The sequence below is a fragment of the Cryptosporangium japonicum genome, from assembly GCF_039524755.1.
GTDB classification, from domain to species: Bacteria; Actinomycetota; Actinomycetes; order Mycobacteriales; family Cryptosporangiaceae; genus Cryptosporangium; species Cryptosporangium japonicum.
Map to the genome: position 1 here is coordinate 1 of NZ_BAAAGX010000025.1, position 57,671 is coordinate 57,671.

The following is a 57,671-nucleotide window of genomic DNA, read 5'->3' on the forward strand; positions in this document are numbered from 1 at the left end:
GCGCCGCCCCGCCTGCGATGCGCCGCCCCGCCTGCGATGCGCCGCCCCGCCTGCGGACGCGCCCGCCGCCCGCGGACACGCCCCCGTCCGCGGACACGCCCCCGTCCGCGGACACGCCCGCCGCCGGCGGATGGCGCCACGACCACCTCACCACCCCTATCGATCGATAGCACCTCGCTCGGAGCGCAAAGACGTGGCACCCAGGTCGGCTCGGCGGCCGGCCGTGGCGCCGTCGCGGTGGCCGCCTCCGCTCAGATAACGCCTCCCCATCGTGCCCAGGCGTGGGAACGCTTCGGTGAAACGCTGATCCACCACCTGCCGGCGGTCGGCCAGCACCACCTCGGCCGAGCGTCCGGCTGCGCTGGTGGACGTGGTTCGGGACCGCGCGCGTTCCTCCGCCTCGGTCAAGCGGTGGTGGACCGTCGTGCTGAAGCCCACGATCCACGACCGGCGGTACGCGGCGGTGTGCTCCCCGGGGGGAACGGGCGCCGCGAGCACCCCGCGTACCGCCTGCAGCAGCAGCGAGGTGAACAGGATCTCGGTGCGTTCGATGTCGGACGAGTACCCGAACAGCAGCGCCGTGGTGCCCCGCCCGCGGTAGCCGGACTTGTGGACCACACGCAGGCCCAGCGCTCGGGCGATGCCGGCCAGCAAGCCGAACTTGTCCCGCGCGTACGGCGGCTCCACCGGGATCTCCCGGTCGGTGATCGCGTCGGCGGTCTCGTCGCCGTCGGCGAGCATCGCCCGGTCGACGCCGTAGCGGGCCATCAGTTCGGCGGCCTTCGCGGTGAACGTCTCGGCCTCGGCCGGGCTCGCCGCCGCGTCCTCGGCCTGCGCGAGCAGCTTGCGGATGACCGCGAGCTTGGCGTCCGTCGTACTCATACGACCCACCCTCACAGCTCCCGGACCCCGCGTCGACACCCGCCGGAGTCGCTGTGGAAAACCCACCGGCCTAGGCTCGGACCCATGCCGCAAGAGCTGCTGGTGATCGTCAACGAAGGCGCTGGCAGTACCGAGCTCGCCGCCGTCGACAAGGCGGTCGAGGTCCTGCGCCGCGTCGCCGACGTCGTCGTGGCGCGTACGGGCGACCTCGACGCCCTCGGCGCTGCCCTGCGCATCCACCGCGAACGCACCACCGTGCTCGCCGGTGGTGACGGGTCGCTGCACGCCGCGGTGCAGCTGCTCCACGATGCGCACCAGCTCGATCCACAGCGTCCGTTCGGGCTGATCCCGCTGGGTACCGGCAACGACCTGGCGCGCACGCTCGGCATCCCGCTTGATCCGGTGGGCGCGGCCGAGACCGTGCTCGACGGGTACCCGCGAGCGCTCGACATCGCGGTCGACAACACCGGCGAGGTGCTGGTGAACGCCGCGCACGCCGGGGTCGGCGCGGAGGCGGGGCGGCTCGCGTCGGGCTGGAAACCGACGCTCGGCGTCGCCGCCTATCCGCTTGGTGGCCTGGTCGCGGGCTTCACCAGCGAGGGCTGGCACATGGACATCGAAGTGGACGGCGAGCAGGTGCACGGCCCCGAGACGCCGGTGCTGATGCTCGGTATCGGCAACGGCCGCTCGATCGGCGGCGGCACGCCGCTGGCGCCGAACGCCGAGCCCGACGACGGGCTGCTCGATGTGGTGGTCGCCGCCGTCCAGGGGCCCCGTAACCGCTACGAGTACGGGCTGGCGCTGCGCAACGGCGTCCACATCCGCCGGGAGGACGTGCACGTCTACCGGGGCGCCACGGTCGTGCTGAAGGCTCCGGACGGCGCCGACGCGTTCCGGGTGAACACCGACGGCGAGATCAGCGACGAGGTGACCCACCGCTCCTGGGACGTCAAACGAGGCGTCTACTCGATCCTGGTCTCGGGTTCCGCCCGGGCCGTCTGGTGACCGGCCCCGGCCCCGGCCCCGGTCCGGGCCCCGGTCCGGATCCCGACGCCGAGCGGCTGGTCGCCGAACCGGCCAAGGACCCCGGCACCGGCCGCACCCCGTACCAACGCGACCGGGCCCGCGTCCTGCACTCCGCCGCGTTCCGCCGGCTCGCCGCCAAGACCCAGGTCATCACCGCCGGCGAGGACGACTTCCTCCGCACCCGCCTCACGCACTCGCTCGAGGTCGCCCAGATCGCCCGCGAGATGGGCGTCGCGCTCGGCGCCGACCCGGACGTCGTCGACACCGCGGGGCTGGCCCACGACCTCGGGCACCCGCCGTTCGGCCACAACGGCGAGGACGCGCTCAACGTGGTGGCGGAGGCCGCCGGCGGATTCGAGGGCAACGCCCAGACCCTGCGCGTGGTCAGCCGCCTGGAAGCGAAGGTGCCCGGCGCCGGCCTCAACCTCACCCGAGCGACGCTCGACGCGATCACCAAGTACCCGTGGGGCCGCACCCCGGGCACCCGCAAGTTCAACGTCTACCCCGACGACCGGCCGGTCTTCGACTGGTACCGGGAGCACGCGCCGCCGGGCCGCCGGTGCCTCGAAGCCCAGATCATGGACTGGGCCGACGACGTGGCCTACTCCGTGCACGACCTGGAGGACGGCGTGCACGCCGGGCACGTCCGTATCGAACTCCTCGCCGACCCCGACGAACGCGACGCGCTCTGCGCCGACGTGGCCCGCGTCTACTCACCGGAGTCCCCGGGTGACCTGCGCGCGGTGCTCACCGAGCTGCTCGCCGAACCCGTCGTGGACGGCCTCGCGCGCTACGACGGCAGCCACCTGGCGCAGTCGCGGCTCAAGCAGGTCACCAGCGCACTGGTCGGGCGGCTCTCCGCGGTCGCCGTGCGGGCCACCCGGGAGAAGAGCGGTCCCGGTCCGCTGCGTGGCTACGCGGCCGACCTGGAGATCCCCCGGCGGGCCCGGGCCGAGTGCGCCCTCCTCAAGGGACTCGCGCTGCGGTACGTGATGAACCGGCCCGGCGCGGGCGCCCGCTACGTCGCCCAGCGCGAGATACTCACCCGGCTGGTCGAGGCCCTCCTGCGCCGGGCGCCGGACGCGCTCGACCCCGTCTTCGCTCCGCTGTGGAAGAGCGCCGCCGACGACGCGGCCCGCCTGCGTGTCGTCATCGACCAGGTGGCCAGCCTGACCGACCCGGCCGCGGTCGCCTGGCACGACCGCCTGGCCGGACCCCTGGAAGGAAAACCGGAATGAAGTACACCCGACTCGGCCGCACCGGTCTGGAAGTCTCCCGGATCTGCCTGGGCTGCATGACCTACGGCGATCCGGCCCGCGGGAACCACAGCTGGACGCTTCCCGAGGACGAGAGCCGCCCGTTCATCCGGGAGGCGATCGAGTCCGGCATCAACTTCTTCGACACCGCGAACGTCTACAGCGACGGCAGCAGCGAGGAGATCGTCGGACGCGCGCTGCGTGACTTCACCACGCGCGACCAGGTCGTGCTCGCCACCAAGGTCAACGGGCGGATGCACGAGGGCCCGAACGGCGCCGGTCTCTCCCGCAAGGCGATCCTGTCCGAGATCGACAACAGCCTGCGCCGCCTCGGCACCGACTACGTCGACCTGTACCAGATCCACCGCTTCGACCCGCACGTGCCGATCGAGGAGACCGCCGAGGCGCTCCACGACGTCGTCAAGGCCGGCAAGGCGCGCTACATCGGCGCGAGCTCGATGTGGGCGTGGCAGTTCGCCAAGTACCTCCACGTGGCCGAGGCGCACGGCTGGACGAAGTTCGTCTCGATGCAGAACCACTACAACCTCCTCAACCGGGAGGAGGAGCGGGAGATGATCCCGCTCAGCATCGACGCCGGGGTCGGGGTGATCCCGTGGTCGCCGCTGGCGCGCGGACGCCTCACGCGTGACCCCGAGGTCACCACCGCGCGCAGCGAGACCGACGCGTTCGGCAGCCGGCTCTACGACCTCGACGCCGACCGTGCGGTGATCGCCGCCGTGGCGCGGATCGCGGCGGAGCGCGGGGTCGCCCGTGCGCAGGTCGCGCTCGCGTGGATGCTGGCCCGGCCCGGCATCACCGCCCCGATCATCGGGGCGAGCAAGCTGTCGCACCTGCGGGACGCGGTGGCCGCCGTCGATCTCGAACTGACCGCGGACGAGATCGCCGCCCTCGAGAAGCCGTACGTGCCCCACGCGGTCGTCGGCTTCTGAGCCCTGAACAGCCGTCGGCCCTCCCGCGAACGCGGAAGGGCCGACGGGAGATGGTCGTTCTCTGCAGCGCGTGGTCGTCTGGATGTTGATGCGGGTGGCGGTTCCGTACTCACCGACCGCGCGACCCGAGTTCGGGTTGACGCAGAGCGTCGCGGTGCCACCGGCCGGCTTGAGGTACGTGATGATCGCGCGGTCGTCGTTCCGCGTGTTGTACACGGCGCACCCGAAAGCCGAGTCCGCCTGGGCCGGCGTAGCCGAGACGAGTACGCCGGCGGCGGCGGCCGCCGAAGCGGTTTCCCTTGGTCGTGGCTCGTGTTCAGAGCGGTTCAGATGGCACGCGCGCGCGGATGCGCCTCACGCCGGTGCGGTCGCGTACTCCACCGGGTGGCCGTCCAGGGTCCAGAAGTGAAAACCGCCGAGCATCTCCTTGACGCGGAAGCCCAGTTCGGCCAGGCGCAGTGCGGACTTCGTGGAGCCGTTGCAGTGCGGCCCGTCGCAGTACGTGACGTACATCGCCGCGCGGTCGAGGTCGCCGGTGCTCTCGGCGGTGATGCTCCGGGTCGGCAGGTTCAGTGCGCCGGGCACGTGGCCGGCCGCGTACTTCTCCGGCGACCTGGCGTCCACCACGACGAACCCGGTGACGCCGTGCGACAGGTCGCTCGCCACGTCGGCGCAGTCGGTCTCGAAGCGGAACCGGGCGCTCAGGCGGGCCACCGCCTCCTCGGGCTCGGCCGCCGGCACGCGGGTGACCAGCCCGCGCAGGACCTTCATCGGACCAGCTCGAGCGTGCGCACGGCAGTGGTGCGGCCACCGAGCTCGACCGCACCGTCGCCGGTGGGGCCGGCGATCAGCACCGAGCCGACGCCCTGGTGGATCTCCACCCGGCGGCCGAGCTTGCCGACGAGCGCGACCGCGGCGGCGCCGGTGGCCTCGTCCTCCTGGATGCCCATGTCGACCGGGAAGGACCGGGACCGGACGACGCCGGCCGCCTCGTCGATCCAGGCCCAGACGTACTGCTGGCCCTCCGTCGGCAGCGGGTAGGCCTCGACCTCGGCGGCGCTGCCGAGCTGCCGGAAGTCGAACTTCGGCGTCCACTCCGGACGGGCGGTCACCCAGGTGAGCTCCGGCTCGTAGCGCACCGGAACCGTCCCCGCGGGCGGGCGCAGCGCGTCGACCGGGGTGTTCTCCTGCGCGAGCAGCCAGGCGGTGCCGACGGTCGGGTGGCCGGCGAACGGCAGCTCGATGGCCGGGGTGAAGATCGTGATCGCGCCGGTGGCGGCGTCGTCGACGAAGACGGTCTCGCTGTAGCCGAGTTCGGCCGCGACGCCCTGACGGTCGGCCGGGGGAACGCTCGCGCCGTCCAGGACGACGCCGAGCGGGTTGCCGGCGCTACCGTCGGGACCGGGGAAGACCAGCAGTTCGTGCACCTCGATGCTCATGACGACGAGCATGCCGTGCGGGGCGCCGACCAGTCGACTGGCAGCCTTGCCGACCATCGCAAGAATACTGCCAGAAGGGGTCGCCGCCGATCGTCGGGGGTTCGCCATACACTCGACGCCGTGGCGGGGCGGATCAGGGACAGCGACATCGCGCTGGTGCGGGAACGGTCACCGATCGTCGACGTCGTCGGTGAGCGGGTGACGCTCCGGCCGGCGGGCGGCGGCACGTTCAAGGGCCTGTGTCCCTTCCACGACGAGAAAACGCCCTCTTTCAACATCAACCCCGCCAAAGGCGTCTACTACTGCTACGGCTGCGCCGAGGGCGGCGACGTCCTGAGCTTCGTCATGAAGACCGAGATGCTGACGTTCTCGGAGGCGGTCGAGCGGATGGCCGCGCGGGCCGGCATCCAGCTCACCTACACCGAGGCCGGGCCGGCGCCGGTACGCAACACCGGCCAGCGCCAGCGGCTCATCGCCGCGCACACCGCGGCGGCCGAGTTCTACGCCGAGCAGCTCGGCACCCGGGACGCGATGCCCGCGCGCGAGTTCCTCGCCGCCCGTGGCTTCGGCCCCGACGCCGCCCGCCAGTTCGGCTGCGGGTTCGCGCCCTCCGGCTGGGACCACCTCACCAAGCACCTGCGCGGCCGCGGCTTCACCAACGAGGAGCTGGTCACCGGCGGCATCTCGAAGGCCGCGCGGTCCGGGTCGCTGATCGACCGGTTCCGCGGGCGGCTGGTCTGGCCGATCCGCGATCTCGGCGGCGAGGTCATCGGCTTCGGCGCCCGCCGCCTGCTCGAGGGCGACGACGGGCCGAAGTACCTGAACACGCCCGAGTCGCCGATCTACAAGAAGTCGCACGTGCTCTACGGCGTCGCGAACGCGAAGAAGGACATCGCGAAGCAGCAGCGCGCGGTCGTCGTCGAGGGCTACACCGACGTGATGGCGTGCCACCTCGCCGGTGTCGTCACCGCGGTGGCCACCTGCGGCACCGCGTTCGGCGCCGACCACATCCAGGTGCTGCGCCGCCTCCTGATGGACCAGGACGAGTTCCGCGGCGAGGTGATCTTCACGTTCGACGGGGACGCCGCCGGGCAGAAGGCCGCGGTGCGCGCGTTCGAGGACGACCAGCGGTTCGTCGCCCAGACGTTCATCGCGGTCTCGCCGCAGAACATGGACCCGTGTGAGCTGCGGCTCGCCCACGGCGACTCCGCGGTGCGCGACCTGGTGGCCCGCCGCGAGCCGCTGGTCGCGTTCGTGCTGCGCACGCTGCTCGCCAAGTACGACCTGGACACCGTCGAGGGCCGGGTGGCCGCGCTGCGTGCCGCCGCGCCGCTGGTCGCGCGCATCAAGGACCGCGCGATGCGGCCGGAGTACGCGCGCAAGCTCGCCGGTGACCTCGGCATGGACCTCGAGCCGGTGCTCAAGGCCGTGAACGAGGTAGCGGGCAAGGGCGCCGGGCGCAACGCGGCCCCGAACGGGCGGGCTCCGCGCCAGAGCCGTGCGCCGGAGGTCGAGGACAACGCGCCGGTGAGCCCGGCCGGTGGGCGGCCCGATCCGGCCGATCGCGCGCTGATGGTGGAGCGCGAAGCCATCAAGCTCGCCGTGCAGGAGCCGGTGCTGGCCGGCCCGCTGTTCGACGCCGTCGGCGAGGACGCGTACACCAACCCGGCGTACCGCTCGGTGCGTCGCGCGGTGGCCGCGGTCGGCGGCGCGGTGGCCGGCACGTCCGGGCCGGCCTGGGTGCAGGCGCTCATCGACGCGTGCGACGACCTGGTCGGCAAGGCCCTGATCGTCGAGCTGGCGGTCGAGCGGCTCTTCAACGACGGGGAGATCGATCCCCGTTACGTGTCCGCGCAGATCAACGAGGTGCAGCGCCTCGCGACGGTGCGGCGCGTCGTCGCGGTCAAGTCGAAGTTGCAGCGGGTCAACCCGGTCGACGCGGCGGACGAGTACATGAAGCTCTTCGGCGAGCTGGTGGCGCTCGAGCAGTACCTGCACGGGCTGCGCGAACAGGCGATCGGAGGCTTGTAGTGAAGCTCATCGACCGGCTGTTCCGCCGGGACGCCCCGCCGGTGACGCCGCCGCTGGAGGCGGCCGACCGGGTCGTGGCCTGGGCCACCACCGCGGAGGCGATCGCGGTGGCGAGCGTGCACGCGCTCTGGTTGCCGCCGAAGAAGGGCGTCACCGACCAGGAGTGGCACCGGCTCGGCTGGCACGAGATCCACAAGGCGGTGTGGCGCGAGGGGTCGCTCGTCGTCACGCCGGGCGTCGAGGTCGAGCCGGGGGTGGTCGCGGACGGCGCGGTGCGTCGGCTGCGGTTGCCCGATCCGCGTGATCTGCCCACCCAGGTGCGCGAGCGGGTGGAGCGGAGCGTCGCGCACACCGAACACCACGCGCTCAGCACCGGTGGGGGAGTCCGGGTGGTGGCCAGGCGCGTGCCCGGTCAGAACGGCTTGACCTGGCAACTCCGCTTCGACGACCCCGCCGACCGCAACTCCGACGCCGCCCGCGCCGAAGCCGAAGGGCTGCTCGCCGCCGCCCGCGCCACGCACGAACCGAGCTAACCCCGCAGATAGGTCAGCACGGCCAGGACGCGGCGGTTGTCGTCGCCGGCCTGGCCCAGGTCCAGCTTGGTGAAAATGCCGGTGATGTGCTTGCCGATCGCCGCGTCGGTGACCCGCAGCTGCCGGGCGATCGCCGCGTTCGAGCGCCCCTCGGCCATCAGCGCGAGCACCTCGCGTTCCCGCTCGCTCAGCCGCCGCAACGGATCGCGGTTCCGACGCAACAGCTGACGCACGACCTGGGGATCGACCACCGTGCGACCGGCCACCACCTGCGCCACCGCGTCGACGAATGCCCCGACGTCGGTGATCCGGTCCTTCAGCAGGTAGCCCACCCCGGCGTCCCCGGGGGAGTCGAGCAGCTCGGCGGCGTAGGTCAGCTCGATGTACTGGCTGAGCACGAGCACCGCGAGCCCGGGGCGCGCGCTGCGCAGCGCCACCGCGGCACGCAGCCCGTCGTCCGTCTCGTCCGGTGGCATCCGGACGTCGGTGACCACCAGGTCCGGGTCGAACGCCGACGTCGCCGACCGCAGCGAGTCGGCGTCGCCGACCGACGCCACCACGTCGTAGCCGAATCGGGACAGCGCGGCGGCGATCCCCTCCCGGATCAACGCGCCGTCCTCGGCGAGCACTACGCGGACGGCACGCACGGCAGCTCCACCCGTAACACCGTCGGCCCACCCGGTGGGCTCTCCAGGCCGAGCCGCCCTGCCGCCGCGGCGACCCGGTCGGCGAGGCCTGCCAGCCCGCTCCCCGGGGTCGGCGAAGCGCCACCCACCCCGTCGTCGCGAACCTCGATCACCAGCCGGTCGCCGACGCGCCCGCCGGTGACCGACGCGCCGGAACACCCGCTGTGCCTGGCCACGTTGGTCAGCGCCTCGCACACCACGAAATACGCGGCCACCTCCACCGACGACGGCAGCCGTACCGGCAGGTCCAGCTCGACATCCACCGGAACTCCGGACCGGTCCGCGAGCTCCGCGACGGCGGCGGGCAGCCCCCGGTCGGTGAGGATCCGCGGGTGGATCCCGCGGAGGAACTCCTGGAGCTCCTCGAGCGCGCGCCGGGCGTCACCGTGGGCGCGTTCGACGAGCGTGCGCATCTCGTCCGGTCCGGCCAGGCGGGCCAGGCCGAGCGTCATGCCCAGCGCGACGAGACGCTGCTGCGCGCCGTCGTGCAGGTCCCGCTCGATGCGACGGCGCTCGGCGTCGAACGCGTCCACCAGGCGGGCGCGCGACCGGGTCAGCTCGACGACGTTCTCGCCGGTGGTGCCGCGTCGCGGGGCCAGGAACGCCCGGGCCAACCGGGTCCTCCCGGCGGCGTACAGCCGGATGACGTGGCCCGCGAGCGGCACGGCCAACGCCCCGGCGGCCGCGGCGGCCCAGGCCGGCCCGGGTGAGGTCACCAGCACCAGCTTCAGCACGTTGACCTCGTCGAACCAGGCCTGCAGCGCGGGTGCGGACAGCAGCGCCACCGGTACCGCCACGCCGTAGCCGAGCACGGCCAGGTCCAGCCACCACAGCAGGCCACCGAGCAGAAGCGCGTAGGCCAGCTCGCGCCAACTGGCGCGCTCGCGGAGCCGGCAGGTCAGCCAGGCGCGCAGACCGGGCCGGTCCGGCTCCCGGTGCGGGTCGCCGTCCACCCCCAGCCGGCGCCGCTCCACCCAGCCCACCGGCAGCCCGGCCAGCAGCACGGACCCCAGGATCGGCACCCCGATCAGCACCGGCGCGGTGACCACGCCGACCGTGACCAGACCGAGCAGCAGCACCGCGGTGACCGCTCCGGTGACCACGCCGGTCGCGAGGGAGACCACGGCACGCATCACGGTCGGACCCTACGGGTGCGGCGCGCCCGCGGCAGTAGAGAAACCACTACCTCCGACGTCGAAGCAGGCCTGGTGCGTGCCGGCCGCGGCTGGGCTGTGCTGATCGGCATGGACGATCAGGCGGTACGGCTGCGTGCGGTCACGAAGACCTACGGGCGGAGATCAGCGCGCGTGACGGCTCTGGACGACGTCGACCTCGACTTCCCGGCCGGGACCTTCACCGCGGTGATGGGGCCGTCGGGGTCGGGGAAGTCGACGCTGTTGCAGTGCGCGGCCGGGCTCGACCGTCCCGATCGCGGGAGCGTGCTGGTGGCGGGGGCCGATCTCACGCGGATGAGCGAGACCCGGCTGGCGCGCCTGCGCCGCGACCGGATCGGCTTCGTCTTCCAGTCGTTCAACCTGCTGCCGACGCTCACCGCGGAGCAGAACGTGGGGCTGCCGCTCCGGCTGGCCGGCCGTCACCCCGGACGGGCCGCGATTCGGACCGCGCTCGCCCAGGTGGGGCTGACCGGCCGGGAGCGGCACCGGCCCGGTGAGCTGTCCGGCGGCCAGCAGCAGCGGGTCGCGATTGCCCGCGCGCTGGTGAGCGCGCCGCCGGTGCTCTTCGCCGACGAACCGACCGGCGCGCTGGACAGCACCAGCGGCCGGGGCGTGCTGGAGATGCTGCGGGCGATGTCCGGGCGGACGATCGTGATGGTGACCCACGACCCGGTCGCCGCCGCGTACGCCGACCGCGTGGTGTTCCTCGTCGACGGGCGCCCGGTGGACGAGCTCGACCGGCCGACCTCGGCGTCGGTGGTGGAGCGGATGACCCGGCTGGTGGAACCGGCGTGTTGACCGTCGCGCTCAGCACCCTGCGCTCCCGTTGGACGACGTTCGTCACCACCGTGCTCACGCTGACGCTCGGCGTCGCGTTGATCGCCGCGGCGGGCGTGGTGATCGCGGGCACGGTGACGGCACCGGACCGCCCACCGCGGCGGTACGCGACCGCGCCGGTGGTGGTGACACCGCTCGACGAACTGCGTGTCCGGACCGCGAACGGGGTGCGTGTGCTCCCGCTCGCCGAGTCCCGCGGCCTGCCGTCCGAGGTGGTGACACGCGTCGCGGAGCTGGGCCCCGTGGTGATCGACCGGGTCTTCCCCGCCGGCCTCGCGGGTGGCGACTCCGGGATGGTGGGGCGGCCGTGGGCGGCCGCCCGGCTCGGGAAGTACCGCCTGGTGGCGGGCCGGGAACCCCGGCGGACCACCGAGGTCGTCGTGCCGGACGGCGGGGCCGCGGTGGGGGCGACGGTGACGGTGTCGACCGCGGACGAGACGCGGCGGTACACCGTGGCCGGGCTGACCGGACCGGTCCGGTTCGAGCGGGCGGTCTTCTTCACCGACGCCGAAGCGGCTCGGCTCTCACCGCGGGTCGACGCGGTGGCGTCCCGGGCCGCACCGGCGTCGGTGCGGGCGAGCGTCGGTGACGACGCCCTGGTGTCGGCCGGGAGCCGGCGCCGGGCGCTCGACCCGGACCACCGTGCCGACACCGAGGCCCTGGTCGCGGCGAACGCGGTCGTCGGGACCGCCGCCGGCGTGTCGGGGTTCGTCGCGGTGTTCGTGATCGCGTCGACGTTCGCGTACGCGGTGGCGACCCGGCGCCGCGAGCTGGCGCTCCTGCGTACCTCGGGCGCGACCCCCGGCCAGGTCCGCCGGTCGGTGATGGCCGAGGGGCTGCTGCTCGGGGTGATCGGGTCGGCGGCCGGGTGCGCGCTGGGCGGGCCGCTGGCGCGCCGGGCGGCGACCTGGCTGGTCGGCAACGGGCTGGCCCCGCCGTGGTTCACGGTCGCGCACCCGCGCTGGCCGTTCGTCGTCGCGTTCGGGGCGGGGGTGCTCACCGCGCTCCTCGGTGTGGTGGCCGCCGCGCACCGCGCCGGGCGGATCCGACCGGTCGAGGCGCTGCGCGAGACCGCGGTGGAGGCGGCCCCGCTGACCCCCGGCCGCTGGCTCTTCGGTCTGGCGACGGCCGCCGGCGCGGTGTTCATGCTGGTGGAGCCGGTCGTCGCCGCGCCCGCCGAGGCGCTCGGCCGCAAGCACTACCTTCCGGCGACGATGCTCCTGCTGGTCGCGATCGCGTTGCTGGCGCCGCTGGTGGTGCCGCCGCTGGCGCGCCTGCTCGGGACGGTCACCGGGCTGCTCGCCCGGCAGGCGGCGCTGACCGCGTCCAGGCGCACCGCGGCGATGGCCGTTCCGGTGCTGCTCACCGCCGGGCTGACCGGCTGCGTCCTGACGACGACGGCGACGATCGACGCCGCGAAGGCCGCGGAGAACGGCGGCCTGGCGGTGTCGTCCGACCTCGGCCTGGGGCCGGACGCGGTGGCCCGCCTCCGGGCGGTACCGGGGGTGCAGTCGGTGAACGTGGTCAGGCCGACCGCGATCTACGCCGTGGACGACGACGCGGCGGTCGTGCGTCACACGGCGCGCGCGGTCGACCGGGTGCCCGGGGTGCCGGTGCTCGCCGGTGACCCGTCGGCGCTGGACGACGGGTCGATCGTGGTCGACGCGGAGTTCGGCTGGACGGTGGGGGAGCGGGTCCAGGTGTGGCTGGCCGACGGGAGCCCTCGGTCGTTCCGGGTCGTGGCGGTGGTGCGTGAGGGGGTCGGCGGCAACGGGGCCTTCGTGACCGGCCGCCACGCCGGCAAAGCCGTCGTCTCGTGGGTGGAGGTGGACCTGGCGCCGGGGGCGTCCCGGGCGGAGGTCGCCCGGGGCGTCGAGGTCGCGGTGCGTGGGCGGGGGGAGGTGGCCACCACCGAGACCTCGCCGCCGGCCCGGACGCTGGGGCTGCAGGTGATCCTCGGGTTGGCGACGGTGCTCGCGGTGCTGTCGATCATCGGGACGACCGTGATGGCGGCGCGCGACCGGCGCGGCGAATCGGAGTTGCTCGGCCTCGCCGGAGCGACGCCGCTGCAGGTGGTGCGGGCCAAGGCCGCGGAGGCCCTGCTGGTGTCGGGCCTGGGGCTGGTGCTCGCCGCGGCGGCGACGGCGTTGCTGGGCGCGTCGCTGTGGGTGTGCCTGTGGCGGCTGACCGGGCAGCCGCTGCCGGTGGTGGTCCCGTGGGCACCGGTCGGCAGCGTGGCCGCGGTGTGCGTAGGAGTGACTCTCGTGTCCGCGCTCGGAGCGTCTCCAGCACGGCGGCGGGCGCTGGGTCGTCGAGCGTGATCGCGAACCGGCGACCCCCGGTCGTCGACCCGGCCAGCGCGGGCCCGGAACGCAGCACGACCGCGGTCCGTCCCGGCGACCACCGGTACCCCCACTCGCCCGGGTCGACGTCGATCGCACCCACCTCGGCGATCCGGTGCAGCGGGACACGGAGCGCGGCCGACACCACACGCAACCGGCGCGGTGATCGTGCGGCTCCACGCCCGGCCTCACCCGGACGGAGCGTGATCCGTCCGGATGACGTCCGCATCGGCGGCGGGGTACCCGGCGTCGAGAGGAAGTAGGGGACGGTCGCGAACGCCGCGCAGGCCACCAGCGCGACGACCCACCCGCCGTCGGGGTAGCCGGCGCGCAGCGTCAGCCCGGTGGGCACCAGCCACACCCCGGCGGCCAGGCTGCCGGCACAACCGAGCATCGACGGGCGTGGCCTGCCGATGCGGGTCCTGCTCACGCCCGGTCAGGCCGGCGACAATCCGCAACTACTGCCGTTGCTCGACGGCATTCGGGTCGCCCGGATCGGGGCGGGCCGGCCTCCCACCCGTCCGGACGGGGTGATCGCGGACAAGGCCTACTCGCATGACTCGACCCGGGCCGCTCTGCGGTCCCGCAGAATCCGATGCACCGGTCCCGAACGAGCCGACCAGACTGCCCATCGGGCGGCCCAAGGCAGAGCCGGTGGCCGGCCGCCGGCCTTCGATCGGCACATCTACAAACGGCGAAACTTCGTCGAACACTGCTCAACCGACTCAAACCAGTCAGAACTCATCCTCGCCGCGATCGCGCTCTGGCTCCGATGACTTACAGGACACTCGCTAGACACCGCCCCCATCCCCTTCGCCGTCTGGCGACTCGGTGACGATGTACGCGACTCAGCAGACGCTGGCGCAGCGAACACGCTCAATGCCCAGCTCGCCCGACGACTCATCGAGCTCTACACGCGCCGCGGTGACTGGGTCGTCGACCTCGCACACGACGACGACGCCCCCATGCCGCCGCCGTCGGCGCCACCGCCACTACATCGCCCTCACCGACCGAACCCGCAGCGTCTCCGATCACCCGGCGGCCCGCCAACTCCTCGCCAACGGCGGATGCGTGCTCGCTGTCCTGACTGGTGAGGAAATCCACCAGCGAATACTCCAGTCCGCCGCTCGAGCGGCCGACCTGATCCCGGTGGCCCAGATCGTGGCCGTTCACAGCGATAGTCCCGGCGACCAGTTCAGCTACTACCTCGGACATCGCCGATGCACAACGGCTTGGTGAACGAGCCCTCGAAGTAGCTCGCGTCGTCGTCCGCCCCACGGAGGCGGCGCGATGACCGGAGAAACCGACGGATTCGACCCGCTGTGGTCGCTCGGACGCTTCGTCCCGGGCTACCGGCTGGGAAAGTACCTACGCTTCCGGCGCTCAGCCGTGCTGGCCCGGCTCGAAGAGCACGCCGACGAGACCTAAGAATCGAAAGTATTTCCAGGTCTTTTCAAGGATATTGTCCCGGGGTAGCCTCTCCAGTACCCCTGGAGAGGGCCTCTGACCTGCGAAGATGCTCCCCCGACTGGACTCGAACCAGTAACCCTTCGATCTAAAAAGCTACACAGAGCGTCATCGTTCGTCAGCGCTCGACACCACTCCATAGATGCCTTGAGCTGCTCGAACGTCAAGTTGACACCGTTCGTTGTTAGCTGACAGAACGCAACCCTGGGCCTCATATTCCGGGACTTAGACGGGACGTCTTAGACCGGAGGCATCATGGGACGGCCGCCATTGGCGGTAGGCACGTGGGGCGAATACCGCTACTACAAGACCCGTGTGGGGTGGCGGGTCCGCACCACGTATCGAGACTACGACGGCGTGACGCGCGAGATTCAGCGTGCGGGCGCGACCAGGACCAAGGCCAAGCGTGCGCTGGATCTGGCCATCAGGGACCGGCTCTACGTCGGCGGCGGCGCCGACCTGAAGCCCGAATCACTGGTCGAGGATGTGGCCCGCGCCTGGATCGAGGACCTGCGCCGGCAGGGCAAGGGCGCCGGCACGATCCAGCAGTACGAAGGCAACCTCGACCGGTGCCTCATCCCCGGCATCGGCAAGCTCCGCATCCGGGAGCTCGCCAGCGTCGCCACCTGCGACCGCTACCTCAACGCCGTGAAGGACAAGCGCGGCGCCGCCACGGCCAAAACCTCCCGCTCGGTGCTCTCCGGGGTGTGCGGGTACGCCGCCCGCAACGACCTGCTCGACCGCAACCCCGTCCGCGACACCAGCAGTATTGCCGTCAAGACCCAGAAGATTCCGACCTCACTGACCACCGCCCAGGTCATCGATCTGCGGATCTGGTTGACCTACGACGACAAGGCGATCCGCCGCGACCTGCCCGACCTCGTCGGCTTCATGCTCGCCACCGGGCTACGCATCAGCGAAGCCTCCGCGATCCATTGGGACGACATCGATCTCGCCGCCAAGACAGTCCGGCTCCGCGGCAACGTCATCCGCATCAAGGGCGTCGGACTGGTGATGCAGGAAGACGAGTCGAGCAAGCTCAAGAAGCGCACCCTCGACCTGCCCGGCTGGTGCGTCCACATGCTCCAGCGGCGCCGGGCGCGGGCCAGCACCGGCCCGGTCTTCACCTCCGCGAAGGGCAAGTTGCGCGATCCATCGAACACTGAGGCCGACCTGAAGGAAGCCTTCGCCTGGTGCGGCTACGACTGGGTCACCAGCCACGTCTTCCGCAAGACCGTCGCCACGATAATGAAGGAAGCCGGCCTCACCAGCCGCGCCGCCGCTGATCAACTCGGGCACAACAAGGTCAGCATGACCGAGGACAACTACTACGGCCGCGACATCACCAACACCGGCGCCGCACCCGTTCTCGAAGCCCTCGACATCGCAGCCGCATGAGTCCTCGTCGTTAAGCGCGCATTGCCGATCCAGAGCAGCGCAACGACTCTCGATCGTCCTCAAGGTGACACGTTTCGGCGTCCCACGACGAGAAGCGCCAATGCGGCTGAACGGCTCAAACTCGATGGGCCTTATTTGGATCGAACCTGGCGCACCATTTTTGCCAGAATAAGAACTGGTTCTCGCAGTTCCCGGGCCTGACGTCGTCATCAGGGCGCTACAACGACGCTGGCTCTCGCCCAGCATCGGTTAGCCGGCCGCCGCGTTCCGGCGCTACTCCTCAACAGCGTTCTTTTCGCCGACATCATCAGGTAGCGCTGGCCCGAAAATTGTTCGGCTCCCGGCGTACGCCATCAGGACGGAGGAACGAGTTCGTAGAGGACGCCGCGCTTGTCCCGCATGAGGTCTTCGACCGAAGCGGCGAGTGCGCTGTCCTCGATCAGCAAACCTAGTTCAACGTTTCTATTCTCTGCCGGGTATGAGAAATTCGCGCTTGTGACCAGCATCAGTGCCCGATCCACTACGATGAACTTCGCGTGGCTGACGAACCGCTGTTTCCGACCGGGCCGCATGGTCTTCGTGCGATAGACACTCGCGAGCGGCAACATGTCGGCAACCTTCTGAGCCCCTCCCGTTCGCCCGTCGACATACACGGCGACGCTGACCCCGGGCCGCTCGGAGGCGGCTGCCAGCGCCGCCGACTTCCACGTTCCAGCGCTGAAGTTGAACGTCGCGCACACCACCGACATCCGAGCGCTGTCGATGATGCGCTGGGCCTCCCGAGTGAGGCGACCGGAGGTGGCCTCGGAACCCGGCATTGTCCACACCGGTGTCACCGTGGTCTCAACCGATCTGGCGCCAGCGATTGCTCGAAGGATCGCGACCGAGGCGTCGCGCCGACTGTGATGGATGCCGGCGGCGTCAAGCAGCTCACGAATATGTGTCCGCCGCGACGACGGGACTCCGTCTACCGCGGTCATCGTCGTCTGCCCGGCGGCGAAGGCAAGCGCGAGCTGTCCCGCCTCGTACGCAGTCAGGTAACCGCCGAGGGCCTCGTGCGGGTCACGCCCGCCGATGTCGTCAGACGGCATCGTGTGCACTGAAGAAGCCGGGCACCCGCTCGTCCTCGATGGTCGGAAGGGTAAGCAGGAATCGTCGGTCGAGGAAGCGGTTGGCCCGCTCGCACGACGTTTCCGACGCGAAGCAACAGCAGTGGCACGCCGCGCCGTGCAAGAAGTCCTCCCCGTGTCGAGGGGTCCGCTGGCCGCACACGGGATCGGACGAACACCGCGCCGCACGCCGCAACGCGTCGTCGACCAACTCCTCGAGCCGCTCCGGATCACTGAGCGCGACCAGTCCACCGAGGGTGCCCTCACTGTCGGAGGCCGTGGTGCAGATGAGCAGTCCGGCCGCGGCCGGACGACCGGGCGCCGCCGACCAGGCGTAGAGCCGCTCACTGAGACTGGCCGCGCCGTAGCCGCACGACATCGCCATCTCGCGAATGAGGATGTGCGCGAACGTGTGGACCAGCCAGTACCGCGGTGGGGGCAATCGCGTGCCTGGGTCGACCTGCGCCGCGCTCTCGGAGAAGCGCTTCCTGAAGTTCAGCTCGTGTGCGGCGCAGTGGGCGGCCCAGAGGCCGGTGGGGCGGATGCGCTGTTCCCACACGGCGACCGCTTCCTCGTCGAGCTGGACGAAGACACCTTCCCCACGGTCCTCGGTGGCCGGCACCCAGGTTGGCCGCCTCCCGCGAGTCAGTTTCACCAAGCGGGTGGGGAGGTCACCCACTCGGTCCATCTCATCGATCCGAGTGAAGCCCATGAAGGCGTTGACCTTCTTCATCCGGTTGACCGCGATGACACGGGTCAGCTGCCGCCGGAGGGACTGGCCCCTGGGCATCTCGGTGACCATCAGCCCGCTGGTGTTGTCCTGCTGCGGAAACAGCACCGGCTTTTGCAGGTAGTCCCACTCTGGGAGCCGCAGCTCGATCGGGTCCCACTCGCGCAGCTCCGCGTGCCGTTCCTCCTCAGACGGTCCAGGCTCCAGTGCGTTGCTCACTGCGGAACGCAACTGGTCGTCGCTGACCTCAGCCAAATCGTGTTTGCCGACCAGTACGTCCCGGAAGTAGTCCGGGTCGTCGGAGTACTTGGCGATCCGGTCGGGCGTGACGTGCGCGCGGATCGCCGCGACCAGCGCCGACTGGTCCTCCTGCGCGGTACGGGGCATGACGATGACCGACTGGGTGGCGGCGAACCAGAGGTTCGCGGCACCCATCATGATCAGCCTGGTCGGCAGGCCGCAGGCCTGATCGAAGGCGTCGAGATGTGGGTGTCGTCCTCGGCATGCGGGAAGCTTCCGGCGCCCCACCTCACCCTGCGCCTCGCCGACGCCCCGGCGTTCCCTGCAGCGTGTGCACACGACCACGGCGCCAGCGCCCTGCCCGAGGTTGCTGTCGAGCAATTGAAGATCCGGGAGCGGAGCGGCTGGGCAGTCCTCGCCCCGATGCACCCACAGCAGGTACGGGAACTCATCCAAGTGTCCGTCGACGCAGGCCAGCAGATGCCGGGCCGGAACCGCAGCGGAACGGCGCCGGCCTCCCGAGCCGCGGCCCGGGCAGCTCTCGTGGGTGAACGCGGCGAGGTCAGAACGGTATGGATGGGTATTGGTGTAGGTGAATCGTGGCAGCGGCCCCAGGTAGTCGCAGCCAGTGCACCGAAGCCACTGCGGGAACACCCGGGCCGGGACGCCCAGGTCCGAGCCCTCCTGCGACTGTGCGACCCTTTTCGGTTGCCACGGGAAGTCCCGCAACTGTCGCACCGACCGGCCCAGGTGCTTCTGGACGACGTCCAATAAACGCGGCTCATCGATGAGTGGGACGGTCTGACGGCGACGCCAGATCGGTTCCCAGTCGTCGAGGCCCGCCGGCATGATCGAGAACTGCGGCAGGTCCATGATCGACCCGACGCCATACGTGTAGAGCAGCGCCGACGGGCGGGCCGCGCCGACCTTCGCGCGATTGTGGGCCTGGCTCTCCTCTGCCTCTGCCAGGAGGTCCATCGGCTCGGCGGACTCAAAGATCATTGCGTCCGTCGGTTCCGCCTCGTCACCGCCAGCGGGGTCGATCGACGTCATCGCTGCTCTCCGTCCTCTGGCAGGATCCACGCTGGCGCCGCGTCGGGCTCTGCCATGTACAGCCGCTCCGGGAGCGGGCTGACCAGCAGGTTGACGTCAGGTTGGACCTCGCGCATCGAGTGAGCGACGACGAACGGCGCGCGATCCGGGCTGCCCGGGTGGGCCTTCGCGTTCTCCGGGCTGATCAGCAGCGGCAGGTACTCCTCGGATTTACCGGTGCGCTCATACACCAGCGACTTGTGCGACTTGGCCCCGTAACCGGCGCGCCCCTTCCATTGGTCCAAACGGTTCAACAACCGATCACGGGCGAGCGCGGTGGCGTCGTCATGGCCCGCTGCGGCCTGTATTCGCGGCATGAGCCGCCCGATCAGCGTGGTCAACGCATCAGCCTGCTCGGCGACGAGGTAGGCGTTGCGTTCCGGCGAAAGACCGTCCGGCAGGTGGGCCTGGCTGACGCGTGCGGCGCTGACGAGCAACCCGTCGATGCCGCGCTCAAGGGATGTCGGCGAGTACGGCGTGACCGAGAGCGCCTCCACCTGACTGTAGAACGTCTCGTGGTAGTGCCGGAACTGCTCGAAGTGTGCCAGGTCCCGTGGGCGTGCCCAGTTGCCCAACGTCACGACCAGGCCCGGCCGGGCCGGATCACGTCCGACCCGCGACGAGGCCTGGATGTACTCGGCGGTGTTCTTCGGCTGCCCGACGACGAGCATCAACCCGAGCCGCTGGACGTCCACCCCCACCTGCAGCATCGAGGTCGCCAGAACGACGTCGAACGGATCGACGGTCGGCCGCGGAGTCCGGACCCCCGGCCGCTGTTCGGCGATCCGGCGCTGCGTCGCGGCCGTGGTGGCGTACTCGGGGTCGAATCCCAGGGCCAGGGTGTCGAGAGCGCGACCGATCTCGGCCGAGGCGATGCGGGAGGTCAGCTCACCGGTGACGAGCGTGCCGAAACTCCCCAGGCGGCGCGGGAAGCCGGCGCCTCGTCGAGGTCGCCGGACCCGGGTCTGCACGTCGTCGGCGACGTAGCGTGCCATCCCGGCCAGTTCCCGGGTCGCGTTGAAGTATCCGACCAGCGTCATGTACGGGTCGGCCGCCGCCCCGGCGCGGTCGAACAGCAACTGCCCAGCGACCAATAGCACTTCCGCGAGCCGGATCTCCGCGCTGGACAGACGCACACCCTGGGCGCTCACCCCGATGTAGCGCCGACCGGGATGCTTCGGCGTGACCGCCAACTCACTGGAGAAGTAGGTGTCGCCCGCATCGAGGACCTGCGGCGGGAAGATGTCGACCCGTCGTCCGTACAGGCCGCGCACCTGGTCGACCGCCCGGCGGACCGTCGCGGTCGAGGCCACGATCATCGGACGCACCGGGGCGCCGTCGGCCCGTTGCCAACAGGCGAGCGTCTCCACGGCGGCCTCGAACAGGCCCACCGCCGTACCCAGTGCACCCGTTATCAGGTGCAGTTCGTCCTGGATGATCAGGTCCGGGGGCCGACGTCGACCAACGGGCCGCACGGTCGCAGCGGGCAGTTTCTGCCCAGGGTCGGCCTTGTGCGCGGCGGTGATGTCGCAACCGGCGTAGTCGGGATGCACGTACCCGTGCCGACCGCAGTGGCGCCCTACGTAGCCGAACAGTGACGCGGCCTCTCCTTCGCGGGCCAACCTGGCGAACTTGTCGACGGTGGCGATCACGAACGCCGGAGCGAGTCGGTAGATCTCCTCGTCCACCGTGAGCATCGGCAGCCCGTCGGCTACCTCGCCTCCACGGGCGAAAGGGCAGACCGCCATGTCGTCGCCGCAGTACACGAACACCCGACGCGTTGCCTTGTCCGCGCGCAGGTTGGCTTCCCCTATCGGCGTTCCGCACCAGGGACAACGCTGAACCTGAAGGACGGTCAGCCGATGTTTGCCACCGGGCATGGCACGGCTCAGCTGCTCGTTGGCCTCTTCCCACCGCTTCGGGCTGACGTCGGTGCCGACCCAGAGACCGATCCGGAAGGGCTCCTGTCCCCAGGTCTGCTCGTCGCGCCTGCGGGCCAGCTCCGCCGCGCACATCAGCGTGGTGGCGCGTTGATACTGCTGCGCGGTCAGCAGGCGCAGTGTGTACCGCATGAGAACGGCGACCCCATCGCCACCGTCCAATGGTCCATCCGCCGATTCGACGACGCGCTGCAGCCGCCGGATTGCGAACGTGTAGGCGGCCAGTCCGAGATAGGCCTCGGTCTTGCCACCACCGGTCGGAAAGAACAGCAGCTCAACCCGTGCGTTCGGTCCACTACGAACGCCCTCGGTCGGATCGGTGAGAGCGGGAAGTTGCATGAGGATGAAGGCCAACTGGAACGGCCTCCATGCCGACGGCTGGTCGCGCTCTTCCCCCCCGACCAGGCTCTCGGCGTCCTCGCGGCCTAGGTCCGGATTGGCGCTGCGGGCGGCGGCGATCTGTGAGTGCACCCGCTGGTCGTGCATGACCTCGTTCATGAACCGGAAGCATCGAAAGGCGTTGGCGTCCCTGGTGACATGGTCGAGGCCGGCGACAAGCCGGGCGTGCGCCTCCCGAGCGGTGACGATGACGTCCTCCGCGACCTCGGCCAGGTGCCCCGGAAGAGCCGCAGCCTTGTTCTCCTGCTCGTCGAGCCAGGCGCCGTATCCGTCGACCAGCGGAGTGAGACCTGCCCGGACCTCCTCCGGGGACGCTGCGGCCAAGGCGGCCATCTCCAATTGTGCGTCAGCGACTTGCCGCGCCTGGGTCTGCGGGGTCTGCGCGGTCGGCAGCCAGGTGGTCCGGACGACTGTGGCCCGCCGTGCGCCGGGCGCCACCGTCCAGTCGACTGAGCAGGTGCGGCCGACGGCGAACTCCAGCCGGTCCCGATACTGCAGGTCGAGACGGCGGCGCTCGTTGTCGTGCTCCGGCCACTCCTGCTCCACCACGTCACGGACGGGCAGGAACACCGGCTCTCCGCCAGCCTTGATCGTTAGGCCGGTCTGGAACAGCCACTCCGCGATCGGTATCCGCGGCGGTGTCTCCCGGTCGTTGCAGAGCGCAATCTCGATCAGCCGCCGTCGATACGGCCGGTCCTCGTAGACGTCGATCTGAAGCTTGATCTGCCCGGTGAGCATCCGCGAATAGGTGCGTCCCTGCACCAGATCGGCCACCCGAATGGTCTCCGTGATCGCGACCGGTGTCCGCCGGTAGCCCCGAACCGGGCGCCCGCTCTTGTCTACCTTCTCGGCCTTGACACTCTTGTACGTTCCCCAGGTCGCGGTGACCGTGAACTCGGCCAGATCCTCGGGGACCTGGAATCGGAGCCCCATCGAGGACGGCACCATCAGCCCCTGGCGGGGGCCGCGGTCCTCGGCGTCCTCCCCCTGCTCGTCCGTGGCCGTCTCGTCGACCGGCTCGGACGGGACGCCGGTCTGGCTGGACCGGGCCTCCGGATCGGCCAAGACGCCGACCAGGATGTCGCCCCTGGTCGCCTCGTCCTCGTCCTCCGGCCGACTCTCATCGGCTATGTCCGCCTCGACGAGGCGAGCCGGAGCGAGGTGGCCCACCAGATAGACCTGGCGCGGGCTGACCAGCAGGAGTTCGTCCGGACCCTCAGCCGGGCCGAGCAGCTCCCGCTCCAGGATGTCGGCAAGGTTCTCGCGAACCGGGTACGACGTGCCATCGAGGTCGTGAGCCAACCGATATGTCGGCGTCGGGTCAGTCATCGCGGGTTGTTCCTCACAACAGTGTGCCCTGGTTCTCGTTCACTGTCCGTTGGCGTGCGATGCGTGGTCTGGTGGCAGTCAGTGCCTTGCCGGTTCGCTTGGGCTGGGCCGCTGCGCGGCGCAGGTTCTCGGCGAGCAACCGGTCGAGCAACTCGACCCGAGCAGCCGGGCTGACCGTCCACCGGGTCGCCTGCCGGTAGGTGTGGAATCCGTGATCGAGGTCGACGTCGGACCAGTCGTAGGCCGCTGCGACCGCCTCATCCAGTTGCACGTGGAGGCGTCGCATCGTCGCGACGTCCTGGTCGACGTCGTCGGGCAGGTCGGGGTCGTTGACCAGGTTGTAGAGCTTGGTCAGACCGAGTTGGCGGCGCAACATGATCTCGCGCCGCCGGTTGTCGAGCGCCTGGCCCATCTGATCAAGCCGCGTTGTTGCCTCCGGTCGCGGGAAGGTGTCGAACACATCCGACGGGGTGTACCGAGGATCATTGCGCATGCCGGAGCCATATTTGATCGCCCATAGCTGATGCAGGCTCGACGAAAGTACCGCCTGGTCAACATACGACCCGGTGGCAAATATAACAACGGCGTCACTTGGCACTGATGCATTTGGAATACGCACCGGCATGACCGTCCTGCTCACCCGAGCGATCACTAGAATGCTATCCATTTCTGCGAGCTTCTCACGCATCCTCTGCCGCGGTCTCCAGAATTGCCACCAGTTCGCGGCAGCGACGACAGCACTCGCCTTCGCCCGCTCCAGCCGAACAGTCTCATACAGACGGGCAAATGGCTGCGGATACCGACCAGAACAGATCAGGCAACGATCGCCAAAATCAATAACCCAACGCGACGGCGATAGGTCTGGTCGAGAATTCACATCCTCTCCGTTCAAGTAGGGAAACAAGACCTCACGATTTTCCCCATCGGCAACTATCCACGAATGAGCCTCGTCCGGTTCAAGGAGAAATCCTTTCCCTAGGACAATGCATCCCTGGTAGGCGACACCGTCATTCTCAGTTAGCTCCACCGGATTTCCGTCAATTCGACCGGCAGCTTCCAGCAGACTCGATATCCGGGGCACGACCACACCGTCGGCGACTCGGTGCGCATCCTCAGCCACTGGAGCCACACTCCCCCAGATCGCCGCATACTCCAGATTAGCGCTCGCTGACGGCCAAGCGGCACTCTGCACAGCGCGGGTCAGTGTGACCCCGTTAGCGACTAGCTGATCCAATCCGACTTCCCGGCTGATTCCTTGGCCGACGCTGTTCGTACCAAGGAGGCCAAATGTTCCAGTCGACCGAAGCAACTCGTAAGCCCGCAGAAAAAAATAGACGACAAGATCGGCAGTTCCAGTCTTGCCATTTGCCAATTGTTGAATTATCCAGTCTCGAAAATTTGATCCTGCGACACGAGCAATCTTGCGCCCGTCAAGATATGGCGGGTTGCCGATCACGGCGTCGAAGCCACCGTGACCGACTAAGACATCCGGCACTTCCAGCACCCAGTGCAGCGGCTTCCAGCGCGAGTAGTCGGTGGTCACTGTGGGGGTCAGCCCCGCCTCGATGACCATGTTTAACGCCTCCGGATTTCCGGCGCCTCCATCCGGCGGCCACGCCGCGCCGACCGCTTCGGCCAAGTCGTCGTACGCCTCGTCCATTGCAGAGCCCGGCTTCCCCCCGAGCCGGAGACCGACCGCGATCACCGCGTCGGCGATCGTGCTCGCGTCGGCGATCGCCTGATGCTGTCGGTCGAGCAGCCGGCGCTTCGCGGTAGCGCTGCGCTGCGGATCGAACTCGTCGACCTCACTGGCCAGATCACCGCGAATGCCCATCACCCGGCGGACCGCCGTGTCGGCGTCCACAGCGGTCAGCCGCGGCTGCTGGTTCTCCGGTGGATCGATGTGCAGCGCCCGGAGTTGTCGCAGGCTGGTGAGCCCGAGTAGCGAGTTTCCGTGCAGGATCTTGTCGTCGACGAACGAGAACGGCAGGTTTCGGTCGAGCGAGACCAGCCACAAGGAGAGCTTGCACATCTCCACGGCCATGGCGTTGATGTCCGCCCCGTAGAGGCAGCGGGCAACAACCTGCCGGACAGCCCGCTGCCCGAGGCCACGAAGCCGGGCATTCGTCGGGTCCTCGGCGATCCATGCCTCGACCAGTCGGGCGCCCAGATAGCGCGCCGCCGCGACGAGGAACGCGCCGGACCCCGCGGCGATGTCGACGACCTTGAGGCCGAGGATCTCGTCCGGGGCACGTAGTCGCCAGCGGGTGGTGTCCGGCGTCTGGTGCGGGCCGGGCGAGTAGCAGAGCGGCTCGAGAGCGTGCTCGACCACGGCCATCGCCAGGTCACTGGGCGTGTAGTGGGCGCCGGCGTTCCGTCGGGACGGAGTCTCGGTCACGAGAAGGCCGCCCTCGGGTACCACTGTCGGGTGTCCTCGCAGGTCCGGACGGGTCACGGTGGCCCAACGGCGCAATCGATCGCGCAGCACGTCGTCCGCGGATACCGCACGCAGGGCACGCTCGGCCTCCTCGCTCGGCGCGGTGGCGAGCAGCTTGGCGAGGGTGCTCACGCTCGGTGGGCGCGCGCTGGGCTGGTTCTCCTTGAGCCAGCCAATAATCGCGGAGGCAAGAGCCGCAGGCTCTGGATGCAACTCCGCCAGCGCCTCGAGCACCGTCAGCGGCATCTCTGGCTCGGCCCCGGCGCTACCGCGGAGCCCGACCTGAATGTCCCCGATGACCCGGGAGCACGTGTATCCGAGCAGGTTCTCGTAGATATATCCGATCTGCTCGACGTCGATGTCGCGAAACGAGATCCGGCGAGCGTCGCCGGCGCCGAATTGGGCGATCTGGATCGAGCGCAGGATGTGCAGCATGACCCGGTCGCTCACGGTCAGGGCCAGCGTCCCGCTCTCCCCCGGTGCGATGAGAAACGGGAACCTCTCGGGGTCGAAAAGCGATCCTCCGTAGGCAGGCATCCGCATGTCCTCGAACGTCGCGCCACGGTGGAGGGCCTGGCTGGTCGCGAGCAACCGATGCCACGTCAGGTAGGTGCTGTCCAGCGACTCCTCACCCTCGTCGAGCACCCGACGCTCCAGCACGTCCAGTTGGTCGCTCAACCCGTATCCGGCGCGAAAGAGCCAGCCCGCGGGCAACAGACCGCGTTCCTCCGCGAAGAGCAGGAACACGACCCGCATCATCACGGTGACCGCGGCAGTGTAGGTCTCACCGGGATCGGCCGGAAGCGGGTCGTCCTGACCGCGGCGACGAGCCTCCTCGGCGGCCTGCCAGAACGCCTGAACCAGTCCCTCGGTGGCCGCGCGGACCTGTGTGCCCAGCGCCTCGGTAACTTCCTCGGCGGCGGCCACCGACTCGGCGAAGAGCACCGGTAGCCGCTCGTCGGGCGCGCCACCGATGAGGTACTGGCGGCTCAGCAGAGTGAGGAAGGCATTGCGGGCCAGCGGTTCCTCGGTCCAGGTCAACGCGTCGACGATGCCGGAGGCCACCATGACCTCCGGCTGGACAGAGACCAGCGCCCACCACTGTCCGTCCGTCACGACACCGATCCGGACGTCGCTCTGCCGCAGCATCTCGGCCATTCGGTCGATCGCGCTCGCGGCCCACCCGTCGCTCCCCGTCGCGCGGAGATCCGCCGACCGGTCGACGACGCTGACCAACGCGGCTAGCCCATCCGGGCCGCGCAGCACCCCCTGCGAGGCGACCTGGACCCGACGGTCCGGCGAGTCAACCACGACGGCGAGGGCTTCTTCCGCCCCCCAGATGAGGGCATTCTGCCAGCCGGCCACGTCGCGGAGCACCGTACGAACCCACTCGTCCCGGGCCTGGCGATATTTGACCCGCATCGGCTCGTCGTCCGGGTCGAGGTCGGCAGCCTCCCAAGCATGGTCGAAGGCCGGTTTGGCTATCCGCAGCGCATCCAACCGCTCGGCGCTCAGACCGGGCATCCCGTGCGGCCACACCCTCTTGAGCGGCGGGACGGCCAGGAACGGCCCCTCGCTGTCGACCAACTCCAGCCAGCCACGGTGCAACTCGCTCGCCGTCTTGGTACGCGGTGCCCAGCCGTGGCCTCCCCGTCCGCGTGGCGGCATCAGTCCTCCCCTCGCCGTGCGGCGTCGTCGGGTGTGAGCGCGAATACCACGGCGGCGGCAACCGTGTGCGGCTTCACGTCTCGGTACCGATCGGCGATAGCCGTGACCTCGCGGTCTTCCTCGTCGGACAGTTCATCGCGGCGGCGGTGCATCGCGTCGATGTCGCGGCGTCGTTGCCGTTGCTGTTCGTCGGTAAACAGGCGCATCTCGTCCTCGCGCTCGGCAGTCAGCAACTGGTCGAGAGACTCGTCGAGGTTGCGGCCGAAGGCATTGAAGATCTCCCTGGCACGGCGCACGTCGGCGTCACGCCGACGTGCCAACTGGTCGCTAACCCGTTCATGCCGGGCATTCGCCCGCTGCGTCATCGATTCCAGCAGACGCTCCCGCAGCGGAGAGTTCGGTGCGTTCCAGTCGTCAGCCAGTTGTGCGCGAACCGCGGGATCAGCGGCGGTCACCGACCGTTGGACCATTGGATCGGTTAGCGTCCTAGGCGGGTCCAGAGCTTGGTCGAGGAGCCGTTCGGCGCGCTCCTCAGCGAGAGCCCGACGACCCCGTAGGCGGACACCCGCGAGGAACACCTCCTCGTGCAGGCGCAGGCCGCCCCGGCCAACCAGCACCATCCGAGTGACCGCGGCGACGAACGACTCCGGCAGGTCGGGAACCACGACGGCGCTCACCCGCTCCAGCGGAGCCTCCGCGCTCCAGAGCGAATGCCGCAGCAGGCGTTGCGCCTTCCGGACGAGCGGATGACCAAGGTGGACGTACACCAGGTCTTCACGGCCCTCTGCCGCCTTCTCGTCGAACGTGATCGGGCGCCACACACCGGGATTCAGCCGCGTATCCAGGCCGCGCAGGCTCGGTAACCACGCTCCGCCGAGCGCCGGGACCGCGAAGACCTCCGCATCGGTGCGGTCGTCACCAATTCGTCGGAGCATCGGCTGGTGACTGATGCGCAGCGCCGTATCCACGACACGGCGGAGGTTCGCAGGCTCCAAATGTAGGGCAACCTTGCTCTCGGCATAGCCGCGGGCGAGCTGGGTGAGGCGAGCGTTGAGCTCCAGGCCGCCCGCAAGGGTGCGATTGATGATCGCATTCCCGTCAGCAGCCGGGCGCTTGCGTCTGGCCATACTTGTACGCGCGAAATGCGCTTGGATTTCTTCGCCAATGACCTGGTTGGCCGAACCCAGATCCCGCTCCACAGCCACGATCTTCCGGGCGATGCGTTCCATGAATCCCATGTCGGCCGCGTAGGTCGTGGAGCTCGCGTCCGGCCGGAAGTGGTAGATCAGCGGCGTCTCGTGCTGGCCCCACCGGTCGATGCGGCCGATCCGCTGCTCCAGCCGGGAAGGGTTGAACGGGATATCAAGATTTACCAATCGATGGCAGTGTCGCTGAAGATCGATACCTTCCCCGGCCGCGTCGGTCGCCAGCAGGATCCGTACCGGGTTGGCCGCCGGGTCGGTAGTGAATCCCTCTCTGGTCAACTCGCGTGCCTCGATCGGCGTCGCCCCCCGGATGGTCGCTACCCGCTCCTTCCAATCGTTGCCTTCTTGCAGCAACACCCGATGGGCCCACTCCAAGGTGTCGGCGTACTCGGTGAACACCACAACACGCTCGTTCGACCAGAGTCCGCCCGGGCAACAGACCGCCTTCAGCATCCCGATCAGCTCGGTCAGCCGCGTATCGGGCGTCCCGGCCTGCGCCAGACCCCACGCTGCCAGGCGCTCCAGGTCGCCGGACGAGGCGGCGACGAGGGGGTCGCTTGCCTTGCTGCGGCGCAGCAGGGTTGCCTCATCCTGCTCCCAGAGGCCTTCCTCTTCGTCCGACTGCCCCTCGCCGAAGACCTCGTCGGGGTCCAGGTCGGCGGGCAAACCGCCGGCTGCCCGCGCGTCGAGATAGTTGCGGAGCGTCCTGCCGAAGGCCAACGGGCTAGACAGGAAGCGCTTCTTGAACAGCATCGCGGTGATGTCGCCGGTCACGCGAGTTCCGTTCGCCTGGGCACTCCGCGTGAGAATCTCGTCGAGCAGGGCGAACATCTCCTGCTCCTCGGCGCTCGGGGTAACCGGCAGCACGGACAATGTGCGCTGCCGGAAACCCAAGTCGGGTAGATCCGATTTCAACCGGCGGACGGTCACATCCCGCAGCGCACGCTCGTCGAGCAACGCGCCACGGCTGAACCTTCGCGAGTCGATCATCTCCATTAGCGCGGTAAATGATTCGGGATGTCCGTTGTGTGGAGTGGCGCTGAGGAACAGACGATGCTCGCAGCGTTCAGCCAACTCTCGGACCGCCATCGTGCGGTGACTGTCGATGGCGTAGCCGACGCCGCCGAACGCCGACGGGCTCGACGGAGCGACATGGTGCGCCTCGTCGACTACCAGAACGTCGAAGGCATACCGTCGGCCTGCACCGTAGCGCTCAATCGGCGCGTACACGTCGCGGAGCATCCGTTGTGCCCGAACCTGCGGCAACCAGGCCATGCTGACGATGATTCGGGGGAACAGTTGGAACGGGTTGGCATGCAGCCCGTAACGACGCCGCACCGTGCGCAGCATCTCGCTGTTGACGATGCTGAATTCCAGACCGAACTTGTCTCGCATCTCGTCCTGCCATTTCAGGGCGAGACTCGGTGGACACACCACGATCACCGTGCGGGCACGATGCCGAAGCAGGAGTTCCTGAATGACGAGGCCCGCTTCGACCGTCTTGCCCAATCCGACATCGTCGGCGAGCAATAGGTTGGTACGCGGCGCCGAGAGCGCGCGGCGCAGTGGCTCCAGTTGGTAGGCCTGCACCTCGGCACCACTGTGGAACGGCGCCTGCATGCTGCGGTCATCGGCGGAGGTGATCGCGCCCCAGCGCATCGCGTCAACGAAGGCCGCGAGCGTACTCGGGTCGTCGAATGCCTCCGGGTTGATCCGCGTCGGCAGGCCCTGGGCCGGGGTCACCGTGTGCCCGACCTCCAGCTCCCATACAACCGTGAGTTCCTCGCCGAGTCTGTCCTCGTCGAGGGCCTGAAGCGTGACAGCGTGATTGAGTCCGGGAGCGACTTCGTCGGCCGGACTGCGAGGCAGCACCTGCTCGTCGACGCGGGCGACCGCCCAGGTCGAGCCCCTCACTTCGACGACCTGACCAGGCTCCGGTAAGCGCGCCGGCGCGCCATCCACTTCGGATTCGGGAACCGCCGTGTGAGAGGTAGTCACCTCGCGCACCTTAACCGATTATCATCAACCGATTACTGGGTGTAGTAGTTGATCCCTCAATATCGCTATTGAGTGCTTCTACCTTTACCATCCGTTAGTAGTGCCCTGTACTTGTGCACAATGAGATGACCCATCCTAATTCGTTTATGGGATTTACTGCTATCTAGTCCGGTTTAGTCTCCGCCGCTGGGCCCTGCTACAGGACCCGATAGACCGAGTCGCACGAGCACTGATCACTCCCCTCGACGTAGGACGCTTCGCCGAAGCCGCCTCCGCCCTGCTCAACCACCCGCCGCCCGGCGCGGCCCGGGAACGACCGCTAGCATCCGTGGCCTGCTCGCGCCAACTCGTGGGTTGAACCGCATTCGATGCCGGTGCCAACTCCGAAACCCAACGACATTGGCTCTCGGCCGGAAGCGCCTCCGTCGCCGCCGGCAACGTATGACTGGCCGCCCGCATCCGTTACTGCCAGGCACGCCAGTGAACCCACCCCGGCATGTCTGGAGGCTCGTGATCTGTGGCGAGGTCGGGTCGTGTCACGTCGGTCGCAGTACCCGCAGGAGTTACGTGAGCGTGCGGTGCGGATGGTTGCCGAGATCGCACCGCACCATGAGTCGGAGTTCGCGCCGATGCACGCGGTCGCGGAGAAGCTCGGGATCACCACGACCGAGACGGTCCTCGGATCCGTCGCAGATTCCGCCGGGGAGGGTCCCAGCAGCCGGCGGCGGGTTCGTGGGCGCGGCGTACTGCGAGGAAATGGCCGTCGCGGAGGATAACGGCGCTGGCTGACGGTTTGGTCCGCGCAATGCGCTGGCGAGGGCTCTGCCGGGATTTGAAACGATCGACCCGTTCTTCGCCAAGAATCTGGCACAGGGACACCGCCATTCCTCCTCCCGGCCCGGGCCGGCTGAGTAGGCTACTGCCGGCCTTCCTCCCAGTCCGGCGGTTCCGTGGCAGCGGCTGGGGTAGCCACGACGGAACCGGTCAGCGCCTACCGCCGGGGTACGCGACACCCGGCAGCAGGCGGTCTCGGTGCGGCGCTTCTGAACGCGCGGAGCATCACGGCGTCTCGCCACTGCGTCGAGTCGCACCCAGCGCAGCGAGCAGCATCTCGGCGTGTCCTTCCGCGGCCCGCAGCGTCTCCGCCGTGATCACACTGGCGCGGCCGACAACCTCCAGCTGCTGCGCGACCGTCGCGACGACATCCGCTGCGGTGACGCCGAGTTGCGGATCGACCGGCTCGTGGCAAGGCTCGGGCGGCAGCCCGTAATAGCCGAGAGGGTCGTAGCCGGAGTATCGGCGGTAGCTCACCGCCGGGCCTCCTCACCGCTAGCGACGACCGCCGTCAACGCGTCGAGCAACTCCGCATCGCGGCCGAGCAGGAGCGCGTAATCGGCGCCGTAGAGGACGGCGGTCCAGTAGAGGCCGTGGTCATCGCCGGCGGCGCGTGCCGCGATCGCATCACGAGGAGGTGGGACCGAACGAGAGGTCACGAGGTGCTCCCTGGAGCGTTCGGCGGCACGCCGTCGATCTCACCGCGCTCCGCAGCACCCAGGACCGCAGCCGCCCACGCCCACCGCGGGCACGCCCACTCCGCCGGATAGACGTGCGTCCCCGACGCACACCACCCGGGCCGGTCACTGCTCTCGGTGTGCTCCACGATCAAGGCGCGAGCGGTCTCGACGTCCTCGGGCTCGTAGGGCCGATGCCAGAGAACGGATTCGCGCGGGTCCACTGGCATTCACCTCGATCGGGATGCGGATCGGTAACTGACCGTCTATCTGTGGTGACGTGAATAGACTGCTGGCACCGGGCAGCCGAACGGAACGTGGTTCCGTTCCAGTCGTGTCCTAGTTCTGACCGACGACCGGCAGGGCGGCGGCACGGTGCCGATTACGGAGGTCGCGTGATGGCGCAGGTGGAGCGGTGGACCGGCCGCGAAGCACGCGCGCTGCGTGAGGCGCTGCGCATGAGCGTGCGCGCTTTCGCGGCACACCTTGGCGTGAATACCTCCGCGGTCTCGAATTGGGAGAAACGCGGTCCGCAGGCGCGTCTGCGCTATCAGACCCAAGAAATGCTCGACACCGATCTCCGGCTCGCCTCAGACGAGGCCCGAGCACGTTTCCATGGCGCAGTGGAGCACCAGGCCGCAGTTGCGGAGGTCACGAAGACGAGTGCCGCTGATCGCGGTGGGGCTGCCGACCTCGTGACGGTGGCGCAGATTCGCGAGCAACTGTGGACACTCGACGTCGCCTACGACCGCGAACCCTCCAGCGCCCTGCTCGGTGACGCGGGGCGCTGGCACGGCCAAGTCGAGTACCTCCTGCACCAAGGCGCGAGCCCACGCGTACGCCGTGAGCTGCACGCGGCGCACGCGGAGTCCTCCACGCTTCTGGGCCAACTGCTCTGGGACGCCTCGCAGCGCCGGGATCACGTCGCCCCGGTGATGTACTTCGACCGTGCGGTCGAAGCCGCCGAGCAGGTCGGCGACAAGACCGCGATCGCGCGGGCGCGACTGCGCACGAGCTACGTGGCGCTCTACGGACTGAAAGACCCTCGACGCGGCCGGGACCTAGCAATGGCCGCCGCGGATGCGAGCCGATCAACGAGTCCTACGCTTACCGGGCTGGCGTTGCTGCACGTCGCAGAGGCCCACTCGATGCTCGGCGACGGCCAGGCCGCAGAGCAGGCCCTCGCCGCCGGCGAGACCCGCCTCGACCAGGCCACGAGCGACGACGCGGCCCGGGAGTTGTACGCGCCGTCGCTGCTGCCCCGGATGGCGGGCTCCTGCTACCTGAACCTCGGCGCCCCCGAGCGGGCAGCCACGTTCCTTGAGCAGGTCCTCGCGGGCGGCGGTGCCGCGTCCAAACCCGGCGCGGTCGCCACCGCGAACCTGGCGTTGGCCTACAGCCGCCAGGACAAGCTCGATGGCGCGGTCGCGACGCTGCACCGCGCCATCGACGTGCTCGCCGACAACCGTGGAGGCGGTGGCTTGAACGTCGCGTTCACCGTCGGACGTGAACTCAATCGCTGGCGCGAGGATGCCGCCGTTCGCGAGGTGCACGACCGGCTCTGGGATTTGGTCGCTGCCTGATGATCGAGGACAGGAAGTCTCAGGTCCGCGAGCGCGTGTGGTCGAGCCTGGAGGACATCGGGGCCGTTGAGCCGGGCGTTCGCGGGTGGATTCCGGATTTCCGGGGCGCGGACGCGGCCGCGCAGCGGCTCGCTGCCCAGCCGGAGTGGCAGGCCGCTCGGGCCGTCAAATGCAATCCCGACCGGGCGCAGCTGGCCGTGCGGCGACTCGCGTTGCGCGAGGGAAAGACGCTCTACATCGCGGTCCCCAACCTCAGCGACGAGCGGCCGTTCCTCCGGCTCGATCCCGCGACGCTGGGCTCGAACGCCGATTCCACCGCCGAGGTCGCGGAGGCACGCAAGCTCGGCACCGCGGTCTATGCCGACGAAGTCGAGCCTCTCGACGTCGTCGTCTGCGGCACCGTCGCGGTCAACCGCGAGGGCGTCCGCATCGGCAAAGGCGCCGGTTACTCCGACCTCGAGGTCGCACTGCTCACCGACGTCGGAGCCATCACACCGGGCACGCTCGTCGTTACGACCGTCCATCCGCTGCAAGTCGTCGCTGAGTCGCTGCCCAGCACCAGGCACGATTTCACCGTCGAACTCATCGCCGCACCCGACGAAGTAATCCGGTGCTCCAGACGACGGATCCCGACCACCGTCGATTTCGACGCGTTGCCGGAAGCACGAATCGCCGCCATGCCCGGCCTCCGTGCCCGCGCAACACACTAGTTGCCCTGCAGCGCCTCCTGAGCCACGGCTAGGTCGCGTCGCGCGAATCCGTGGCTACGCCACGTCGCGAACATCCACCGTTCGGCGGAAACCTGAACAGCGACACCGGAGATCGGGCCAAAATCGCGGTTGAGGAGATGAGAGGTTCACGCGCCCCGGCACAGCGACAGTGAGCGGGAGGTGCCAGGTATGCCGGTGCGGCGGCTGCCGCCGAGTGAGCGCCTGTCTCCCGGCGATGTCCCGCCCGGCGTCTTCCTTCCCCAGCAACTGGGCGCGGCCGGGAGCGCGGTGCTGCGGCTGGTGGCTGAGTACGGCGTACTGGACACCGACCAGGTCGCCGTCGCGCTCGGAATGTCGCGGCCGACCGCGCATCGCCGGCTGACCGCGCTAACAGACAGCGGGTTGCTGTATCGCTCGCGGGAAAACAGTCGGAGCCACCGCAACCGCTACGAGCTCGCCCCGGACGGGCTGGCCACCATGGCGGTCTGGATGTCCAGGGACCGACGCTTGCACCTGCCGGACCTCGCGCAGCGCGCTCACCCGCTCCCTGGTGGCCGCGGGAAACAGGACGTCATCAACCGGTTCTTCCTCGCCGTTGCCGAGCACGGCCGCCGCGCCGGCACGGGCGTCCTGCACCGATGGTTGCACCGGGTCGACGCCAACCGCTGGCTGGCCGACCAGGGCCTGCGCAACGCGCGGTGTGACGGCTACGGCGTCTACGTGACCCTCGACGACGACGCCGCGGGCACCGCGGCAGCGGTGGCCTTCACGCTGCACTGGGCGGTGACGCACACCCCCGGTGACGATCCACGCGGCAACCCAGCACTCGATCCCGCCGTCATCCTGGCCGGTTACGACCGGTCGGTTCGCCTCGACGTCGCGTTGGTCGTCACCGCGGGCATCACCGAGGAGGCTGACTGGCTGGCTTACGCGGTCGCGCACGCGGTGCCGGTCCGGATCGCCACGACGAGTGAGGACCTCCTTCGCATCGAACCGGACGGACCAGCCGGACCGATCTGGGCCACCGCGAACAGTGTCGGCGACGCAGGATCGCATCGCGTGCGACTCAGCGGACTCAGCTCGGGACGCTAGGCCGCGTCAGTGCCGGTTGGTTGGCTGTTGGGTGGACAACGTGAACAGCGATGCGGGATCGGGCCCTTCGGTTGGGCCTTTGGTGGGTGAACGCAGACCGCAGGAGCGCGAGTCGCGAGCCTGCCTCACCGCCTTGGAGCCTTCATGCCTCACAGCCCGGCGTACTCATCTCTCATCGAATGTCGTTCGGGGATCTGTCCCGTCGTCGGTCTCACCGTCGGTCTGGGAGTCCGCCTGGAACCGCACCCCCGAACCGACCCCTCGCAGCCGTCAACACCGCAGGTCAGCCCGCTGGTGGTCCGACCGCGGTCGGCTGTCACTGATCCCCTGTGGGGGATCCCCCCGAGGGGAAGAAGGCTCAGGCCTTCGTGACCGACGACGTCCTGCGGGTCCAATCCCGACTCACTGCCCGGGATCACACCCTGCTCGGCTGGCTGGCCGACCATGGCGTGCTCACCACCTTCCAGATCGCCCATGCGCTGTTCTGCTCCCTCGGTTTCGCCCAGCGACGGCTACTCACGCTCTACCGAGTCGGCCTGGTCGACCGATTCCGACCGAACAAGTTCGACGGCGGCTCGTACCCGTACCACTACGTCCTCGGCCTACTCGGCGCCGAGGTCGTCGCCGCCCAACGTGGCGACGACCCACCACGACGCTCTCGCATTCAGGCACGGCGCCGTGCCCTGACGGCCCGCACCAACCTGGACCACCTGCTCGGCCTGAATCAGTTCTTCACCGACCTGGCTGGACACGCGCGTACCCATCCGCCGGCCAGCCTCGACCGCTGGTGGCCGGAGACTCGCTGCAACGAGCCGTGGGCGTTCGGCACCGTCGGCGATCTCGGGAGCCGCATCGTTCGCCCGGACGGCCACGGCATCTGGACCGAGCCCGGTCCCGACGGCCGCACCTTGCTGGTTCCGTTCTTCCTAGAACACGACACCGGCGCCGAGCCTCTCGGCCAGCTCATCGACAAGCTCGGCGCCTACCGGCGGTTGGCCACAGCCGGCGGCCCGAGGTGGCCGGTTCTGTTCTGGCTGCACTCCACGCGCCGCCAGACCAACCTGCACGCGCGGTTGCGTGAGGTCGGCACGCCGTTCCCCGTCGCCACCGCCGCCCGCGACTACGCCGCGGAACTGCGGCTCTCCCCCGCCGAGCGGGTCTGGCACCTCGCCGACTCCGTCACCGAGCCGATCCGGCTCGCACAGTTCGCGGAACTGTTCCGCCTTCCACCACCGGCTACCTGACCCGCACGCACCCACGAGAAAGGACAAGCGCATGCGCCTGCCACGCCGTCCCCGAACCCTGCTCACACCCATGGAGCGGTATGACATCCCCACGCGACCACCCGGACCGTGGTCCGGACCCGATCCATCCGTCGGATGTGCCCCCACCTGACCACTCATCCGCCCACCCGCCCCGCGCCTCGATCGGTGACCGGCGCGAACAAGCCCGAGCCGCCTATCGGCAGAGCCTGGTCGAACAGCGGCCGCTTACCGGCGTCGAACTGGGCGCGATGTTCGGTCGGTCCGATCGCTGGGCCCGACAGCGGATCGCCGAGGTTCGCCGCCCCGCCGCGGCCTCCCTGAGCGGAGCGGCCGATGCGCTCGGGCCGCCGTCCGCTGACCATCCAGACAGCGCACCAGAGGCGCGCCGAGCGCCGGTTCGGCACACGACGTCACCCCCGTCCTCGCCGGATCCGGAAGGACAGAATCGGAACACGCCGACTGGCTACTGGTGGGCGCTCGGCTCCTTCCTGGGAGGGGCCTTGCTCTCCGTCGCTGCCAACGTCGCCCACGCATTCCACCCCACTGAGTACGCAGACCGACAGCACGCCAGCACCTACCGACCCGAACCGGGCTCCGTCGTCGCGGCGGCGTGCTGGCCGCTCCTGCTCCTCGGCGCCGTCGAAGTCGTCTCCCGCGTCGCTTGGCCCCGCGGTTTCTGGTGGGGTTCGGCCCGCTATGGCGGTGCGGTCACGGTCGCCCTGATCGCCGCCGTCATGAGCTACCGCCACATGAGCGGCCTACTCACCGACTACGGCGAAGACCCGCTCGGCGCGCACCTCGGCCCGCTGGCCGTGGACGGCCTGATGGTCGTCGCCGGCTTCGCCCTCCTCGCCACCCGCCCGCAACGAGATCACGCCGCTCGCCGCCCCGAACACAGCGTGGGCGGTGATGCGATCTGACTACGACCACTCCCAACCGCCAGCCCGACAACCCACCCAGCCATGACGACCGCCTGATGACCCTCGCGGAGGTCTGCGCGTTCTTGCGCATCCCGGTCGGCACGGCCCGGAAGCAGCGCGCCGAGGGCAAGTTCGTTCCGGGTTACCGCGTCGGCAAGTACCTGCGATTCCGCCGGTCCGCCGTCCTCGAGTGGCTCGAAGAGCACGCCGACGAGATATGAACAGGGGCCGTGGCGATTGACGGGAGTTCGACGGGACGCCCTACCGGCATGTACCCTGTCAGCACCCGGAAATATAGGCGCTGACCTGCGAAGATGCTCCCCCGACTGGACTCGAACCAGTAACCCTTCGATTAACAGTCGAATGCTCTGCCAATTGAGCTACGGGGGAATGCTTCTCTGCCCACCACCTCGCGGTGACGTGCCTGGCAAGCCTACAACATGCCGACCCGTGCCTCGCCACAGCGGTCGGCCACCCGACGATGGGCACCGCGTTTGGTACTACAAGTGTGGGATAGACCCCCGTCGGGCATCACTTCGTCACTGGCAAGCACCCAACCACCCCGAAGCCGACTTCAGGAGTCGACATGCGTAACAAGCTGCTCTTCCTCACCGGTGTTGGCATCGGCTACGTGCTGGGCACCAAGGCCGGGCGCGAGCGGTACGAGCAGATTCGTCGTACCGCGGCGAAGGTCAAGGAGAACCCCACCGTTCAGGAAGCGACCGGTGTGCTCCAGGCGCAGGCCGGGAGCCTGGTGAGCACCGCCAAGGACGTGGCGAACGACAAGCTCGCCGGCACGGCCATCGGAGCGAAGGTGAACAGCCTGCTCGGCTCCGGCAGCCCCGAGCCCACGGTCACCGCCGGCCCGGCCACCGGCGCGCCGTCGGCGCACACGCCGCGCCCCGCAGGCTCCAACGGTTCTCTGTAACGAGACAAGACCCCGTCCCACACCCAAAGACCCGGTCCCGACCAGGGCCGGATCGGGGCCGCCTGCGCACACGCCGGCGGCCGCGGAAACAGAGCGAGGGCCCAGCCGAAACGGCTGGGCCCTCGTCCTGTCCGGCGGGTGCCCGGGGTACCGGCCCCGAACACCCGCCGGCCACCGCCGTGCGGTGCCGCCGCGTCGACCCCGCCCCCGTGCGACGCCACGCGCCCCCGTGCGGTGGTCACTGACCGGGCGGACGGTGAACACATCAGCCCCTCACGGAACTAGACGCGACCACCGACCCATCCGGTTGCAATCAAATTCACGACCCCGAACTGAACGCCGCGTCGAACGACGCCTCCGGGGGCTCGATCGACGTCAGTTTGCGCACGAACGCCAGCGCGTCGGGTGCCCCCACCAGGCGATCCATCCCGGCGTCCTCCCACTCGACGGAGATCGGCCCGGAGTACCCGATCGAGTTGAGCATCCGGAACACCGGCTCCCACGGCACGTCGCCGTGCCCGGTCGAGACGAAGTCCCAGCCGCGCCGCGGGTCACCCCAGGGCAGGTGCGACCCCAGCCGCCCGTTGCGTCCGTTGAACTGCTTGACCGACTCCTTGCAGTCGACGTGGTAGATCCGGTCCTTGAAGTCCCACAGGAACCCGACCGGGTCCAGGTCCTGCCAGACGAAGTGCGACGGGTCGAAGTTCAGCCCGAACGCGTCCCGGTGATCCACGGCCTCGAGGGCGGCCACCGTCGACCAGTAGTCGTACGCGATCTCCGACGGGTGCACCTCGTGCGCGAACCGCACGCCCTCGGAGTCGAAGACGTCCAGGATCGGGTTCCAGCGTGCGGCGAAGTCCTCGTAGCCGCGGGTGATCATCGACGGCGGCACCGGCGGGAACATCGCCACCAGGTGCCAGATCGACGACCCGGTGAACCCGACCACGGTGTCGACGCCCAGCAGACGCGCTGCTCGCGCGGTGTCCTTCAACGCCGACGCGGCGCGCTGCCGCACGCCCTCGGCGTCCCCGTCACCCCAGACCGCCGGCGACAGGATTCCCTGGTGACGCTCGTCGATCGGGTTGTCGCACACCGCCTGACCGGTCAGGTGGTTCGAGATCGCCCAGACCTTGAGCCCGTACCGGTCGAGGATCTCCCGCCGGGACGCCACGTACGACGGCGACGACACCGCTTGGGCCACGTCGAAGTGGTCGCCCCAGCACGCGATCTCGAGCCCGTCGTAGCCCCAGCCCGACGCGAGCTTGCACACCTCCTCGAACGGCAGGTCGGCCCATTGTCCGGTGAACAACGTCACTGGCCTCGGCATGATCAGACCTCCACCCATCCGGATCCGCGGGAAGCGCTGACCGAAACGGCGTCCAGCACCTTCTGCACCTGCAACCCATCAGCGAACGACGGCGAGGGGTCCTCACCCGAACCGACCGCCGTCACGAAATCCCGGAGCTCGTGCGTGAACGTGTGCTCGTACCCGAGCGGGTGCCCCGGTGGCCACCACGCGCCCAGGTAGGGGTGCGTCGGTTCGGTCACCAGCACCCGCCGGTACCCGTTCTCCTCGTCGGGCGACGCCCCGTCGAAGAACTGCAGTTCGTTCATCCGCTCGAAGTCGAACCGGATGCCGCCGCCGGACCCGTAGATCTCCAGCTGCATCGCGTTCTTCCGCCCGGTCGCGAACCGCGTCGCCTCGAACGTCGCGATGCCGCCCTGGGCGAACCGCCCGAAGAACACCGCCGCGTCGTCGACGGTCACGTCCCCGACGCCGACGCCACCGGAGGCCGCCGACAGCCCGGAGCCGCCCGACAACGGCCGCGACGACACGAACGTCTCCAGGAGCCCGGAGACGCCCGACAGCACGTCGCCGACCACGTACTGCGCCGCGTCGACGATGTGCGCCGCGATGTCCCCGAGCGCGCCGGACCCGGCCCGCTCCTTCTGCATCCGCCAGGTCAGCGGCGCGGCCGGATCCACCAGCCAGTCCTGCTGGTACGCCGCCCGCACGTGGTGCAGCGTCCCGATCCGCCCGGCGGCGACCAGCGACCGCGCGTACGCCAGCGCCGGCACCCGCCGGTAGTTGAACGCCACCATCGAGCGGACGCCCCGCGACGCGGCGTCAGCGGCGGCCGCGGCCATGTCGGCGGCCTCGGAGACACTGTTGGCCAAGGGCTTCTCACAAATGACGTGCTTGCCCGCGGCCAGCGCCGCGATGGCAATCGAAGCGTGCGTGTCCCCCGGCGTGCAGATGTCCACGATCTGCACGTCGTCGCGCGCGATCAACGCACGCCAGTCGGTCTCGGTGGAGGCCCACCCGTGCTGTTCCGCGGCCGATTTGACGGCGACCGGATCCCTACCGGCGATGGCCGCCAGCCGCACTCCGACCGGCAGGTCGAACACGTGGTTCACGGTGCGCCATGCCTGTGAGTGCACGGCTCCCATGAACGCGTACCCGACCATGCCGACACCGAGTTCAGCTTTGCTCATGAACGGAATCCAGTCTTCAGGTATTGGTCCACGTTTTCCTTCGTCACGGTCGCCGAGGAGAGCGTGATGCTCGCCGGGACGTCGTTCTCGACCAGGTCGGAGAAGCCCTTCTTCTGGCCGATCAGCCGCGCGATGGAAATCGCCGAGGACGCCATGCTCGGGCTGTAGGTGACGGTCGCCTTCAGCACCGAGTTGTCGGCCTTGATGAGCTCCATCGCGTCGAGCGAACCGGCGCCGCCGACCATCAGGAACTCGCTGCGGTTGGCCTGCCGGATCGCGGCCAGCACGCCGAGGCCCTGGTCGTCGTCGTGGTTCCAGACCGCGTCGATCTTCGGCGCGGCCTGCAGCAGGTTCGAGGTGACCTGCTGTCCCGACGCGACCGTGAACTCCGCCGCGACGCGGTTGGTCACCTTGAAGCCCGCGCGGGCCAGCGCGTCCTTGAAGCCCCGCGACCGGTCCTGCGTCAGCGGCAGCGAGTCGATGCCGGCGATCTCGGCGATGACCGGGTTCGACTTGCCCTTGAGCTGCTCGGCGATGAAGTTGCCGGCGGAGACACCCATGCCGTAGTTGTCCCCACCGATCCAGGTGCGGTACGCCAGCGGCGAGTCGAAGACCCGGTCGAGGTTGACGACCGGGATGCCGGCCGCCATTGCCTTGGACGCGACCGCGGTGAGCTGCTTGCCGTCGTTCGGCAGCACGACGAGGACGCCGACCTTCTTCGTGATCAGCGTCTCGATCGCCGCGATCTGCGCCGCGACGTCGTTCGTCGGCTCGACCGGCTCGAACGTCACGTCCTCGAACGTCTTGGCCTGGGCCTCGGCGTTCTTCGCGATCGCACCGATCCAGCCGTGGTCGGCCTGCGGCGCGGAGAACCCGATCGTCACCTGCGTGCCCTTGGCGGCGTTGTCACCGCCGACGGCCTTCGTGTTGGTCTCCGGGCTGTCGTTGCCCGAGTCGTTCGAGGTGCACCCGGCCGCCAGCAGGGTGGCGCCCACCGCGGCTCCCCCGAACAAGAAGCCCCGGCGTCCGAGCCCGCTACGCGGGCCACTGATGACGTCACTCATGGTTCTCTCCTTTGAGAAATACGAGAATTACGCAAGTCGGCGAACCACCGTTGGGCGAGGCCACGGCGGCGAGTGAACGGAAAGCGGTCAGGTCGCGGATTCCGAGCGGCGGCGCTGCAGCAGCACGGCGCCGAGAATGATCAGGCCCTTCGCCAGGTTCTGCACGGGCGTCGACAGGTTGTTGAGAATGAAGAGGTTCGTGATCAGCGTGAAGACGAGCACGCCCAGGAACGTGCCGACGAGCGTGCCGCGGCCACCGGTCAGCAGCGTGCCGCCGATGATCACCGCCGCGATCGCGTCCAACTCGTAGTTCTGGCCGTTCGTGGAGGAACCCGACGCGGTCTGGGCGGTGAGCATCACGGCGGCGAGCCCGCAGCACAGCCCGGACACCCCGTAGAGCAACGCGGTGTGCAGGCGGATGTCGATACCGGCCAGACGGGCGGCCTCGGGGTTGCCGCCGACCGCGACCGTGCGCCGCCCGAACGTCGTCAGGTTCAGCACGACCCAGCCGATCGCGAACGTGCCGACCAGCAGCCAGACCAGGTACGGAACTCCGAGGAACGCCCCGTCGGCGATCCCGTTGAACGTCTCGCTCTTGACGACCTGGGTCTGCAGGCCGGCGATCTGCTGTGCGAGCCCGCGGGCGCCGATGAGCATGCCGAGCGTGACGATGAACGGCACCAGCCGCCCGTAGGCGATGAGCGCACCGTTGACCAGGCCGACGATCAGGCCGACGAGCAGCGCGCAGAGCACCATCACGAACGGGCCGTAGGACTGGGTGGCCACGGTGGTGCACCACACCGACGCGAGCCCGACGATCGAGCCGACCGACAGGTCGATGCCGCCGCCGATGATCACGAACGTCATGCCGACGGTGACGACACCGATCACCGACGCGTTGGTGAGGATGGTTCGGATGTTGCCGGTGGTGGCGAACGTCTCGGCGGTGGCGAAGCCGACGATGCACAGGATGACCAGGACGACGATCAGCCCGATGTTGCGGGTGGCTCCGCCCTCGGAGAGCGACGCCAGCCAGGTGCGGAACGGCGACGGCTCGACGGCGGGTTCCGCGGCGGCGGCTTCGACCCGGGCCTGTTCGTCGGCCGGTGGAACGGTGGCGACCGGCGCCGGCCCCATCCCGGCCGCCTGGGCGGACGGCGCCGGGTCGGTCGGGTCGGTCGGGGTTCTGGTGGGATCAGTCATGAGCGCCTCGCTCCAATGCGGTGGCGGGAGGGGGTGCGCACTGCGCAAGCGGTGGGGTCAGCGGGCGGTGGTGACGCGTTCGCCGGCCATGACCAGGTCGAGGACCTGGGCTTCGGTCAGGTCGGAGGCCGGTGCTTCGTGCACCACGCGTCCCTCTCGGACGACCAGGACGCGGTCGGCGAGACCGAGCACTTCGGGAACTTCGCTGGAGACCATCAGCACGCCGACGCCCTGGTCGGCGAGCGAGCGGATGAGCGCGTAGAGCTCGGCGCGGGCACCGATGTCGACGCCCCGGGTCGGCTCGTCGAGCAGCAGCAACCGCGTCCTCCCCAGCAGCCAGCGGGAGACCACGGCCTTCTGCTGGTTGCCGCCGGAGAGCGTCCGCATGGCGCGGCGGGGATCGGCCGGGCGCAGGTCGAGCGAGCGGGTGACGGCCCCGACCTCGGCCCGCTCGGCGCCGCGCCGGACGAAGCCGAACCGGGCGAACCGGCGCAGCGACGCGAGCGAGACGTTCCGGTAGACCGGCTCGCCGAGCAGGAGCGCCTGGCTCTTGCGCTCCTCGGGAGCCAGGCCCATCCCGGCGGCGACCGCGGCCTTCACGCTGCCGCGCCGGATCGGCTCGCCGTCGATCTCGACCGTGCCGGTGGCGGCTTTCCGCGCGCCGTAGACGGTCTCCAGGATCTCCGAGCGACCGGCGCCGACGAGCCCGGCCAACCCGACGATCTCCCCCGCCCTGACCTCGAACGAGACCTCGCTGAACTCCTTCGGCCGCCCCAGGTCGGTGACCCGCAGCAGCGGCTCCCCGCCCGGCGTGCCGCTGCGCGAGGGGAACACGTACTCGACGTTCCGGCCGGTCATCAGGCGGACGACCTCGTTCGTCGGGGTCGTCTTGGCCGGCAGGTCGACCGCGACCGTGCGGCCGTCCTTGAGGATCGTGACCCGGTCGCCGATCTCGCGGATCTCGGCGAGCCGGTGCGAGATGTAGATGACCGCGACCCCGGCCGACGTGAGGTCCCGGATGACCCGGAACAGGTTCTCCACCTCGTCGTGCGCGAGTACCGCGGACGGCTCGTCCATGATGATCAGCTGCGCGTCGTGCGAGAGGGCCCTGGCCATGCTGACGATCTGCTTGCCGGCGGCGGGCAGCCGGCCGACCTCGCGGCCGGGCGGGATCTCGGCGTGGCCGAGCCGGCCGAGCAGCTCCCGGGTGCGGCGGCGGGCGGCACCGCGCGAGCTGAACCCGAAGCGGCGCGGCTCGTGGCCGAGGAACACGTTCTCCGCGACGGTGAGGTCGTCGACGAGGTCGAGCTCCTGGTAGATGGTCGCGAGCCCGGCGTTCAACGCGGCCGTCGGCCGTACGAACCGGACTTCCGAGCCCTTCCACTCGATCGTGCCCTCGTCCGGCTGGTGCGCTCCGGACAGCACCTTGATCAGCGTCGACTTGCCGGCCCCGTTCTGGCCCAGCAGGCAGTGCACTTCGCCGGGCGCGACGGTGAGGTCGACGCCGTCCAGCGCGCGCACGCCGGGGAACGTCTTGACGATTCCGGAGAGGCGTAACAGGGGCTCGGTCATCGCGTCACCGGTCCGTAGGCGAGATCGCTGGCCAGGGTCGCCGCGCCGGCCACGCCGGCGCGGGCGCCGAGCTCCGACAGCACGACCGGCAGGTTCCGGGTGGCCAGCGGCAGCGACCGGCGGTAGATCACCGACCGCACCTCGGCCAGCAGCAGGTGCCCGAGCCCGGCCAGGCCACCGCCGATGACGATCATCGACGGGTTGAAGAAGCTGACCAGCGACGCCAGCACGCCACCGAGCCGACGACCACCGTCCCGGATCAGCCCGATGCAGACCGGATCACCCTCCACCGCACCCGCGCCGACGTCGGCCGCGGTGACGGTGCCGTTCAGGCGCAGCCGCTCGGCCAGCGCCGGTGACGTGTCGTTGCGTGCCGCGGCCAGCGCGTCGCGCGCCAGCGCCGCGCCGCCGAACATCGCCTCCAGGCACCCGGCGTTGCCGCAGGCGCACACCGGGCCGTGCGGGTCGACCTGGATGTGCCCGATGTCGCCGGCGCACCCGTCCACCCCGCGGTACACCTGGCCGCCGACCACGATGCCGCAGCCGATACCGGTGCCGACCTTCACGAACAGCAGGTCCTCGATCGACCGGGCCACCCCGCCGCCGCGTTCACCGACGACCATGATGTTGACGTCGTTGTCGACGACGACCGGGCACCCGTGCCGCCCGGCCAGCTCCTCCCGGACCGGGTAGCGGTCCCAGCCGGGCATGATCGGCGGCGACACCGGTACCCCGTCGCGGAAGCTCACCGGGCCGGGAACGCCGAGGCCGATCCCCGCCAGCCGGGGCAGGTGCCCGTCGACCCGGACCTTCGCGACCAGGTCGTCGATGCGGTCGAGCACCGCTTCCGGGCCGCGCCGGATGTCGATCGGCTCCTCGATCGAGGTGACCGGTTCCAGCGAGCCGTCGGTGACCTCGACCGTCACCGAGGTCACGCCGAGGTCGACGCCGACGAACCGCAGCTCGGGGTCGAGCTCGACCATCGTGGAGCGCCGGCCACCCCGGGACGCGGCCGGCCCACCGTCGCGGGCCAGGCCGAGTTCGTGCAGACGGGTCAGCTCGGCGGCCAGCCGGGCTCGGGGGAGCTCGAGCCGGTCGCCGAGCTCGGCCCGGGAAGCGGGCCCCTCGTCGCGAAGGGTCAACAGAATCTGGGACTGGGCGGAGTTGTCCGGTCTGGGCCGAGGCGTCATTGCACAGCCTTCCCAAGTTGCCTACGTCACAAGGCGTGGGGAGACCGTAGAGCTCGCTTCCCGTCGATGTCCAGAGTCTTTTGGATTACAGACGCCTAACTTTTGTTCGAGCGAGACGAAAGTTCTTGCACGCCGGTACGAAACTGGGCGTAGCGGTCACGAGCCCCCGAGTAGTCGTCGGTCGCGTCCGGGGTGTGCTCGGCCGCGACCGTCCACTGGGGCGGCTCGGCCGCACCCGACAGCGCCCAGGCCGCCTGCCGCGCGGCGCCCAGTGCGACGTACTCCCCGGGCGCCGGCACGTCGACCGGCACGCCGAGGATCCCGGAGGCCACCGCCCGCACCGCGGGCGACATCGCGGCCCCACCGATCAGCAGCGCGCGCCGGACCGGCACCCCGTGTTGACGGACGGCGTCCAGCCCGTCGGCCAGGCCGAGCAGCATGCCCTCGACCGCGGCCCTGGCGAGGTTCTCCGGGCGGGCGTTGGCCCTGGTCAGGCCGGTGATCCGCCCGGTCTCGTCGGGCAGGTCGGGCGTGCGCTCGCCGTCCAGGTACGGCAGTAGCGTCAGCCCGGCGGCGCCGGGCGTGCTGGCCAGCGCCAGCTCGGACAGCCGATCCAGGTCGACGCCGAGCAGGTCGGCCGCCGCGGTCAGCACCCGCGCCGCGTTGAGCGTGCAGACCAGGGGCAGGAACCGGCCGGTCGCGTCGGCGAAGTCGGCGACGAACCCGCTCGGGTCGTTCGTCGACGCCTCGGCGACCGCGAACACCGTGCCGCTGGTGCCGAGCGAGACGACGACGTCGCCCGGGCCGGCGCCCAGCCCCAGCGCGGCCGCCATGTTGTCGCCGGTGCCGGCGGCGAGCGCGATGCCCTCCGGGGTGCGGCCGACGATCTCGGCCGGCCCGGCCACGCGGGGCACGCCGATCTCCCGGCCGAACGCGCGCTCGAGCAGGTCGAGGCGGTACTCGCCGGTGGCCGCCGACCAGTAGCCGGTGCCGGACGCGTCGCCGCGGTCGGTGGTGGGCTCGATGCTCTGGCCGGACAGCTTCCAGGTCAGCCAGTCGTGCGGCAGCAGGATCCGCTCGACCCGCTTGGCCTGCTCGGGTTCGTGCGTGGCGAGCCAGCGCAGCTTGGTGACCGTGAAGCTCGCGACCGGCACCAGGCCGACCGCGTCGGTCCAGGCCTGGGCCCCGCCGAGCTCCTCGATCAGGTCGGTGGCCGCACCGGCCGAGCGGGTGTCGTTCCAGAGCAGCGCCGGACGGACGACGTTCCCGTCGGCGTCGAGCGTCACCATGCCGTGCTGCTGGCCGCCGACGGCCATCGCCTCGACGCCGTCGAGCAAGCCGTCGGACGCGCTCTGGAGCGCGGACCACCAGATGGCCGGATCGACCTCGGTGGCGTCGGGGTGCGGTGCCCGACCCTGGCGGACCACCTCGCCGGTCTCGGAATCGCAGATGAGGACCTTGGTGGATTGCGTCGAACAGTCGACGCCAGCGACGAGTGCCATGCCGTTTTTCCTACCTTGTGATGCCCGTTCGCACCACCATGCCGAGGCGGGCGCCCATCCGGCGGGCCGCTTCGTCGAGCCGGTTCGGGGGATGTGCGGCATAACCGATCACGAGTCCGGGCCGGCCGGGCAGCGTGCGGTGCCAGGACAGCGGCTGCACCCGGACGCCGACCTCGGCGGCGGAGGCGGCGAGCACGGTGTCGGGGATGTCGCTGGGGAGCGTGATCACCAGGTGCAGACCGGCCGCGACCCCTTCCACGCGGGCGTCGGGGAGGTGCTGTTCTAGCGCGGTCAGCAGCGCGTCGCGGCGACGACGCTGGCGCTGCCGGACCCGGCGCAGGTGCCGCTCGTACTCGCCCGAGCGCAGCAGGTGGGCCAGCACCAGCTGGGACAACGCCGGGTTCCCCAGGTCGGTGGAGTGCTTGACCGCGATCAGGTCGTCGCGCAGCGCGCCGGGCGGGATCATCCAGCCCAAGCGCATGCCCGGCGCCAGCGTCTTCGAGGTGCTGCCCATGTAGACGACCCGGTCGGGTGCGGAGGCCTGGAGCGCGGCGACCGGGGCCCGGTCGTAACGGTGCTCGGCGTCGTAGTCGTCCTCCAGGACCAGGCCGCCCCAGGCGAGGAGCTCGCGGCGGCGGGCCGGGCCGAGCACGACGCCGGTCGGGAACTGGTGGGCGGGGGTGAGCAGGACGGTGTCCAGCCCGGTGGCGACCAGGTCCTCGACCCGGAGGCCGTGTTCGTCGACCGGGACCGGGTGCGTGCGCAGTCCCCAGCTCGTGAGCTGGTCCCGGGCTCCCCGCGAACCGGGGTCCTCCATCGCGATGTTCCGCGCCCCGAGGACCCTGGCGGTCAGGGCGAGGGCCTGGGCGACGCCGGCGACGACGAGGATGTCGTCGGGTTCGGCCCGGGTGCCGCGGGTGCGCGCGAGCCACACCGCCAGCTCGCGACGCAGCGCCAGCACACCGCGCGGGTCGCCGTACCCCAGGTCGGCGCTGGTCATCGACGTGAGCACGGCCCGCTCCGCGCGCAGCCAGGCCGCCCGCGGGAAAGCGGCCAGGTCCGGCTGCCCCGGCGACAGGTCGAACTCGATGCCCTCGGCCGGCCCCAGCGGCAACCGGAACCCCGCCGGTGTCGACGCCGCCACCGGCTCTCCGGACCGAGCGGCCGGCGGCGTCGAGGCCGTGAGCATCCCGGTGATCACGGTGCCCGCGCCGGTGCGTGCCTGGGCGAGGCCCTCGTCGACCAGGCGTTGGTAGGCCTCCACCACCACCCCGCGCGAGACACCGAGGTCGACGGCGAGGTCACGCGTGGCCGGCAACCGCGCCCCGGGGGCCAGACGCCCGTCGGCGACGGCACCGCGAATGGCGTCGACCAGCCAGGTGGTGAGGCCTTTGGGAGGGGCCGCCGCCGCCCGGAGCTGCAGGAAATCCGATCCGGCCGACATTGGTCCACCTCCTTGCGCTTCCAATGGTCCTTCAACTGGACCATGATCGGCCCCCAGCATGGCGGCATGCTCACTTCACGTCTAGCGGCGGCGTCCGGCGCGACCGGAATGGTGTTCGTCGGCGGGAGCGTCGCGGTGTCGTCGCTGCTCGTCGGTAGCCCGCTGTTCACCGTGCAGGCGGTGCGCTACGCGCTGGCCTGCGTCCTGCTGATCGGGTTCGCCGGACTCGCCGGGCAGCGCCTGGTGCGGCCGCGCGGCACGGAGTGGCTCTGGCTGTGCGGGATCGCGGTGACCGGCCTGGTGGTGTTCAACATCGCGCTCGTGCAGGGCTCCCGGCACGCGGAGCCTGCCGTGCTCGGTGTCGCGGTGGCGAGCGTCCCGGTGCTGATGGCGGCGGTCGGGCCGCTGCTGGAGGGCGCCCGGCCGAGCGCGCGTGCGCTGGTCGCGGCGCTGGTGGTGACCGCGGGCGCGGGCCTGGTGGAGGGCCTCGGGCGCAGCGACGGGCTGGGGCTGCTGTGGGCCGTGGTCGTGTTCGCGAGCGAGGCCGCGTTCACGCTGCTGGCGGTGCCGGTGCTGGGGCGGCTCCGCCCGTGGGGAGTGTCGGTGCACACCACCTGGATCGCCGCGGCGGCCTTCCTGGCGATCGGCGTCGTGCGCGAAGGTCCGTCCGCGGTGGCCGACCTCGGCCGGGCCGAGATCGGCGCGATCGTCTACCTGGCGGTCGCGGTGACCGCGCTGGCGTTCGTGCTCTGGTACTCGTGCGTCGCCCACCTCGGGAGCGGTCGCGCCGGGCTGCTCACCGGCGTCGCGCCGGTGTCGGCGGCGCTGTGCGGGGTGGCGCTGGGGCAGCCGTTACCGGGTGTGCTGGTGTGGCTGGGTATAGCCGTGGTGGCCGCGGGCCTGGCCGTCGGCCTTCCCGGGGGCGTCCGGGCGGATCCAGCCACGCCGGACCCCCTCCTCGACCAGGCGGCTCGTAGCGGCGCCCAGTGACGTGGAGCCGGCGACCACACCGGCTTCGCGGGCCCGGACCGTGCTCTCGGTCGCGCCCGGCATGTGCCACGTGCCGCCCCCGGTGAGCCAGTTGAGCAGCATCGGCTCGAGCCGGTCCATCGCCTTGCCGAAGCGCGCCTCCGGTGTGCGGCCCGCCTCGAACTCGTCCCACAACGCACGCAGGTCCGCCGCCTGGTCGTCGGGGAGCAGCGTGAACAGCCGGTCGGCCGCGGCCTCCTCGCGTTCACGCTGCCCCACGACCGCGGCCGGGTCGAACACCGGGCTGTCGCCGGCGTAGATCTCCACCAGGTCGTGGACGATCACCAGCCGCATCGTGTGGCCGACGTCGATCGGCTCGTCGGCGTACTCGGCCAGCAGCAGCACCATCAGCGCGAGGTGCCAGGAGTGCTCGGCGTCGTTCTCCCGACGCTCGGCCGCGGCCAGCGGCGACGCCCGCAGGACGGTCTTGAGCTGGTCGACCTCGGCGACGAACGCCAACTGCCGCCGGAGCCGCTCGTCGAGACCGTCGGGCAGCGGGTTGCGATCGATGAGCACGGCGCCCACCCTAAATCGTCCGGCTGATCGGCCTCTCCGGCCTGGCCCGGCGCGATCGGTTGCCGCCGACGGTCGCGTCGCACCGGTCCGACCCGGGCGCCGCACCCGACGGCACGATGGCCACGACCACGGCGCTGGCCGGCACGGCGGCGTTCGCGGTCGGCGCCGCCGTGATCGGTGCCGTGGTCGCCGCGCTCCCGTTCCCCGACGCGACCCGGTGCGGGGTGTTCGCGACGGCCAGACGAACACGGTCGACTCGGCGCGGGAGCCACCCCGCTGATGGCTGCCTCACCCGACACGACCCCAGCACGACTCCCGCGAGCGACGCCCACTACCGACTAGCGAGTGTCCTGTAAGTAGTTGAGCTGCGCCTTCTGGTATTCGTGTGGCTTGGTGGGTCGTGGAGAGCTGGATCGAGCCGTTGTTACCGACCTCGGGCCGGGGTCGGCGGTGGCGTGATCATCGGCAGGTCATCAACGCCATTCTGTGGAAGCTGCGGACCGGTGCTCCGTGGCTCCAGAGCAACGAGCGGGACCCGGGCGGGCCCGCGTCCCGGGTCGGGGTGCCGACGATGCCGTTCCCCGGCTGGCTCCGCTGCACAGTGTGTAACCTGCTCGCGCCGCTGGAAGGCGGTGCGTTCGGATTCGAGAATTCCAACGCCCGGCAGCCCCAGGACGCGCACTTCTACCACGACACTTGCCCGAAGAAGAAGACGGGGAAGCGTCCGCTGGCTATCCCGGCCCGCTTCGTGCTCACCTGCATCGGTGGGCATTTAGACGAGTTCCCTTGGGTGTCATTCACTCACCGCGGCGGCACCTGTCCCGACGTAGCCCAGCCGAGCCTGCTCATGGACGACCGCGGCGGCAACCTCGGCGCGAACGTCGAGCTGCAATGCCGCAGATGCGGCGCAAAGCGCAACATCCGTGAGGCCGCCGGTGCGCGCGGGGAGCGGAACCTGCCGCCGTGTCGGGGCCGGCACCCACACCTGGGTTGCTTCGACCCCGCCGGCTGCACTCGAGACCCGAAGATGCTGGTCATCGGTGCGTCCAATCAATGGTTCGCCGATACGCTTGCTGCGCTGGCCGTGCCCAAGACCGGCGCGAGCACAGATGCACCGGACCTGCTTACCCCCGAGTGGCAGATCTTCACTGAGCCCGGAGTCCCGGACTCCAGCTCGGACTTCACCCTCCGTCGTGATCGCGGGGGCGTCCCCGGTGCGCTCAAGGAGATCTTCGCTGACGTCGTGCACGCCGAGCGGCTTCGGGAAGTCCGGGCGCTGGTCGGGTTCACCCGTTTGGACGCCCCTGACCCGGAGGAACCTGGCGCGGTGCAGCGGGTACGGCTGGCTCGCGACGCTCCGACGTGGGTGCCGGCCAGCGAGGTCCGCGGTGAAGGCATCTTTCTGCGCCTACCCGAGGACCTGCTGGCCGAGTGGGAACAGCGCGTTAAGGATTCGGATGCGCTTCAGGCGCACCGCGAGGCTTATGCACGGTTTCGCGCGAACCGGTACTCCGACCGGCAGGGCCAGACCTTCGAGCCGATGAAACGGTGGCCCGGTGCCCGCTACATCGCCCTGCATACCCTTTCCCACTTGCTGATCCGCACCATCTCCCTGGAGTGCGGCTACAGCGCGGCCAGCCTGTCGGAGCGGCTCTATCCGAGCCAGGGCGACGATCCACGGGCCGGGATCCTCATCTACACCGCAGTTCCCGACGCGGAAGGGACGCTCGGTGGCCTGGTGTCGCTGGCCGAGCCGGAGCCGTTGACCCGGCTGGTGCGTCGCGCGTTGAGTGAGGCGCGGCACTGCTCGTCGGATCCGTTGTGCGCGGAACGGCTGCCGGAGCCACCGGCGGACTTCGTGCATGGCGCGGCCTGCCACGTCTGCCTGTTCGTCTCCGAGACGACGTGCGAACGCGGCAACCGGTTCCTCGACCGCCGGTTCGTCGTCCCGATCGACGCCGACGCGAGCCTGGCGCTCTATCCCGACCTGCCGTGAGCCGCGACCGCTTCGTCGAGGCGGTCGCGGCAGCGCTCACCGATCTCGGGCCGACCCGCCTGCGCCTCATCGCCGACGGAATCGCAGCCCACCGGACCACGGATGACCTGTCCGCTGCCGTACCTGTACCCGGATTCTCCGCGGTTGTCTCCGCACTCACGACCGCTCACCGCGACGCCGGCCTGTCGACCGCCGAGGCCGCCTATCTGGAAGGCGCGGCGACCGGCTACGACGCGGGGACTACCGAACGCGCCCAAGCTGTGTGGAGCGGCCCGGCTAGCGCGGCCGTGCCCCTCCGCGCAACCGCGCAGGTCTTGCTCGACGTGGCCGCAGAGGCACGGACAGAGCTACTGCTGACGACCTACTCGGCCAAGCCGTACCCGCCACTGCTCGACGCACTCCGCGACGCCGTCGCCCGTGGCGTCCGCGTCGACATCGTCGTCGAGACGCTCCAGGGAGCAGGAAGCGCGCTCAACGGCGTAGAACCCGCGACAGCCTTCACGGCCGTACCGCAGGCACGGCTCTGGCACTGGCCTCCGCACGAGCGCGGCGCCGCCGGAGCGAAGATGCACGCCAAGGTTGCGATCGCCGACCGCCTGGCGCTCCTCGTGACAGTGCGAACCTCACGCAGTCAGGCATCACGACGAACCTCGAAGCGGGCCTGCTCGTGCGCGGGGGGGCGGCCCCGGCGCGGGTTGCCGAGCATCTACGGCACCTGATGAGCGATGGCACGCTCGCTCCGCTCATGCAGGCCTGAAAGTGGCGGTGAAGGGACCAGTCCCATCTGGTAGTCCAGCCTCTGTCCTGTCGATCGGACTGGAATGGGCCCAAACTCCACTGTGGAACCCACTGCTACTCATGACCGGTTCGGTGAGCATCGCTGATGCGAGAGTCGCGGTCGCGAACGACTTGTCTCGAGACGGCCCACCACCGCGGACCGCCGCTCCTAGAGTGGGCCCCATGGGAACCTGCCTGCGCACCGACGCCGCCTACTGCGCGGTCGCCGCGCTGCTCCTGGGCCTGTTCGCGGAGCCGGTGGGCGGCGCGCTCGGCGTCCCGGCGGGGGTGCCGCTCACGGCGGCCGTGCTGACGTTGGGCTGGGCCGGGATGCTGCTCGCGCTCGCCGCCCGGCGTCGACCGCGTGGCCCCGTGCGGTTCGTTCTGGTGGCGAACGTCGTCGCGGTGGCCGGGCTGGCCGCGCTCGCATCCACACGGCCGCTCGACGCGCTGTCGCTGTTGCTCCTGGCCGTCGCTGTCGAAGTCGGTGCGTTCGCGGTCTGGCAGGCCGTGCTGCTCCGTACTAGGCGCGGCTGACGACGTGGGTCGGCACAAGCGGATGCGCGATCCGCGCTTCCGGCGGCAGCAGGAGCGCGATACCTATGCCCCGCACGTCCGGCCGGTGAACGAGCTGGTCGACGAGCTTCGAGCGGTGCGCGGCCGCGGCTGGGTGCCCTACGTGGCGCCGTGGCACGGTGGTTCCGAGGCGAGGGTGCTGTCGGTGCTGCGCGATCCCGGGAAGAAGACGCTTGCCGCGGGCGGTTCGGGCTTTCTGTGCATCGAGAACGACGACGAGTCGGCCAAGCGTCAGGCTGAGCTGTTCGAGGCGGTCGGTGTCTCACCGCGTGACATCACACCGTGGAACGCCTACCCCTGGTACATCGACGCAAAGCCGACGGCGGAGCAACTGCTACTGGGCGTTCCTCCGCTGCTGCGGCTGATCGCGTTGATGCCCGACCTGCGAGTCGTGCTCCTCCAGGGCAACGACGCCCAGGAGAGTTGGGATCTTCTCGTGAAGCGGGAGCCGCGGCTGGTGCGCGAACGCGGGCTGGTCGTCGTGCGGACCTACCACCCCAGCCCAAAGGCGATATGGCACAAAGATGCGGTGGAGCGTCGGCGCCGCGAGGAGGACCGTCGCACCAAGTACGGCGCGGTAGCCGACGCACTCCGCGCCGCAAGGGCGGAGGCGGGTGACCATGACGCAGGCATTGCTCCCGGGCGGCTGCGACGGATCGCTCCTGGCCCTCTCGCGAAGGCCGCGGTGCCGGCCGCGGGCGCTGCCATCGCCCTCGTGGCGGCCTCTCTCGTCCGCCGCGGACGCCGCTGAGTCACGTTGCCAATTGCGTCTCCGCGAGCCATGCCCCGACCGTAGTAATTGTCCTCGGTCATGCTGACCTTCTCGTGCCCGAGCTGGTCGGCGGCCGCACGGCTGGTGAGGCCGGCTTCTTTCATGATCGTCGCGACCGTCTTACGGAACACGTGGCTGGTGACCCATTCGTAGCCGCACCACTTGAATGCGTCCTTGAGGTCGGCCTCGGTGTTGCTCGGGTCACGCAGCCTTCCGCGGGCGGAGGTGAACACCGGTCCCCTCAGCGTTTGCGGGCCGACGGCGCCGGAGCATGAGGACGCACCACCGGGGCAGGTCGAGCGTCCTCTTCTTGAGCTTGTTGGACTCGTTCTCCTGGATGATCAGGCCCTGCCCCTTGACTCGGATGACGTTGCCGCGGAGCCGGACGGTGCCGGCGTCGAGGTCGACGTCGTCCCAGTGGACCGCGGCGGTTTCGGAGATCCGGAGCCCGGTGGCGAGCATGAACCCGACGAGGTCGGGAAGGTCGCGCCGGATGGCCTTGTCGTCATAGGTCAGCCAGATCCGCAGGTCGAGCACCTCCGCGGCGGTCAGCGACGCGGGAGTCCGATGGTCTCGGTGTCCCGGACGGAATTGCGGTCGATGAGGTTGTTCCGCGCGGCGTAGCCGCACACGCCCGACAGCACGGACCGCGCGGTCTTCGCCGTCGACGCCCCGCGCTAGTCCTTCATCGTCTTGAGGTACCGCTCGCACGCGGACACGGTTCCGAGCTCCCGGATGCGCAGCTTGCCGACGCCTGGCTTGAGGCAGCGGGCGAGGTTTCCCTCGTAGTGCTGGATGGTCCCGATCCCCTTGGCTCCTTGTGACCTCAGGTTGGCGATCCAAGCGTCGGCGATGACCTCGACAAGGGTATCGGGAGTGTGGTCGGGGCTGCCGACTTAGACACGGTCACGCACGGCGAGGTCGAGGGCGAGTCGGGCTTTGTTCTTTGTGGCGGCGAATCGTTTGCAGGTCGCTTCCCAGCCGCATTTCGTAGGATAGAAGCGGTACGTTCCAGCAGTGCCGACGGCGAGAGGTGGGCGTCCCATTTAAGTGCTCCCGGAGGCTTGTGGACCATCTCAGGACCACAATTTCCGTCATCGCACTACACGTTGTCGCCCAACAACGAACACCCTGACGAAGATGTTTCCGCAGCTCAGAGGCAGGTAAGCGTCTGCAAGAGACAACGAACAGTAGTGCTTCGAAGGGTTACTGGCTTGAGTCCAGTCGGGGGAGCATTTATCTGCGGAAACGCAGTCTGGCCCACCTTGTGAAGGTGGGCTCTTGACATTTCACCGGCAGTTTTTCGAAGGCTCTATCAGGCGCTGGCCGGCTTCGGTGGTTGCTGGAGATCGACGTTCCCTCGCGCGATCGTGCTGTGGTTCCTGCACGCTCTCGGCGGCATGTGACCACGGGTTCACGGCTTGAGGTCGACTCGTCCGAGTAACCGTGGTTACATCAAGATGTGCCTACTGAAGCAAGCCGACCGGGACGATGGGTGCTGCTGGCCTATCGCATGCCGCGGGAACCGTCGCGTCCGCGGATCGCGGTGTGGCGCAAACTGGAGCGTCTCGGGGTGGCTCGGCTCGGTGACGGGCTGGTGGCGCTTCCGGCCGACGCGCGGACCAGGGAGCAGTTCGACTGGCTGGCCGAGGAGATCGCCGAGGGGGGTGGCACGTCGACGCTCTGGGTTGCTGAGCCGGGGTCGCTGGGGCAGGAGCGGGAGGTCGCGGCGGCGATGCGCGCGGCCCGTGCCACCGAGTACGCCGCGGTCCTGGTCGAAGCGCGGACCGTCGAGTCCAGTGACGATGTCGAGCGTGTGCGTGCGGCCCGACGCCTACGAGGTGAGCTTCGCCGCATCACGCGTCGGGACTTCTTTCCGCCGCCGGAGCGGGACGCCGCCCGCGCCGCAGTGGATGCGCTTGCCGGCGAACACGTCCGGGAGGGGGCATGAAGTGGGCCACCCGGGCGGGCGTCCACATCGACCGCGCGGCGTGCGCCTGGCTGATTCGTCGCCACGTCGATGCGACCGCCGAGTTCGTGTTCGTCGCGGATCCGGGTGACGTGCCGGGGGATGCGACACCGTTCGACATGCGTGGCGTCGACCTGGGGCACCACGGCGGCGACTGCACGTTCGAGACGATTCTGCGCCGCTACGACCTGGCGGACCCGGTGCTGTGGCGGCTCGCCGAGATCGTCCACGAGGCCGACATCGAAGACGAACGCTTCGACGCCCCAGAGGCACCCGGCCTGGACGCGGTGCTGCGCGGCTTGTCGATGATCTGCGACGACGACCGCGTGCTGGAGCTGACCGGGCCGCTGTTCGACGGCCTCTACGAATACCAGCGGCGGGCACTGCTGCTCGACCGCCCACCCACCTGAGCGGAGGCCACAGTGAGCACCGAACCCGATGCCCCCGCTGCGGTCGGCACCGGTCAGGACCTCATCCCATTCCGGGAAGCCGTCCGCACCTGGTTCTTGATTTCGCTGCAGACCTTCGGTGGGCCGGCGGGGCAGATCGCGGTGATGCAACGGCACCTGGTCGACGACCGGCGCTGGATCGGCCAGCAGCGGTTCCTGCACGCGCTGAACTACTGCATGCTGCTGCCCGGCCCTGAGGCCCAGCAGCTGGCGATCTACATCGGATGGCTGCTCAACGGGCTGCGCGGCGGGCTCGTCGCCGGCACGCTGTTCGTGCTGCCGGGCCTGGTCGCACTGTTGGGGCTCTCGGCCGTCTACGCCGGGTACGGCGACACGACCGTCGTCACCGCGCTCTTCGCCGGGCTGGCGCCCGCGGTCGTGGCGATCGTCGCGCAGGCGGTGTGGAGGGTCGGGTCCCGGGCGTTGAACAGTGCGGCGCTGGTGGGGTTCGCGGTCGCCGCGTTCCTCGCGCTGGCGGTGTTCGGGGTGCCGTTCCCGATCGTCATCGCCCTCGCCGCCGCAGCCGGGTGGGCGCTGCACCGCTGGCGCCCCGCCGCCGTGACCTCCTCCGGCGGACACGGCGGTAGAGACGATGGACCGCCCCCGCTGATCGCCGACGACGCACTGCACCACGACCAGCCGTCCGCGCGGCGCGCCGCGCTCATCCTGTCCGTCGGCCTGCTCGCCTGGGCTCTCCCGGTCGCGCTCGTCGCCGGGCTCACCGGCGTCGGCAGCGTCTTCACCCAGCAAGGTTTGTTCTTCTCCGGCGCGGCGGTGGTGACCTTCGGCGGCGCCTACGCCGTCCTCGCCTACGTGGCGCAGCGGGCGGTGGAGTACTACGGCTGGCTCTCGGCCGGCGACATGGTCCGCGGCCTCGCTCTCGCGGAGACGACACCGGGGCCGCTGATCATGGTGGTCCAGTTCGTCGCCTTCCTCGG

At 70.0% G+C, this 57,671-nt stretch carries 45 protein-coding genes, 1 tRNA gene and 4 pseudogenes (1 of these 50 running past the window's edge); 26 read left to right on the forward strand and 24 right to left on the reverse strand.

Features of this window, described 5'->3' with window-relative positions; genetic code table 11:
* Positions 1 to 156: 156 nt before the first annotated feature.
* Positions 157 to 882 (reverse strand): DUF2786 domain-containing protein, encoded by a 726-nt coding sequence (locus ABD437_RS29675; protein WP_344652240.1) that lies wholly within the window; start codon positions 880 to 882, stop codon positions 157 to 159.
* A gap of 84 nt (positions 883 to 966) precedes the next feature.
* Here ABD437_RS29675 and ABD437_RS29680 point away from each other — a divergent pair, with 84 nt between their 5' ends.
* From ABD437_RS29680 to ABD437_RS29690, 3 genes are read left to right on the forward strand one after another with little or no spacing between them, the layout of a single operon-like run.
* Positions 967 to 1,887: a diacylglycerol/lipid kinase family protein gene (locus tag ABD437_RS29680; RefSeq protein WP_344652241.1), complete on the forward strand. Its 921-nt coding sequence runs from the start codon at positions 967 to 969 to the stop codon at positions 1,885 to 1,887.
* Entirely contained in the window at positions 1,884 to 3,146 is a 1,263-nt protein-coding gene (locus ABD437_RS29685) for a deoxyguanosinetriphosphate triphosphohydrolase (protein ID WP_344652242.1), read from the forward strand. The genes ABD437_RS29680 and ABD437_RS29685 overlap by 4 nt, the downstream gene beginning before the upstream one ends.
* Entirely contained in the window at positions 3,143 to 4,114 is a 972-nt protein-coding gene (locus ABD437_RS29690) for an aldo/keto reductase (RefSeq protein WP_344652243.1), read from the forward strand. The genes ABD437_RS29685 and ABD437_RS29690 overlap by 4 nt, the downstream gene beginning before the upstream one ends.
* Before the next feature lie 354 nt (positions 4,115 to 4,468).
* Here the strand turns inward: ABD437_RS29690 and ABD437_RS29695 are convergent, their stop codons facing one another.
* Together ABD437_RS29695 and ABD437_RS29700 are read right to left on the reverse strand one after the other, a co-directional pair.
* Positions 4,469 to 4,885 (reverse strand): rhodanese-like domain-containing protein, encoded by a 417-nt coding sequence (locus ABD437_RS29695; protein WP_344652244.1) that lies wholly within the window; start codon positions 4,883 to 4,885, stop codon positions 4,469 to 4,471.
* The gene (locus ABD437_RS29700; RefSeq protein WP_425558284.1) at positions 4,882 to 5,565 is read right to left on the reverse strand and encodes a PhzF family phenazine biosynthesis protein; all 684 of its coding nucleotides are present in this window, start codon (positions 5,563 to 5,565) and stop codon (positions 4,882 to 4,884) included. The genes ABD437_RS29695 and ABD437_RS29700 overlap by 4 nt, the downstream gene beginning before the upstream one ends.
* Positions 5,566 to 5,673: 108 nt before the next feature.
* Here ABD437_RS29700 and dnaG point away from each other — a divergent pair, with 108 nt between their 5' ends.
* Together dnaG and ABD437_RS29710 are read left to right on the forward strand one after the other, a co-directional pair.
* Complete coding sequence (dnaG, locus tag ABD437_RS29705; RefSeq protein WP_344652245.1) at positions 5,674 to 7,584, forward strand: DNA primase; 1,911 nt, start codon at positions 5,674 to 5,676, stop codon at positions 7,582 to 7,584.
* The gene (locus ABD437_RS29710) at positions 7,584 to 8,117 is read left to right on the forward strand and encodes a hypothetical protein (protein WP_344652246.1); all 534 of its coding nucleotides are present in this window, start codon (positions 7,584 to 7,586) and stop codon (positions 8,115 to 8,117) included. The genes dnaG and ABD437_RS29710 overlap by 1 nt, the downstream gene beginning before the upstream one ends.
* On the opposite strand, the gene ABD437_RS29715 is transcribed toward ABD437_RS29710, so the two are convergent.
* Positions 8,114 to 8,764, reverse strand: a complete 651-nt coding sequence (locus tag ABD437_RS29715) for a response regulator (RefSeq protein ID WP_344652247.1) — start codon at positions 8,762 to 8,764, stop codon at positions 8,114 to 8,116. The genes ABD437_RS29710 and ABD437_RS29715 overlap by 4 nt on opposite strands.
* Positions 8,746 to 9,936: a sensor histidine kinase gene (locus ABD437_RS29720; RefSeq protein ID WP_344652445.1), complete on the reverse strand. Its 1,191-nt coding sequence runs from the start codon at positions 9,934 to 9,936 to the stop codon at positions 8,746 to 8,748. The genes ABD437_RS29715 and ABD437_RS29720 overlap by 19 nt, the downstream gene beginning before the upstream one ends.
* 111 nt (positions 9,937 to 10,047) lie before the next feature.
* On the opposite strand from ABD437_RS29720, the gene ABD437_RS29725 reads away from it, so the two are divergent.
* The 5 genes and pseudogenes from ABD437_RS29725 (at position 10,048) to ABD437_RS29745 (ending at position 16,022) form a co-directional block, all read left to right on the forward strand.
* Complete coding sequence (locus tag ABD437_RS29725; RefSeq protein WP_344652446.1) at positions 10,048 to 10,776, forward strand: ABC transporter ATP-binding protein; 729 nt, start codon at positions 10,048 to 10,050, stop codon at positions 10,774 to 10,776.
* Positions 10,770 to 13,136: an ABC transporter permease gene (locus ABD437_RS29730; RefSeq protein ID WP_344652248.1), complete on the forward strand. Its 2,367-nt coding sequence runs from the start codon at positions 10,770 to 10,772 to the stop codon at positions 13,134 to 13,136. The genes ABD437_RS29725 and ABD437_RS29730 overlap by 7 nt, the downstream gene beginning before the upstream one ends.
* Positions 13,137 to 13,552: 416 nt before the next feature.
* Positions 13,553 to 13,867, forward strand: a pseudogene (locus ABD437_RS29735) (transposase); the annotation flags it as partial.
* A 580-nt stretch (positions 13,868 to 14,447) separates the two neighbouring features.
* Complete coding sequence (locus ABD437_RS29740; RefSeq protein WP_344652249.1) at positions 14,448 to 14,585, forward strand: hypothetical protein; 138 nt, start codon at positions 14,448 to 14,450, stop codon at positions 14,583 to 14,585.
* Positions 14,586 to 14,879: 294 nt separating this feature from the next.
* Positions 14,880 to 16,022 carry a tyrosine-type recombinase/integrase gene (locus ABD437_RS29745; protein WP_344652250.1) on the forward strand — a complete coding sequence of 381 codons (1,143 nt, stop codon included), beginning with the start codon at positions 14,880 to 14,882 and terminating at the stop codon, positions 16,020 to 16,022.
* Between the two features lie 353 nt (positions 16,023 to 16,375).
* Here ABD437_RS29745 and drmC (ABD437_RS29750) read toward each other — a convergent pair whose 3' ends face one another.
* Genes drmC (ABD437_RS29750) through drmD form a run of 5 tightly spaced genes read right to left on the reverse strand, consistent with a single transcriptional unit; the run spans position 16,376 to position 30,169 of the window.
* Positions 16,376 to 17,113 (reverse strand): DISARM system phospholipase D-like protein DrmC, encoded by a 738-nt coding sequence (drmC, locus tag ABD437_RS29750; protein ID WP_344652251.1) that lies wholly within the window; start codon positions 17,111 to 17,113, stop codon positions 16,376 to 16,378.
* On the reverse strand, positions 17,103 to 19,154 hold the full coding sequence (drmB, locus tag ABD437_RS29755) for a DrmB family protein (protein ID WP_344652252.1): 2,052 nt from the start codon (positions 19,152 to 19,154) through the stop codon (positions 17,103 to 17,105). Before drmB (ABD437_RS29755) ends, drmC (ABD437_RS29750) begins: the two co-directional genes overlap by 11 nt.
* On the reverse strand, positions 19,151 to 22,861 hold the full coding sequence (gene drmA / locus ABD437_RS29760; RefSeq protein ID WP_344652253.1) for a DISARM system helicase DrmA: 3,711 nt from the start codon (positions 22,859 to 22,861) through the stop codon (positions 19,151 to 19,153). The genes drmB (ABD437_RS29755) and drmA overlap by 4 nt, the downstream gene beginning before the upstream one ends.
* A gap of 13 nt (positions 22,862 to 22,874) precedes the next feature.
* Positions 22,875 to 26,966, reverse strand: coding sequence for an Eco57I restriction-modification methylase domain-containing protein (locus ABD437_RS29765; RefSeq protein ID WP_425558279.1), 4,092 nt, complete (start codon positions 26,964 to 26,966; stop codon positions 22,875 to 22,877).
* Positions 26,966 to 30,169, reverse strand: coding sequence for a DISARM system SNF2-like helicase DrmD (gene drmD, locus ABD437_RS29770; RefSeq protein WP_344652255.1), 3,204 nt, complete (start codon positions 30,167 to 30,169; stop codon positions 26,966 to 26,968). Before drmD ends, ABD437_RS29765 begins: the two co-directional genes overlap by 1 nt.
* Positions 30,170 to 30,702: 533 nt before the next feature.
* Here drmD and ABD437_RS29775 point away from each other — a divergent pair.
* A pseudogene (locus tag ABD437_RS29775) lies at positions 30,703 to 30,846 on the forward strand (IS3-like element ISMyma3 family transposase); the annotation flags it as partial.
* 382 nt (positions 30,847 to 31,228) lie between these two features.
* Here ABD437_RS29775 and ABD437_RS29780 read toward each other — a convergent pair.
* Together ABD437_RS29780 and ABD437_RS29785 are read right to left on the reverse strand one after the other, a co-directional pair.
* Positions 31,229 to 31,480, reverse strand: coding sequence for a hypothetical protein (locus tag ABD437_RS29780; RefSeq protein WP_344652256.1), 252 nt, complete (start codon positions 31,478 to 31,480; stop codon positions 31,229 to 31,231).
* The gene (locus ABD437_RS29785; RefSeq protein WP_344652257.1) at positions 31,477 to 31,662 is read right to left on the reverse strand and encodes a hypothetical protein; all 186 of its coding nucleotides are present in this window, start codon (positions 31,660 to 31,662) and stop codon (positions 31,477 to 31,479) included. Before ABD437_RS29785 ends, ABD437_RS29780 begins: the two co-directional genes overlap by 4 nt.
* 416 nt (positions 31,663 to 32,078) lie before the next feature.
* On the opposite strand from ABD437_RS29785, the gene ABD437_RS29790 reads away from it, so the two are divergent.
* The 6 genes from ABD437_RS29790 to ABD437_RS29815 all read left to right on the forward strand — a co-directional run bounded on the left by ABD437_RS29790 (position 32,079) and on the right by ABD437_RS29815 (position 37,471).
* Positions 32,079 to 33,263: a helix-turn-helix domain-containing protein gene (locus ABD437_RS29790; RefSeq protein WP_344652447.1), complete on the forward strand. Its 1,185-nt coding sequence runs from the start codon at positions 32,079 to 32,081 to the stop codon at positions 33,261 to 33,263.
* Positions 33,263 to 33,973 (forward strand): 5-formyltetrahydrofolate cyclo-ligase, encoded by a 711-nt coding sequence (locus tag ABD437_RS29795; protein ID WP_344652258.1) that lies wholly within the window; start codon positions 33,263 to 33,265, stop codon positions 33,971 to 33,973. Before ABD437_RS29790 ends, ABD437_RS29795 begins: the two co-directional genes overlap by 1 nt.
* 189 nt (positions 33,974 to 34,162) lie before the next feature.
* Entirely contained in the window at positions 34,163 to 35,065 is a 903-nt protein-coding gene (locus ABD437_RS29800; RefSeq protein WP_344652259.1) for a replication-relaxation family protein, read from the forward strand.
* Positions 35,066 to 35,433: 368 nt separating this feature from the next.
* Positions 35,434 to 36,309: a replication-relaxation family protein gene (locus tag ABD437_RS29805; protein ID WP_344652260.1), complete on the forward strand. Its 876-nt coding sequence runs from the start codon at positions 35,434 to 35,436 to the stop codon at positions 36,307 to 36,309.
* An 80-nt stretch (positions 36,310 to 36,389) separates the two neighbouring features.
* Entirely contained in the window at positions 36,390 to 37,250 is an 861-nt protein-coding gene (locus tag ABD437_RS29810; RefSeq protein WP_344652261.1) for a DUF2637 domain-containing protein, read from the forward strand.
* 56 nt (positions 37,251 to 37,306) lie between these two features.
* Positions 37,307 to 37,471, forward strand: coding sequence for a helix-turn-helix domain-containing protein (locus ABD437_RS29815; protein WP_344652262.1), 165 nt, complete (start codon positions 37,307 to 37,309; stop codon positions 37,469 to 37,471).
* A 96-nt stretch (positions 37,472 to 37,567) separates the two neighbouring features.
* On the opposite strand, the gene ABD437_RS29820 is transcribed toward ABD437_RS29815, so the two are convergent.
* Positions 37,568 to 37,640: transfer RNA gene (locus tag ABD437_RS29820), tRNA-Asn, on the reverse strand.
* A gap of 196 nt (positions 37,641 to 37,836) precedes the next feature.
* Between ABD437_RS29820 and ABD437_RS29825 the strand changes: the two genes are divergently transcribed.
* Positions 37,837 to 38,178 carry a hypothetical protein gene (locus ABD437_RS29825; RefSeq protein ID WP_344652263.1) on the forward strand — a complete coding sequence of 114 codons (342 nt, stop codon included), beginning with the start codon at positions 37,837 to 37,839 and terminating at the stop codon, positions 38,176 to 38,178.
* Between the two features lie 319 nt (positions 38,179 to 38,497).
* Here the strand turns inward: ABD437_RS29825 and ABD437_RS29830 are convergent, their stop codons facing one another.
* The 8 genes from ABD437_RS29830 to pdxR form a co-directional block, all read right to left on the reverse strand.
* Positions 38,498 to 39,505, reverse strand: a complete 1,008-nt coding sequence (locus ABD437_RS29830; protein ID WP_344652264.1) for a sugar phosphate isomerase/epimerase family protein — start codon at positions 39,503 to 39,505, stop codon at positions 38,498 to 38,500.
* A gap of 2 nt (positions 39,506 to 39,507) precedes the next feature.
* Positions 39,508 to 40,674 (reverse strand): Gfo/Idh/MocA family protein, encoded by a 1,167-nt coding sequence (locus ABD437_RS29835; RefSeq protein WP_344652265.1) that lies wholly within the window; start codon positions 40,672 to 40,674, stop codon positions 39,508 to 39,510.
* Positions 40,671 to 41,738: a substrate-binding domain-containing protein gene (locus tag ABD437_RS29840; RefSeq protein ID WP_344652266.1), complete on the reverse strand. Its 1,068-nt coding sequence runs from the start codon at positions 41,736 to 41,738 to the stop codon at positions 40,671 to 40,673. Before ABD437_RS29840 ends, ABD437_RS29835 begins: the two co-directional genes overlap by 4 nt.
* An 87-nt stretch (positions 41,739 to 41,825) precedes the next feature.
* A complete protein-coding gene (locus ABD437_RS29845; RefSeq protein WP_344652267.1) occupies positions 41,826 to 42,941 on the reverse strand; it encodes an ABC transporter permease in 1,116 nt (371 codons plus the stop codon).
* Between the two features lie 57 nt (positions 42,942 to 42,998).
* Positions 42,999 to 44,513 carry a sugar ABC transporter ATP-binding protein gene (locus ABD437_RS29850; protein WP_344652268.1) on the reverse strand — a complete coding sequence of 505 codons (1,515 nt, stop codon included), beginning with the start codon at positions 44,511 to 44,513 and terminating at the stop codon, positions 42,999 to 43,001.
* The gene (locus tag ABD437_RS29855) at positions 44,510 to 45,703 is read right to left on the reverse strand and encodes an ROK family transcriptional regulator (RefSeq protein ID WP_344652269.1); all 1,194 of its coding nucleotides are present in this window, start codon (positions 45,701 to 45,703) and stop codon (positions 44,510 to 44,512) included. Before ABD437_RS29855 ends, ABD437_RS29850 begins: the two co-directional genes overlap by 4 nt.
* 95 nt (positions 45,704 to 45,798) lie before the next feature.
* Positions 45,799 to 47,205, reverse strand: a complete 1,407-nt coding sequence (xylB, locus tag ABD437_RS29860) for a xylulokinase (protein ID WP_344652270.1) — start codon at positions 47,203 to 47,205, stop codon at positions 45,799 to 45,801.
* Between the two features lie 10 nt (positions 47,206 to 47,215).
* Positions 47,216 to 48,649, reverse strand: a complete 1,434-nt coding sequence (gene pdxR / locus ABD437_RS29865; protein WP_344652271.1) for a MocR-like pyridoxine biosynthesis transcription factor PdxR — start codon at positions 48,647 to 48,649, stop codon at positions 47,216 to 47,218.
* A 66-nt stretch (positions 48,650 to 48,715) separates the two neighbouring features.
* On the opposite strand from pdxR, the pseudogene ABD437_RS29870 reads away from it, so the two are divergent.
* Positions 48,716 to 49,564, forward strand: a pseudogene (locus ABD437_RS29870) (DMT family transporter); the annotation flags it as partial.
* Here the strand turns inward: ABD437_RS29870 and ABD437_RS29875 are convergent.
* Complete coding sequence (locus ABD437_RS29875) at positions 49,502 to 50,194, reverse strand: HD domain-containing protein (protein ID WP_425558280.1); 693 nt, start codon at positions 50,192 to 50,194, stop codon at positions 49,502 to 49,504. The pseudogene ABD437_RS29870 and the gene ABD437_RS29875 sit on opposite strands and share 63 nt — an antisense overlap.
* A 400-nt stretch (positions 50,195 to 50,594) precedes the next feature.
* Between ABD437_RS29875 and drmB (ABD437_RS29880) the strand changes: the two genes are divergently transcribed.
* The 4 genes from drmB (ABD437_RS29880) to ABD437_RS29895 all read left to right on the forward strand — a co-directional run bounded on the left by drmB (ABD437_RS29880) (position 50,595) and on the right by ABD437_RS29895 (position 54,294).
* On the forward strand, positions 50,595 to 52,190 hold the full coding sequence (gene drmB, locus ABD437_RS29880; RefSeq protein ID WP_344652273.1) for a DrmB family protein: 1,596 nt from the start codon (positions 50,595 to 50,597) through the stop codon (positions 52,188 to 52,190).
* Positions 52,187 to 52,909 (forward strand): DISARM system phospholipase D-like protein DrmC, encoded by a 723-nt coding sequence (gene drmC, locus ABD437_RS29885; RefSeq protein WP_344652274.1) that lies wholly within the window; start codon positions 52,187 to 52,189, stop codon positions 52,907 to 52,909. Before drmB (ABD437_RS29880) ends, drmC (ABD437_RS29885) begins: the two co-directional genes overlap by 4 nt.
* Positions 52,910 to 53,150: 241 nt before the next feature.
* Positions 53,151 to 53,504, forward strand: coding sequence for a hypothetical protein (locus tag ABD437_RS29890; protein WP_344652275.1), 354 nt, complete (start codon positions 53,151 to 53,153; stop codon positions 53,502 to 53,504).
* Positions 53,505 to 53,508: 4 nt separating this feature from the next.
* On the forward strand, positions 53,509 to 54,294 hold the full coding sequence (locus ABD437_RS29895) for a uracil-DNA glycosylase (protein WP_344652276.1): 786 nt from the start codon (positions 53,509 to 53,511) through the stop codon (positions 54,292 to 54,294).
* A 101-nt stretch (positions 54,295 to 54,395) separates the two neighbouring features.
* Here the strand turns inward: ABD437_RS29895 and ABD437_RS43115 are convergent.
* Both ABD437_RS43115 and ABD437_RS29900 read right to left on the reverse strand, forming a co-directional pair.
* A pseudogene (locus tag ABD437_RS43115) lies at positions 54,396 to 54,548 on the reverse strand (site-specific integrase); the annotation flags it as partial.
* Positions 54,517 to 54,852, reverse strand: coding sequence for a tyrosine-type recombinase/integrase (locus ABD437_RS29900; protein WP_344652277.1), 336 nt, complete (start codon positions 54,850 to 54,852; stop codon positions 54,517 to 54,519). The pseudogene ABD437_RS43115 and the gene ABD437_RS29900, both read right to left, overlap by 32 nt.
* Before the next feature lie 958 nt (positions 54,853 to 55,810).
* Between ABD437_RS29900 and ABD437_RS29905 the strand changes: the two genes are divergently transcribed.
* The 3 genes in view from ABD437_RS29905 to chrA are tightly spaced (at most 12 nt apart) and all read left to right on the forward strand, a layout consistent with a single transcriptional unit that may run on beyond the window.
* Positions 55,811 to 56,266: a Chromate resistance protein ChrB gene (locus ABD437_RS29905; protein ID WP_344652278.1), complete on the forward strand. Its 456-nt coding sequence runs from the start codon at positions 55,811 to 55,813 to the stop codon at positions 56,264 to 56,266.
* Positions 56,263 to 56,694, forward strand: coding sequence for a chromate resistance protein ChrB domain-containing protein (locus tag ABD437_RS29910; RefSeq protein WP_344652279.1), 432 nt, complete (start codon positions 56,263 to 56,265; stop codon positions 56,692 to 56,694). Before ABD437_RS29905 ends, ABD437_RS29910 begins: the two co-directional genes overlap by 4 nt.
* 12 nt (positions 56,695 to 56,706) lie before the next feature.
* Positions 56,707 to 57,671, forward strand: the 5' portion of a protein-coding gene (chrA, locus tag ABD437_RS29915; RefSeq protein ID WP_344652280.1) for a chromate efflux transporter. 430 nt of this gene lie beyond the right edge of the window; 965 of the gene's 1,395 nt are visible here — the first part of the coding sequence; its start codon is at positions 56,707 to 56,709; its stop codon lies off the right edge, out of view.

Coding starts and splice junctions, on each gene's coding strand:
- ABD437_RS29790 (WP_344652447.1), top strand. CDS start 32,079: ATGGCGCAGGTGGAGCGGTGGACCGGCCGCGAAGCACGCGCGCTGCGT.
- ABD437_RS29725 (WP_344652446.1), top strand. CDS start 10,048: ATGGACGATCAGGCGGTACGGCTGCGTGCGGTCACGAAGACCTACGGG.
- ABD437_RS29845 (WP_344652267.1), bottom strand. CDS start 42,941: ATGACTGATCCCACCAGAACCCCGACCGACCCGACCGACCCGGCGCCG.
- ABD437_RS29815 (WP_344652262.1), top strand. CDS start 37,307: ATGACCCTCGCGGAGGTCTGCGCGTTCTTGCGCATCCCGGTCGGCACG.
- ABD437_RS29695 (WP_344652244.1), bottom strand. CDS start 4,885: ATGAAGGTCCTGCGCGGGCTGGTCACCCGCGTGCCGGCGGCCGAGCCC.
- ABD437_RS29855 (WP_344652269.1), bottom strand. CDS start 45,703: ATGACGCCTCGGCCCAGACCGGACAACTCCGCCCAGTCCCAGATTCTG.
- ABD437_RS29700 (WP_425558284.1), bottom strand. CDS start 5,565: ATGCTCGTCGTCATGAGCATCGAGGTGCACGAACTGCTGGTCTTCCCC.
- drmA (WP_344652253.1), bottom strand. CDS start 22,861: ATGACTGACCCGACGCCGACATATCGGTTGGCTCACGACCTCGATGGC.
- ABD437_RS29765 (WP_425558279.1), bottom strand. CDS start 26,966: ATGCCGCCACGCGGACGGGGAGGCCACGGCTGGGCACCGCGTACCAAG.
- xylB (WP_344652270.1), bottom strand. CDS start 47,205: ATGGCACTCGTCGCTGGCGTCGACTGTTCGACGCAATCCACCAAGGTC.
- ABD437_RS29745 (WP_344652250.1), top strand. CDS start 14,880: ATGGGACGGCCGCCATTGGCGGTAGGCACGTGGGGCGAATACCGCTAC.
- ABD437_RS29690 (WP_344652243.1), top strand. CDS start 3,143: ATGAAGTACACCCGACTCGGCCGCACCGGTCTGGAAGTCTCCCGGATC.
- ABD437_RS29830 (WP_344652264.1), bottom strand. CDS start 39,505: ATGCCGAGGCCAGTGACGTTGTTCACCGGACAATGGGCCGACCTGCCG.
- ABD437_RS29800 (WP_344652259.1), top strand. CDS start 34,163: ATGCCGGTGCGGCGGCTGCCGCCGAGTGAGCGCCTGTCTCCCGGCGAT.
- ABD437_RS29850 (WP_344652268.1), bottom strand. CDS start 44,513: ATGACCGAGCCCCTGTTACGCCTCTCCGGAATCGTCAAGACGTTCCCC.
- ABD437_RS29795 (WP_344652258.1), top strand. CDS start 33,263: ATGATCGAGGACAGGAAGTCTCAGGTCCGCGAGCGCGTGTGGTCGAGC.
- ABD437_RS29810 (WP_344652261.1), top strand. CDS start 36,390: ATGACATCCCCACGCGACCACCCGGACCGTGGTCCGGACCCGATCCAT.
- drmC (WP_344652251.1), bottom strand. CDS start 17,113: ATGCCGTCTGACGACATCGGCGGGCGTGACCCGCACGAGGCCCTCGGC.
- ABD437_RS29835 (WP_344652265.1), bottom strand. CDS start 40,674: ATGAGCAAAGCTGAACTCGGTGTCGGCATGGTCGGGTACGCGTTCATG.
- ABD437_RS29720 (WP_344652445.1), bottom strand. CDS start 9,936: ATGCGTGCCGTGGTCTCCCTCGCGACCGGCGTGGTCACCGGAGCGGTC.
- pdxR (WP_344652271.1), bottom strand. CDS start 48,649: ATGTCGGCCGGATCGGATTTCCTGCAGCTCCGGGCGGCGGCGGCCCCT.
- ABD437_RS29890 (WP_344652275.1), top strand. CDS start 53,151: ATGGGAACCTGCCTGCGCACCGACGCCGCCTACTGCGCGGTCGCCGCG.
- ABD437_RS29675 (WP_344652240.1), bottom strand. CDS start 882: ATGAGTACGACGGACGCCAAGCTCGCGGTCATCCGCAAGCTGCTCGCG.
- ABD437_RS29740 (WP_344652249.1), top strand. CDS start 14,448: ATGACCGGAGAAACCGACGGATTCGACCCGCTGTGGTCGCTCGGACGC.
- drmB (WP_344652252.1), bottom strand. CDS start 19,154: ATGACGTCGATCGACCCCGCTGGCGGTGACGAGGCGGAACCGACGGAC.
- ABD437_RS29680 (WP_344652241.1), top strand. CDS start 967: ATGCCGCAAGAGCTGCTGGTGATCGTCAACGAAGGCGCTGGCAGTACC.
- ABD437_RS29910 (WP_344652279.1), top strand. CDS start 56,263: ATGAAGTGGGCCACCCGGGCGGGCGTCCACATCGACCGCGCGGCGTGC.
- ABD437_RS29840 (WP_344652266.1), bottom strand. CDS start 41,738: ATGAGTGACGTCATCAGTGGCCCGCGTAGCGGGCTCGGACGCCGGGGC.
- ABD437_RS29825 (WP_344652263.1), top strand. CDS start 37,837: ATGCGTAACAAGCTGCTCTTCCTCACCGGTGTTGGCATCGGCTACGTG.